Here is a 57,671-nt window from a genome sequence, read left to right as displayed (position 1 = left end):
CCAAGAATTGCTAAATCTTTGGCAGTGGTGTAATGATTTTCATCAGGTAAGCCTGTGCTGTCTGTAAAATGGCTATCCTTCATTCCCAAATTCTGGGCTTGTTGATTCATTATTTCTGAGAAGCCTTGCTCACTGCCTCCGAGGTGCTCGGCCATAGCGACGCAGGCGTCGTTCCCAGAGTCTACGATGATTCCTTTGAGTAAATCCTCAATTGAAACTTGTTGGCCTTCCTTGACAAACATGCGAGAGCCGCCTGTTTTCCAGGCATCACGACTGATCCTCACTGTGTCAGTTAAATGAATTTGTTGATTTTGTAGCGCATTGGAAATGACAAAAAGTGTCATCATCTTGGTTAGGCTAGCGGGTGGTAATTTCTGATCGCTATTTTTTTCAGCAATAATTTTACCGCTGTTCACATCAATAAGAATGTAAGCTTTCGCATTTAATGTTGGAGCCGAGGGCGTGATAAGTGGCTTATTATTTACCGGTGCCGTAGGTGGAATGCTATTGGACAAGTTAGCTGTCGGTAGAACATCTGCGCTTGCAAACAATAAACTAGAACCGAAAATCAAACTGGCACTGGTTAGCAATTTGCATTTTGAGAATGATGACTTCATGTTTTCTTTACTCATGGTTACAAAAATTCCGTCATGTTATCACAGCCTCAATCCGAACCAAACTCATCGTGCTGGAAAATTTTTTACTGTGATTTTGCTTACCATGACAGCAGAATTTTTTTAAATTGTGTTTAAGAATCAAGTGTAAAAGCTTGTATTGTCTACTTTTCCACTCCATGAATCCGTTAAAAAGTATTTTAATGCCAATTTTCTTTGTATATATTACAGAAAAAAAATAATAGGAGTTGAGTATATTAATGCGAGTCCTCTATCTTTTAGCCTTCTGTCTTCTCGCTGCTTGCGCGACTGCACCGGTTACCCAGCAAGGGGCTGGAAAATCCAGACATGTAACGGCACACAAACAAAGCAACACCAAGGGAAAATACTCTTCCGTATCCCGCTATAAACAAGCCAATGATGGGGCTCCAGCAGGTCCAATTCCCACAACCTTTAAAGAGGTAAAACCTAAGTCTGAACCGCTTAGCCGCTATGGGAACCCCGATGTATATTTGGTCGAAGGTCGACGCTATCAAGTTTTGAAATCCTCAAGTGGATACAAGGCACGGGGAGTAGCTTCCTGGTATGGCACAAAGTTTCACAAGCAAAGAACATCTAGCGGCGATGATTACAATATGTATGCTATGACGGCAGCCCATAAAACTTTGCCTTTACCGAGCTATGTGCGAGTAAAAAATTTAAGCAATGGACAAGTTGCTATTGTGAAAGTCAATGATAGGGGACCATTTCGCAATGATCGGGTAATTGACCTCTCTTATGCTGCAGCGGCCAAGCTGGGCTTGCTTCCAAAGGGAACAGCGCCTGTTGAAATTGAGGCATTAAATATGGGTAAACGAGTGGCCCATTATTATGTTCAGGCAGGAGCTTTCAGTTCGCAAAATCTGGCCTTAGCCTTAAAAAGCAAATTGGCCAAATTAACACCTTCACCCGTTATTATTGAGAAATACAAGCAACGATACATCGTTCGTGTCGGTCCGTTTGCTAGTAAGCAAATGTCAGACAGTCTTAAAAATAAGTTAGCCGCAAATGGCGTTAGTGGCTCTTTTGCTTTGTTGCTATAACTGCATTAGGGGGCTTCACTGCTCCCAATCCAATTTCATTAATGCTTTACTGATTATAACCGAAAGGTGTTTTCATTCTTTTTTCAAGACGATTCATCAATGACAGTCTGGGTTGGCTTGTGCTATTCTTTTGTTTTATTTTTTCAATTAACCGCCTTAAAAATACACAGCAAGGCCAAAAATATTATGGCGGTGTGCAGATTCTGCCTAACGAGAAGCAGTGATGAGTAAAAGAAGACAAAAATTACCGACAGAACCAAAAATTGCAGAGGTTGAACGATTTAGCCATGATGGTCGTGGTATCGCTCGATTGAACGGCAAAACTACATTCATACAAGGAGCTTTACCAGGTGAGACAGTGTCTTTTCAATACAGCACAATTAAAAGTGATTTTGATGAAGGCCGGGTCCTCGACATTTTATCCTCATCACCGTCCCGCGTAGAACCTCGCTGCTCCCATTACAAGATGTGTGGTGGCTGCTCTCTTCAGCACCTCAATGAAGAAACTCAAATCCAGGAAAAGGAAGCGTTGCTGCTTAATCTTCTACAACGGATTGGTCATTGTGAACCTGAGCTAATTCTGCCCCCCCTTAGAAGTCAAAGTTGGCATTACCGCAATAAGGCTCGATTGAGTGTTCGCTTTGTAGAAAAGAAACATGCCAGTCTGGTAGGTTTTCGGGAAAAAATTAACCCCCGCTTTATTACTGAAATTAATGGATGCCCCGTACTCAATACGCAAATTGATGAGGAAATTAAAAACTTAAGGAGCCTTGTTGATTCACTCGATGATCCCCGCGCAATTGCCCAAATTGAAGTTGCTGCCGGAGATGAAGTTATTGCCTTGATTTTCCGTAACCTTAATGAGTTGTCCATTGCGGACGAGGAAAAATTAAGAGCGTTTGGCCAAAGGACAAAGTTTCGATTGTTTTTACAACCTGGCGGTCCTGACAGCGTGCAGCTGTTCTATCCAAAGGAAAGCCCAGAATTTTTAAGCTATGCTTTACCTCAACAAGGCATTACATTTCAATTTCATCCTACGGACTTTACTCAAGTGAATGCTGGTTTAAATCAGCTTATGGTTACCCAAGCCCTGCAGCTCTTGAATTTGAATGCAGAAGATGTGGTGTTGGATCTGTTTTGTGGGTTGGGCAATTTCTCACTTCCAATTGCCAAACATTGTGCCAAGGTAGTTGGGATTGAAGGAAGCCAAACGATGGTGGCCAGAGCTCAAATGAATGCTCAAATGAATAATTTGCACAATACAGAATTTTATTGCGTTAATTTGGAACAAATTGATGCCTTAACAAACCTCAAAAATTATGGGTTTAGCAAACTGCTGCTTGATCCACCTCGATCAGGTGCTTTTGAGATCGTTAAGTCGATACATAAATTTAAATTTAATTTAATTGTTTATGTTTCCTGTAATCCAGCTACCTTGGCTAGAGATGCTGACGTGCTGGTTAATCAGCAAGGGTATCGATTAAAGGCAGCAGGGGTGATGGACATGTTTCCCCATACCTCACATGTTGAATCCATTGCCTTGTTTGAAAAAGGATAATAGTTATGGTGAGAGTCAAAGAAACTTCAGTTGTGTCCGTAGATGGCACAATTGATGTTGAACAATGGTTGCACCAATTAGCAAGTAAAGGATATCTCCAGGATTTAAGTTTAATCCGCAGTGCTTGCACCTTAAGTCAACTGGCAGGGCAGGATCATGCTACTGAGACGGGTGTTTCTTGCTTGCAGCTCGGCTTATCCATGGCAGACGTATTGGCTGACCTTGAGGTTGACCAGGAGACCCTGGCTGCGGCTATTATTTTTGAAAATGTCCATTATGCCGAATTATCCCTAGACGACGTTGAAGAACAACTTGGGGCCTCCATTGCCAAACTGGTCAGACGTATCGAAAAAATGAGTGCCATGCATAATTTGCAAGCCTTGGCAAAATACCCTCAAAACAAGCAGCAAATTGATAACATACGAAAAATGTTACTCGCCATGGTGGATGATGTGCGGGTAGTCCTCATCAAGCTTGCCGAGCGCCTCTGTATCTTAAGAACTTCAGGCCAACTTCCAGAAACCCTGCGTCAACAAATTGCCACCGAAGCGATGGAAATTTATGCTCCTTTGGCCAATCGTCTGGGTATTGGAGCCATTAAGTGGGAGATGGAAGATCTGGCATTCCGCTATCTGCATCCGGATGAATATAAAGCCATTGCCAAGGGATTAAATGCTAAACGTCTTGAACGGGATAAGTATGTTGATTTCATTGTTAATGAATTAAACAAGCAAATCAATTCTCTTGGCATCAAACATTTTGGCGTTTATGGACGCTCTAAACATATTCATAGTATTTATCGAAAAATGAAACGCAAGAATGTGTCGCTTGGGGAAATTTATGATGCGACTGCTGTTAGGGTTTTAGTGGACAGTAAAGAACAGTGTTACGAGGTATTGAGTTTGGTGCATGCCTTATGGGAACAGGTCCCTGCCGAATTTGATGATTACATAGCTAACCCTAAGGCCAATGGCTACCAATCGTTGCATACAGCTGTCGAAGGCCCTGAAAGGCGCGTGTTTGAGGTTCAAATTCGCACTTTCCAAATGCATGATTTGGCTGAAATGGGCGTTGCAGCACACTGGAAGTACAAAGAAGGTGTAGGTCAAAAGGAAAGCCATGAGCGTAAAATTGAGTGGCTTCGTGATGTTCTCGCCTGGCATCGGGAAATGGCGGTTTCCAAAGGCGTTTCAGAGGAAATTGAGTCTGAGTTCCTTGAAGATCGAGTGTATGTCTTTACGCCAGGCGGAGATGTGCTTGATTTGCCGCAAGGGGTAACCCCTCTTGATTTTGCTTATCATGTGCACAGCCAAATCGGCCACCGTTGCCGCGGCGCAAAGGTGAATGGCACCATAGTGCCTTTGACTTATGAACTAAAGACTGGTGATAAGGTTGAAATCCTAACCGGCAAAGATGAGCGCCCGTCGAGAGACTGGATTAATCCACACTTGAATTATTTAAAGACATCACGTGCCAAAGCCAAAGTCCTTCATTGGTTTAAAATGCAAGATTACGACAAGAACCGTGATGAGGGTCGGGAGATTTTAGATAAAGAATTAAAAAATCTTGGTCTTAAATCTGATCGATTGAATGACATTTTAGGCTATTTTAATTTTAAACGCATTGATGATCTATTAGCAGCTTTGGGACGCGGTGACATTAAATTGGGACATATTCTAAATAAACTGTCGCCTACTGAAGAAGTTTCTCCACCAATACAACATATTGTAAAACCCCAAAGTAAGCCTGAAATTACAGGAAGTGATCTGAAAATCGAAGGAGTAGGGAATTTATTGACCCATATGGCTCGTTGTTGCCAGCCTGTGCCTGGTGATGACGTTGTGGGTTATATTACAGTCGGCAGGGGTGTTTCTGTTCATAAAAAAGACTGCCCAAACATTATTCATGCCAGTGAGAAGCAGAGACAACGGTTTCTGCAGGTTAATTGGGGCAGCACGACCCGTGATCACTATGTTGTAGACGTGTTGGTTAAAGCATTCGATCGACCTGATTTATTGCGTGACATCACTTCAATCCTCGCTAATGAAAAAGCTCATGTCTATGCTTTGCAAACACAAAGCAATAAACAAGACAATACAGCGTTTATTAAACTGACCGTTGAAATAGATGGTTTAAACAGTTTGTCCCGACTTTTGACTAAATTGGAACAAGTGCCTAATGTTTTAGAAGCAAGAAGACAAATCTAGACGCTAAATCTTGGGGAATTTAAACACAGTTTAAAAACCTATGCTAAAAATAAAGCATAGCTAAAAATATTGGCAAGCTTTTCTCTACAGAAGACCAGGGATAGGAATGAGAAAATTTGCATCGTTTATTGTGGCCATTTTATTGTACAGCACTTGCAGCTCCTTGAACTCAGCCAATCGAGATAAGGAAATCAGTGATTTGGTTCTTTTTTTAAATTCTTCACCCATGCTAACCCCCAGCAAATCGGGGTTGGCAATACCTCTCAGTTTTTATTTAGGCAATACTGAAGATATTGCTCGATATTTGGGTGATTTTATCTGCCGGCCAGAAAGCAGTTGCCCAGTTGTTGACCGAATTTACAGTCAGATTTATTCTTTTTTAATTAGCCCTTTCATTATATTGGGCCGTGGTTTAGACCCTCTAGATGGCACGATTCAGCAATGGTTTGAAGCCCAAGCCCAGATTGAACGAAGTAATTTGAAATATGGGACGGATATCTATCACGCAGCTCTTTGGCAAATTGCTTTGGCTTTAGCTGCAAGAAACGGTTATCTAAGCAGCAGTAAGGCAAAAGCTTTGGTGAATAATCAGCTAAACACAATTTCGCTGCCTGGCAACCGCGCTACTGCTCCACTGTTTTTGTATGGCAATCAGCTGGTCATTGATGACGCTGGTAAAGCCTTTAGTTTTCGCTTGCTTACCAGCAATTATTACAATAAGGACCCATTTTATGGTGGGCGTTACCAAAACTTTCTATCATGGGATTATAACCCCTCCATTTTAGCCGCCAATGATCCGGAAGGCCATAGCCCGGATTTCTTTAGATACATTAGCAGCTGGTCTGATTGGAAACCCCTAACTGGCGAGAATGCTTGGGCACAATTAATAGCTCCTTTGCAAGCTGAATACATTTTTAATGATGGAAAACCGTCTTCCAGTTCCACTGCAATTAAGAATGCAATCAATAGTCTTTATGCTTTTTCTGCCATGCAAACTGCCGTAGGAGCGTTTTATTATGCTCCCGCTGGCGTTTTAGATGGCCAGGGAATGATTCCGCCAGGTCTTGTATCTATTGAAGACAATTTTACAGTGCTTGCCGGTTTGCAAATCCTGCGGCATATCCTTAGAAACACAGAGCAAACTGCCGAAGTAGCAAGTGCTTTGCATAATATTGACGTCATGTTAAACGGTGGGAAGACCATTAATGGCTGGGAAACTTTGGGATTGTTGAGTTTTATCTACAATGGAGCTTTTGATAATGAAAATCAGGTTTTCTTCACTCAAGGCTCAATTAACAATCCTTCTTTGCAAAACGACTGGTCTCCGGATACGTCGCGGGAATTATCTGGAATGTCGGTCAATGTAAATCTATTGGCCATTTCTGCTTTAGGGGTGGAAACCCTTGATAAGTGGTTTGGGGAGGGCACTGCCCGTAATCTGTGGCGAATCGTGCGTAATCAGGGTGGGTATTTCCAAAATGATGAGTTATGGGGTGTGGGTTACACGTTGAATAATCATACTGAGGTTGAACCTGAAGACATCATGTCTGGGGAGAACAGTGCAAGCGCAATTAATGCTTTAAGGATGTTAATTAACTACTACTCAGGTTTGGGGCTGGATACACAGGATCTGGAAGCTGACGCTCTCAGCATGGAAGATAATCTAATTAATCTTAGAAGCGATCAGTATTTGGCTATAGGCTTTATAGACGCAACACCAGAAGAATTTTTTATTAAATTACCTAAGTCGATGGGACGAGCCTATTTATACGCAAGTCGACGTTTTGCACTCCCTTTTCCATTTTTATGGAATGCCAATACCTTAGCTAGTTTAAGTGCTACTTCCTGGGTTCTGCTGAATAAATTTGATTTTAATCCTTTGCAATACGGTGGAAAATTTGAAGGAGAAGACTACATCACCCCGTTGAGAGTTGATGTCTTTGATCATGACAATGAACCCAGTGGTGGTGCATTACCTAAAACAATTCGTGTAGCCTTTGGGCGCGGAGATCTAGGTCCAGTAAAAAAACTAATCCTCAGTTTTAACCTTGATGGTTCTCAAATCAACTGGACAGTAGCCGGTAGTACCGCAGAAAGTTTGGGAATAACTTCTTTACCGAGAGGGGCCGAAGGTCTGCAACTAAGCTTTTTTAATGGTGTTGGCTGGGCAACTGCTTGCCAAATCATTCCAGCAACAAGGATCTGCAAAGACAACGCATGTACTTCTGCGTTTACTATTCAGGCGCGATGGCATTCGAATGGCAGGGGAGATTGTGATTTAACCGATTAAAAAAAGCAGACGCTCGCGCGTCCGCCCGTTTCAATGAGCTGGACTACTCACTTCTATCATGCTGCTAATGCCTTCAGCGTGAATATTAGGATGATACATTGATTCTGCCGATACGGCTGGAACCTGATAGCTCCCAATATTTGTAGCTTTGATGCGATAGACCAGTTGTTTGCTTGTGGCGTCAACACCAGTGAAGAAAATAACACGATCCTCCCGGATATCTACATAATCCAGATTGTCACTTTTTACTGAATCTCGAACGACTTCAAACCCGCCTGGTAATAAATCGACAATGGCAATATTGCTATAATAGTGATCCTCAAGGGCTCGGATCTGGATGTGTACTTCAATTTCATCGCCCAGTTTAACCGTATTGATTACATTGCCCTTACCATCTTGATATTCGCGATAAATCTCCACTCCATTCTTTACTGGAGATAAGACTTTGTTTTTATCGAAACCCGACTGAACTAATTGGTAGAAGAAATTCTGCTGATTGGGATTAATAAAATTAACTTGCTTGGCTTCATCATCAATCTTGGCTTTAACGTAATTGTTTTCAGTTGAGTTTAACAGTCGGCTGAGATTATTATTTAACGTTTCACCAATTGATAAATTAACTGCCTCAGTGACTGATGATTGACCATAAGCGCTGAATGCCAAAGTGATGTAGCCTGATAAAACGGTATTTATCTCTGCAGAATTCATAGCTGAAACTAATTTATTAACTAAATTATTTCCCAATTTTGGCAATCTCTCCGGGAAATGCTTGGCAATTAAATAAAGATATTGCGCATTCGCAATATTCGCATCATAAAAATCGCTAAAGTCCTTAACTTGATCCAGAATTTTAAATTTACTAATCAGTTCATTAGCCTCATTGAAACTCTTGAGCATTTGATAAGTAGAAGCCATATAAGCCCCAGCGATATCTTGTTGCCATTTTTGAGAATATTCTTTCTCCATATAAAGTTGTAAATTGGTCAGGTAATTCGTCGTTACAATTTCATTGCGGGTCAAAATATAGATGGCGTAAGCTTGTACTCGCGCCATATCGAAGTCGGTTGGACTTTTTGATGCTAAATCCTTTAGATAACCAACACCACCGCTGTAAATATCATTAGGAATGCTATAACCTTGATTTTTGGCTTCCGTTAGAAAATGCATCGCATATACGGTTGAGAAATCAGTGCTGTAGTTATCGCCACCTTGTCCAGGCCAATAACTAAAGCTGCCGTTAGACATTTGCCTCTGGCTGAGCATTTGCACGGTGGCCGCCAAAAGCTTATCGATGGACTTAAGCTTCGAACTGAACCACGGCTGGTCAGCCATAGCCAATAAAGGCATGCCTTTGCTGGTTAATTGCTCAGTACAACCGTAGGGAAAACTATCAAGATATTGTTGTAACCCGCTTAGCAGGATCATTGGACTCCCTGATGCAGCTGCAGTCGTATTTTGGTATTCTGGATAAAGTAGCCGATTCAATGGCAAAGATTTTTGTTTATCATTCGTCATGCCACTTAGCATGGTTGTGAGGTAGTTGCTGGCAGGTCGGATGCTTAAACTGGCATCCATTTTACTGGAATGATCCCCCATTTTGGCAAGCAGACTAATTTTTGCTGAACCTAAAGAAGTGTTTGCCTTTAACTTAAACCGAGCCGTTTGCTCATGACCTTCGGCAATAGTTAATGTTGTCGTTGCCGGTCCCACAATCTCAAGACCAGGACTAGTCGTCAATTGCACATCAACTTTCCCGTGCTGTCCTGCCCCTGTGACATTATTTGCGATGCTTGCGGTAATTTCAAAGACATCCCCTGGTGAAACAAATGTTGGAGTGTTGGGATTAATTACAAAATCTCCACGAATTTGAGATTTTTTCTCCGCTGAACCAACAGAATCACTTGAAGCAGCAACAGCCATTAGGCGCAATGTGCCATTAAAATAATCTGGGACATTGTAAGACAATTGCCGAGTGTTAGTATCCGTATCAATTATTCCAGACCAAAAGACCACGGGTAAATCGGTTTTGCGCTTGAAAGGATTTAAGTGCTTACGTAATGCTTCTTCTCCGCCATCACCTCCAACAGCAGACAGCTCCCGCTCTTTGATGTATTGCGGAAGAATTTGATCGACTGTTTGCTGCGTCAACACTTCCAGTGCGCGCTTTTGGAAAAAGAAGGCGAGTGGGTTTGGAGTGCTGTAATTGGCTACTTGTAAAATTCCTTCATCTACAGCGAAGACGATTATTTTGCCGGCTTTATCGCTGCTGTAATTAATCACGAACGGTTCACCGGGTTTAGCCAACTCCTTTGTTTCCAGATTTATGTGAATATTATGATTGTCATGGTCAACTGCAAACGGAGTTACACTGTAACTTAAAGGGCTTATGAAAATGTCGGGCGAATTCCAATCTCTGACGAAAGCTACATTGACATAGCCATTTCCTTGAAAATTTTCAGGAATGTGAATCCTTTGGACCGAATTGGTCATACTGGTTTTAAACCATTGCACAGCATAGACCTTATCACGTTCGATGGTAATCAATCCTGAACCGGTATAGGGTGAGGTGATTTGTAATTCTATATCTTCACCAGCCTTAAACTCAGTTTTGTTTAACTTGACGCTAAGCTCCGCATTTTTGGCGAGAGGCTGTTGGCTGGCGCCAATTATGGAAAATTTGAAGCGGCTCAACTCAGTATTGTTTTCATCTAGAATAGAAAATGCGAAATCCCCAATTTGGTCTGTCGGAAGAACCAACTCATTGCCTTTCGGATCAATGCTAAAAGGTTTACTGCTTAAGAGGCTGCTTTGGATAATGGATTGATACTGAAAGCTGCCATTATCTTTCTTAACCAGGGTAGTGACTGGATGTAAAGACAGCAATTGCACTTTCAAATTGCTAAGCGCAATAGGCTGCAGCTGGGGATTGATTGCCATCAAACTGACTGAACGTTGACTGTTTTGCTTCACGTAGGAAAGATCACCATCTGGTTTATAACCTAGCAAATGGTCTAATGGGCTAACTAAAATGCTGGATTGCGTGCTAACGCTTCGCCCGCCCTCCGTTTCGAAACCTTCCCCAAAAAATGTTAATTGATACGTTGCCTTATCAAAGCGGTCAAGTTTCAGTTTAAATTCTGCTTCCCCTTGTTCGTTTGTTTTAACATCCGCTAAATTGTCGGTGAACACCTTGGCAGGCTTTTGTGGATCAACTAAAGGATCAGCAAAAATATAGTCGGGGTATTTTTTAAATTCGATGCGCTTAGGCGATAGCAATAGTTTGCCATTTACACGTCGATTTACCGCTGGAGATCCATATAGGTTCCATAGGTGGACTTTGACGTTTAAATCTTTTGGATTTACCCAGCCTTCTGTAGGTCCTTGGGAAAAATTTGATGAAATCCTCATGCGATCAGGCTGAAATTCAGCGATACGAAAGGATGTTGAACCCAGTAAATTTTCCGCATGCTTGTCTTTTACAATGTAGAGATTGACTTGATATTGCCCTGTTAGGGTAGTGGCTGTGGTCGGAAGATCAAAACTGGAATAACCTGAGTTGTCGAGGGTAAATTGCTGGTCATAAATGCTGGTTCCTCTAGGATCAGTGACAGTAGCTTCAAGCAAAAGTCCTGGTGGTTGCGGTTGAGCATAAGCTTGTTTAACGATCATGGCAATGTGAGCCTCGTCTCCTGGTCGATAAATACCACGATCTGAAAACAAATAGGCACTTAGGCTATTTTGATCTGGATAGTTGCTATAAACGCCACCTACGTCAAACCGGGAAAAATTTAACTGGCGATTTGGGTTGTTATAGGGAATGAAAGAAACATCTGCCCCTTGACTGGCTAGATAAACAACTGGTTCGCGGTCATCCGAAAAATCAGTCAGGGATGGGAAATTAGCACGACCTTGAGCGTCTGTTGCATAGGTTAACAGAGGCAAACCGTTTTTTCCTAAAACACTGACATTTACATTAGGAACAGGAACACCTTCGGTAATGGATTGTACAAAAACATCATGGCTGCCATCTCGATTATCCTTAACAACAAGACCCAAATCGGTAATTAAAACCAAACGACTTGCTTTGACATCTAACGGGGAGTTCGTAGTTACATCCCAACCATTGGCCTGCAAAAGAAACAATCCCTGAGGACCGCTGGGGTTCGCACTGGCAGAAAGATATTTGTTAAAGTCCACTGCTGTGTACTGTTGTTTGCTGGGATCGGAATCATCAAATTGTTGAATTTCTGAAAAAATTTGGCTGATGTTTTGTTGATTAAAATTTTGGTTGATGAAATAAGGGTTATTAAAATCTCCCTCCGTCTGCGTGACAAGTTGATTGATGTCAGAGGGTAATACTCTGGCAAAGTTAAACTTAACCGCAGGAATTCCTCTGACCAGTACCGATAATTTTTTGTCACTATTTAAAGCAAGGAGGGCGCCTTTATGTAAAAAACTAATTTCCTTTGGAAGCTCAGGGACTTTAATGATGGTGCTGTAACTTTGGTTTAAAACAAAATCACCAAAAGCTTTAGTACCCCTATCCAGTTTAAGGTACATATAACGCGGTGCTTTTGCATTAAATTTATAGCTACGAAGAGTAGCAAAGTTTCGATCTGCAGGAATTGCTTGCAGGGAAAGAGGGGAGGATAACTTCAAAATATTGGGCGTAATTTCACCGGGGTTTTGCCACTCATAATTTTCTTTTTCGTCTTCATGTGCAGTTGCAGGGTAATTTTGCGGCAGCAGGTAAACCTTAAGCGATTTAGCCAACTCCTTTTCTGTAACTCCAAGAGAAGTTTCTATTGTGAGAATCTGTTCAGGCCGGTCCTGTTCGTTTCGAATAATGGATGCTTTTGAGGCGGTTATTTTAAAATAACTTCCTGCATCCGGAATAAGCAAATTTTTAGTTAAAGAAACTTGCGTGTGTCCGTCTCCTTTCAATGCTTTTAAACCTTTCTCAATAGTCAAGAGCAGAAAGCGAGGCACTTCGGGCAATGATAGTGGTTCGGAGCGAAGATAGGCCACTCGTTTATGATCATCAAACGTTAAATTAAATTTAAACTGTTGGGCATTCAAATTCAATTTGCCGTTTTTTACTTCTTGAAGGATAAGGGACGTCTTGTTTTCTAAACTGGAAGGATCTACTGGAAAATTAAAATCAATGGTGGCCGTTGCTTGTCTTAGCTTGGGGTTTACAGGATCTTGGTAAAAAGAGAGATCACTAATTTTAGCCTGAAAAGCTTGTGTATCAAATGAATAGTCATAGCGTTCTAGTTTTGTATCAGCGCGAAAGACATCCTTTGCAAAACGAATTTTAAATGTTTGTCCTGCTGGCCAATCTTCTTGAGGCGTGAATATCAACCGACTGTCATTGTCCCAAAGCCATGTCCCTTTTATCGAAGGCTGAATGTCGATGCCTTTGGTCACTTCCTTGCCTAACATATTAAGAGGCGCCACGGGTTTAGTTGTAAACTCATTACTTGCATTGGATTCTGAATTTTCCTCAGCCCTACTGGTTTCAGAATTCGAATTAGCCTCTTGCGTAGATTTCTTGTCAGGATTAGATGAGGGAAACCCAAAATCAATGGTCAAATTTCGAGGTGCTAATTTGTTGTCCTCAATAGGGGTAATCTCAGGAGCGCTGATGAAAGCTGTAATGAGTTGAGGTTTGGGAAGATGAGCAAACCAATAAAGGCCATACGCGATAGCAATCAAAAATAGTAGAAGAGTAATTATTGTTCCATAGAATGGCTTGGGATGTCTTTGAGCTTGACTGCGTAGTGCTCTAACCCAGGGTGGACTGCTCCAATTCAGCCGACCAAAAATAAGGGTAAAAAATGCAGCAAACGCTTGGGAAAAAGATTTTTTGTTCATATAATATCCAGCTATAAAACATGCCTGATTTATGGAATCATAAAAGATCCGAGTGCCTTATTGAGAAATTCTCATAACTTAGTGAAACTGGTTATTGATCAAGTAAAAAAAGAGATCAAATTTAGCTGAAATAATCAATTCAAAATGGCCCTCTAATAACGCAATCTATATTAACATGATGAAACCACTTTTAAAGCGAATTGCAGTAATTTTTTTAACCGTTTTTATTGGTGGTAGTCTCTTATTATTTTTTTCTCCTAAACCCCCTCTAATAAAAGGAATCGACTTCTCTACGGCCGTATTTGACAACAAACATCGTCTATTGCGGTTAACTCTGAGTCGCGATGAAAAATATCGCCTGTTTACACCTTTATCGCACATATCACCGGCTCTAATTTCCGCAACTTTGTTGCAAGAGGATCAATATTTTCATTGGCATTTTGGTATCAATCCTCTGGCCGTATTTAAAGCAGGTTGGCAAACCTATTTTGTTAAATCAAGACGCCTTGGTGCTTCAACAATCACCATGCAACTGGCTCGTATACGTTATGGGATAAATAGTAAAAAATTTTCCGGAAAATTGATGCAGATTGTTCGAGCACTACAGCTTGAGCGGCACTACAGTAAAACACAAATATTGGAAGCTTATTTAAATTTGGCTCCTTACGGCGGGAATATTGAAGGCATCGGAGCCGCTAGTCTAATTTATTTTGACAAACCTGCCTCTAAACTAAGTCTTTCGGAAGCTTTGGCACTGAGCGTCATTCCCCAAAATCCCACAAAAAGAACTCCGAACAACCAAAGCCTTAAAGGCATTCGCAATAAGCTCTTCGAGCGCTGGCTAAAAATTCACCCACAAGATGTCCAAAAAAAAGCCATGATTAATTTACCTTTGCAGATGCGAAATAAATGGGATATGCCCTTTATAGCGCCACATTTTGTGAATGCAATACTGCGTGGGCATTCATTCAACGAGCAGGAAATTAATACTACTCTTGATCGTGATTTACAACGAATAGTTGGCTCTATTACTACTAATTACATCAGCCGAAACAAGCAAATTGGTGTTTATAATGCTGCCGTTTTAGTGCTCGACAGTAGGGACATGTCCGTCCAGGCATTACTCGGATCAGCGGATTTTTTCAATAAACAGATTAATGGACAAATTAATGGTACTGACAGCAAACGCTCGCCAGGGTCAACTCTTAAGCCTTTTATCTATGCCTTGGCTTTCGACCAGGGGCTTATTCATCCTGACACGGTTTTAAAAGACGTGCCGCATAGTTTTGGCAGTTATAACCCGGAAAATTTTGATTACGATTTCATGGGACCAGTCAAAGCTAAAGATGCTTTGGTGCTCAGCCGAAATATTCCGGCAATTTTTTTAGCAAGTAAACTCATTAATCCGAATTTGTATCAATTTCTGGAAGAAGCACACGTCAGTCAACTTAGACCTGAATCTTATTATGGATTGGCGCTTACTTTAGGCGGCGCTGAATTGACGATGCAAGAGCTCACGACTCTTTACGCAATGTTGATCAATCAGGGCGTTTGGCATCCTCTGCGTTTTCGTTTGGATGCTCCCTTTGAAACGGGCACGCGTCTGCTAAGCCCAGAGGCTGCTTTTTTGGTGATGGATATTCTTAAAGAAACTCCGAGGCCTGAACTCCACTCACAACATCTCGGCAATTCTTTGCCTGTTTCCTGGAAGACAGGCACTTCTTCTGGTTATCGTGATGCCTGGGCTGTAGGTGTATTCGGACCTTATGTGATGGCAGTTTGGATAGGGAATTTTAACAATGAAGGAAATCCGGCTTTCATTGGAAAAAATATAGCTGCGCCTTTGTTTTTCGAGTTAATTGATGCTATTAGACAAGTGAAAGGCCAAATAGCATTCAATTGGCCAAGACCAGAACAACTTAACCTTCAACGGGTTGAAGTTTGCAAAGCTTCAGGGATGCTTCCCACCCGCTATTGTCAGGATAAGGAAATGACCTGGTTCATACCTGGTAAATCTCCAATTCAATCCGATAAAATTTACCGCGAAGTGGCTATTGACAATAAAACAGGTCTCAGGGCTTGCCATTTCGCTCAAAATACGCGATTTGAAATTTATGAATTCTGGCCCAGCGACCTGCTGAAAATTTTTAAACAAGCAGGAATTCAGCGAAGGGTTCCGCCGCCTTATAACCCAGGGTGTTCAGCCATTGCGAACACAGGCTTAAGCCCGCAAATCACATCACCGCAAACTGAATTAAGTTATGTGGTGCCCCTGAATTCCAAAGCAAGCACCTTAATCCCTTTTGCAGCTGTTACTGATGCGGACGTTCACAGCATTTTTTGGTTTATCAATGATAGTTTTGTCGGGCAAGCTCGGCCAGACCAGCCATTTTTCTGGACAGCAAGACCAGGAAAATTCATTGTTCGAGTCGTGGATGAGCACGGATTATCCGACGCCCGGGAACTCATTATCAAAACAGCGGCTTAAATTAGAAAATAAGTCCTAAGGCAACTTCTCTTTGTTCATTTAGTAAAACATTAAAGGTTCGGCAAGCAGCTCCTATGGACATACATTCAAGTCCGATCCCAAGTTTCATTAAGGTTTTTAAGGTAGGCGCAGAAGGAAAATGTCCAGTTTGACCATGGCCGATGAGTATAATTTTAGGTTGCCATTGTAACAACGGTTGCAAAGATTGCTCATCCAGTTCTTGAATCCGGCGTATCGGCCAATTTGCAATAATTTCCTGAGAGTTAACAATTAGGCTTGATTGATAATTAATTGAATCAATACGAACCTCATGTTCTGTATAAGCTTGAATGCTGTGCTTGTCATTTGCCTCTAGATTAATATGCATGGTTTTTAATAGGACATTAATTTATACTATTTTGCTCAGTATACCACAGAGGCAAAAAACATGAGCCAATTTCCCCGTATCAAACGCTTGCCACCTTATGTATTTAATACATTAACTCAGTTGAAATCTGAGGCGCGAGCAAGAGGGGAAGACATCATTGATTTTGGAATGGGCAATCCGGATCAGCCCACGCCTCAGCATATTGTGGACAAGCTCATTGAAACCGCACAGCGTGGCGATACCCATCGCTATTCCATGTCAAAAGGAATCCCACGTCTGCGTCGTGCAATGGCAAGCTGGTATAAGAAAAATTATGACGTCGAGTTGAACAGTGAAACTCAAGTTTTAACCACAATTGGTTCAAAGGAAGGCTTGGCACATCTTGCTTTGGCCATCAGCGGGCCAGGTGATACGGTTCTTGTTCCTGACCCTGCTTATCCTATCCATACTTATGGATTCATTATTGCAGGTGCCAATGTTAAGCAAATTCCACTCATCGATGAGAATCAGTTTCTAGAGGCGGTTGAAGTTGCTATAGAGCAAACCTGGCCCCGGCCTAAAGCTCTAGTTATTAATTTTCCGGCCAATCCCAGTACTCATTGCGTGGAATATGAATTTTTTGAGCGTGTGGTCGCTTTGGCTAAACGCCATAGTATTTGGATTATCCACGATCTGGCTTATGCCGACATTGTTTTTGATGGCTACAAAGCTCCATCAATTCTGCAAGTGCCCGGCGCCATTGACATAGCAATCGAAACTTATTCCATGTCTAAATCTTACAACATGCCTGGCTGGCGAGTGGGTTTTGCTTGTGGCAATGAAGAGTTGGTTGCTGCTCTAACCCGCATCAAATCCTATTTGGATTATGGAACGTTTACTCCCATTCAAGTTGCAGCAATTGCAGCTTTAGAGGGACCAGACGACTGTGTCCATGAAATTAGTAAATTATATGAGCAAAGACGTGATGTGTTGTGTGATGGTTTACAAGATTTAGGTTGGTACGTTGAAAAACCCAAGGCAACTATGTTTGTTTGGGCGCCTATCCCGGCTGCTTATCGACACATGGGGTCCCTTGAATTCTCAAAATATTTGCTTAAAGAAGCCTTTGTTGCTGTTTCACCTGGAATTGGTTTTGGACAGCAGGGTGATGGCTATGTCCGTTTTGGTTTAATCGAAAACCATCAACGCACACGACAAGCTTTGCGCAATTTGAAAGCATTATTTAAGCGGGATGGTTATTTGCAAGCGGTATAACCATGCAAATCATAGTTAATGCTTCTACTCCTTTTGCACCGGCTGATAGCAAACCACTGACAAGCCGGGGCGAATTTTATCAAAACGCTTTATTTGCCCTGGGTTGCAAGCCAGACAATCCCCCCTTAGGAGATTTTCTACGTCGGGCCATGCACCTGGAAGGGCAATGGCTGATTGCTTCTCCAATACATTGGGAAGCCACTCACAACGATGCCATGATTGTCGCCGCTGGAGCTGAGCTTGCACTGGACGATAGTGAATCTCGTTTATTATTTGAGCAAGTGACCGATTTTTTGAAAGGCTATGAGATTCAATCCGCTTACTTCAGCCCACACCTCTGGCTTTTAAAAATAGACCATTTACCTGCCATTACCAGTCAGTCCATCTCAAACATGCTCCACCACTCCATGATGCCTGTGATTAGCGAAATGGATAAGACCTTTTTTTGGCAACGTCTATTAACTGAGATACAAATGTTCCTAAGTGCTCATCCCTTAAATAGTGCTCGAGATCATAGCTTAATTGTCAATGGCCTATGGCTTTGGGGAGAGGGCGCCTTTAAGCCTTCCACCTCTCAGATGATTTACAGCGACGATGACATTTTTTTAAGCCCGCCTCACAACAGCATCGCAATCGTTCATAAGCTTGATGCAACAAACCAGTTTGGAAAAAACAGTTTGCTTTTGATTAAACATCCACAACGATGGGATTTGCAGAAGTTACGGCAACAAACGCAGAACAATCAATCTCAATGGTATTGGAATAACTTAGCCTATTCACTGAAACCTCGTGGTTGGTGGTCCAGGCTATGGAGAAAATAATAAATGCGTATCAAACAACGACAGGTACCCGCACCCTTGGCGTCATTGTCCAGTTACCCTGAATTTTTACAACGGATTTTTGCCTCGCGCGGAATTACTCATGAGGCCCAGCTCGATAAAAATCTTCAAGCTTTGTTGCCTTTTAAAGATTTAATGGATATTGGGAAAGCGGCTTCTCGCCTTGAAAAAGCATTGAGAGAACAAGAGAAAATCCTGATTGTCGGTGATTTTGATGCAGATGGAGCAACCTCGACAACCCTCGCTGTTTCTGCTTTGCGCTTAATGGGTGCAACAAACGTTGAATTTTTAGTCCCAAACCGTTTTGATTTTGGTTATGGTTTAACCCCAGCCATTATCGAAGTGGCAAAAAAATGGCAACCTAATCTCATCATCACTGTGGATAATGGTATTGCCAGTATTGAGGGAGTGGATGCGGCCAATGCCCATGGCATTGATGTACTGGTCACGGATCACCATTTACCTGCAGAAATCCTGCCTAAGGCCTGTGCCATCGTAAATCCAAACCAGGCAGGCGACCCTTTTCCAAGCAAGTCTATTGCCGGTGTGGGGGTTATTTTTTACGTGATGCTGGCCTTAAGGCGTCAGCTTGCACAAAGCGGCTGGTTTAGTGAACAAGGTCTGGCTGAACCTAATATGGCACAGTTTCTTGATTTAGTAGCCTTAGGTACGGTTGCCGATGTGGTGCCTCTGGATCAAAATAATCGCATAATGGTTAATCAGGGCTTAGCTCGTATACGTCAGGGCTTATGTCGTCCTGGAATTCGGGCCTTGATAGAAATTGCCGGCAGGGACTGTGCGCGCTTACGGGAAACTGATTTGGGGTTTGCGATCGCTCCACGACTGAATGCTGCAGGGCGGCTGGACGATATGTCTCTGGGAATCGATTGTCTCCTTAGTGAGAATTTGGAGAAGGCCAAAGTGCTTGCTGCGCATCTTGATGAGCTTAATCAGGAGCGACGCCTTATTGAAGCAGAAATGAAAGAGCAGGCTATGATTGCCGTAGACCAATTAAGCAAAAAAATAGAGCACAGCAATCACTTGCCAGCCGCACTTTGCCTTATGGATCCAAACTGGCACCAAGGGGTTATCGGCATTTTAGCGGGGCGTTTAAAAGAGAGATATCATCGACCCGTTATTGCTTTTGCACAAGTTAGCGATTCTGAGCTAAAAGGATCGGCCCGCTCTGTAGCCGGTCTAAACATTCGCGACGTGTTAGCTGCTGTAGATAAGGATAATCCCGGATTAATAACCAAATTCGGCGGCCATGCCATGGCGGCCGGTCTCAGTTTAATTCCCCAAAATTTTAAACCCTTTCAGCAAATGTTTATAAGGGAAGTGGAAAAGCATATTGATCCTGCCCAATATGAAGCTGAACTTTGGACAGATGGCTCACTCACCATTAATGAACTAAGCATCGAAACTGCAGTGCTGTTGCAACAAGCAGGTCCATGGGGACAGCAATTTCCCGAGCCTTGCTTTGATAACATCTTTGAAATTCTTGATCAGCGTCTGGTTGGGCAAAATCATCTTAAATTAACTTTGGCCCATCCTGAGGGAGGCAGTTTCGAAGCCATTGCTTTTAATATTGATTTAAATCAATGGCCCAACTATCGAGCCAAACAAATTCATGCTGCTTATAAGCTGGATGTGAATGTCTATCAAGGGAGAAGTCGCCTGCAGTTGGTTATTGAAAATTTGCAACTTATTTCAGCCTAGGGTTTAGGTAAATTTACCCATTTCAATGCCTGGATGAATAAATCGTGACATATAGATTGATGTTTATCCAGGCCATAAATTGTGCAACACACTCAATCGCCGAATTTATCTCTGTTACCCTTAGAAATGATGTCGGTGATGTTAAAGAAACGTTCTTTTATAATTTTTGCAATGACAAGAGCTCATTTTAATTAAATAGATATTTTAGTAGTAAATAATTTTTCCCTACTTAAATTTTCAATAAACATTGTATTCGCATTTTCCGGCCAATCCGTTGAAAAACGATAGAATATGTAAACAAGTTTAAACGATGCTCAGATAGCTAATTTTCTAATAAATAACTCTTTATTGCTTGCTGCCAAAGCTGGCCCCGCGGTTGATGAGCTTAATGCTAAAGGCGAATTTCTTAATAGAATGAGAGATTAACTGGACATTAATAAGTCAAATGGTATAGAATATGACCTCTAGCGACTGTTGCATAGATTAAATGGTCGTAAATAATTCGTATGGAGGTTAAAGGATGAGTTTAGTTGATAACCGAATTGTTAAGGCTTCTTTTAGAGAAAATCCACCTGAAGAAAGGAAATTATTCCCTCAATCCTCCTGCTTAATGCCAATTAGTGTTGGACAGGCCATTCATGAGGGAGCCAAATTTGAAGCGGTTATTAAACTCATAAACTCCTCATTCAAACAGTGCACCATTCTCGTTGATGATAGCGTTCAACGACATACCATTGGTATTATGAATGATGCTTCTCCCGATGAATTGTACCAATTAGCGGTGGAGGAGGGGGATCATTGGTTGAAGCGAAATGAGATGGCTATCAACCAATTGTCAATTCCAGTAGATATCATGCGATGGGACGATTGGTACAATAGTACTGATTACATTAACAGCCATTTGCGTGTGCAAAATGAGTACGAAACGAATCAGGCTTACCAGAAAGCAATCCATGCCAATATTGAGGAATTTTTAACTCGATATTTAAGTCGATACAACCAAGAAGACATCGATCAACAGCGGGCATTCAGGCTTTGTCTGGATTATTTGATTGAAGAATGTGCAGTCATGTGTTTATGGACGCAAAAGGGTTATGATTTTGAGGTATATCCCAGCGGTCGAAATAAAGCCATGGGCGCTACTTATGAATACTTAATCAAACCCCTTCATCCTACTTTATTAAGGCCGGTTGCACTTCGTTTTAAAAAGTACCCTGCTAAAGCTAATCCTGAATTTCAGATCAAAGAAGAAGCTGTTGTTCAGACATCCATTGAAAATTAATGAGTGATCAAGTGGATGGCTGCCTTTCTATCCATTGTTCAACTTCTACAATAGTCTCGTTTGCGATTTGGAGTAGTTGTTCGTAAAGCTGCTCCAATAAATCACGGCCTCCTGTTTTCCAGTAGCGCTCCAGGTATTGGCAAGCCATTTTTAGTCGGATTGCTCCTACATAGACGACACCACCTTTGATTTTGTGCGCTATTTGTTGCGTTTTTTTCCAATCTTGCTCTTGATGGTTCTGTTTCAGGAGGGTTAAATCATCCGGCAAAGAGCTTATCGTAAACTGCAACATTTCTACCAGCATGGCTTCTGAGCCAGTGGTTTTAATCCCTTCCTGAATGTCTAGCATTGGAAATGAGCTTAACTCAAATAGTTCTTTCTCACTTTGAGGTAAGTCGGAGGCCAAAATGTATTTCCCCAATTCCTGTTGCTTTGGTGCAAAAGAGTGCACAATTTCACTGCAGCTTTTTTGGGTTAAGGGCTTAGTCAACACCGCATTCATTCCGGATGAAATGCATCGTTTCTTATCTTCTTCACCGACATGCGCTGTAAGTGCAATGATTGGAGTGTGGTGGTTTTTAGTGAATTCTTGAGCACGAATGTGACGAGTGATTTGATAACCATCAAGATCAGGGAGTCCAATATCCATAAATATAAAATCGTATTCGTGTTTACTACACAGACTTAGTGCTTCTTGGCCAGTGACGGCGGCATCAACTTGACACTGCAATTGAGATAATATGACTTTGGCAACCTTTTGAGCAATTGCATTGTCTTCAACGACCAATACATGAGTTTGTTTATCGACTTTATCAGGGTTAGGGGTGGAGTTTTTGGGTAAATTGGATGAGGAAATGAGTTCCAATTCCTGGGTTTTGGAAAGCCCTGTGTCGTCTTCAAGAAGAGAAACTTTTAAAGGAATAACACAAGTAAATGTGCTTCCTTTGCGCAACTCACTGTCCACATAAATTTCTCCATCCATGTCGTCGACAAATTGTTTAATAACGGAAAGCCCGAGTCCTGCGCCTCTGTATATTCCTTTATAGGATGGAGTTAAGCGTTTAAAGTGGAGAAATATTTCTTCCTGTTTGTCTTTAGGAATCCCCATACCACTGTCTTCAACGACCAATTTTAATACGATTTCTCGATGATGCCGATTTGCGAGCTGGACTTTTAGATTCACGAATCCAGAATCTGTGAAATTTAATGCATTGCTGAGTAGTTCAAGGAGAATACGATGGATTCTTACATTATCTCCTATGAGATATTTAGGTATTTCATCATTGTATTCGAGCGTTAAGTTAAGTTGTTTTGACGCTGCTTTGGCCATATTTAAATCAATGGCTTGCTGTACAAGGTTTTTTAAAACGAATTTTTTCTTAACCTTTGGGATTTCGCCTGAACTTACACGTATCGCTTCAAGGATTTGATCCATTAAATCCAACAAAGCATGGCTTGAGGCGATGAGATTGTCTGCGTATTCTTTGACAAGAGGGTTAATGGCTTCCGATTTAATGATTTCAGAAAACCCAACGATTCCTGTCAGCGGTGTTCTGATGTCATGACGCATGTTTTCCAGAAACTCAGTTTTGGCACGGCTTGCGGCTTCAGCCTGCTCTTTTGCATAATAGAGCTCAGTTTCAATTTTTTTGCGATCGCTGATGTCAATAGAGATGCCCAGTACGCCTGTAATTTCACCTTCTTTGTTTCGCATGGGGGATTTATGACTGAGAACCGTCGCGTCTTTGCCATCCACTTGGGCTTTTTCCTCAATAATCTGTGTGGTTCCTGTTTCCATAATCAGCTTGTCATGTCTTCGAAACAGTTCCGCTTTGTTGTTTCCCCAAGGTAAATCAAAATCGGTTTTGCCAACAATTTCATAGCCAAAACGGAAACCTAAGCTTTGAGCTTGACGATTGTTGCACCCTAAATACACTCCATTTTTATCTTTCCAAAACACATGTCCCGGCATGTTGGCCACGATGTTTTCCAAGGTGGATTGCATTTGTTCTTGGCTTGAGCGTAGGAAGGATTCTTCTTCCTTTCGTTGAGTAATGTTGAGTGAGATGCCGATAATGCCAATTACTTCACCAACTTCATTGTGAAGGGGGGCTTTTCTCGTCAGCACAACGACTTTTTCACCTGAGGCAAGTGTCGCGGTTTCTTCTACTTCCAAAGGGATATTTAGTTCCATGACTTTTCGGTCATTTTCCTGCAAAGAGGCAGCGGAATCCGCCCAAGGCATGTCAAAATCAGTTTTTCCAATGACAGAAGATAGGCCTGCCATTTGCAGCATAACCTCATTGCAGCCTAAATATTTACCATCTTTGTCTTTCCAGTACACACTGCCGGGTAAGGATTTGATGATGCTTAACAGCACGCTTTTGTTGGTGTGGGATAAAAGAGGGACTCTGACCGAAGATTTTTTCTGACGGCTAAGTTTCTTTTCTGGCATAAAAGATCCTTATAACATTCTTATAGGTATAGCCTGAGGGGATGGTAACTACAAGGTAGCTGAAAGAAAAGTGACATTGGGAGTTATCCGGAATGGGCCTTGTCTTAGGCAGTTAAAACCCTTACAAGTCATGGGCTTAAATGGCACATCGACTGCATGGCTGCACTCTAAAAGAAAATCATTCGAATGCTTTTACTAATTATTTTTCTTCATCATTAAAAATAATCTAAAACCTATACTTAAATGAATGAATGCCGCTTGGACTCAGCCCCACATTGCTATTTATCATAACCTATGATGCATGTCTTAAGGTTTTCAGCTGATCATTTTAATTGTATAATTTGAAACTAACTGATTAGTAAAGCAGCATTGATTTGTCATTCCCAGCCCTGTTTTCACCTTTAGCCATTGCACCTATGGTTGACTGGACGAACACGCATTTTCGTGTGTTTATGCGTCTTATTGCCCCATCGGCTTTGTTATACACCGACATGCAAACCACTGGAGCAGTGCTTAATAACCCTGACCGGGCTCTAGGCTTTGATCCATGCGAACATCCTCTCGCGTTGCAATTAGGTGGTGCCGATGAAGAAAAATTGGTAGCCGCTGCAAGGCTTGCTCAAGAGCTTGGTTTTGATGAGATTAACCTCAATTTGGGTTGCCCCAGTGACCGCGTATTGGCAGGTCGCTTTGGGGCCTGTTTGATGGCGGAACCTGGACGAGTTGCGGCTTGCATTAAAGCCTTGAAATCGGCAGTTAGCATTCCTGTTACTGCAAAGACCAGGATTGGAATTGATCATCAGGACAGTTATGATTATTTTGCAGCTTTCGCAAAGGAGTTAATCAACGCAGGCTGCGATAAATTAATCGTGCACGCCCGAAAGGCCTGGCTGACTGGTTTAAACCCAAAGCAAAACCGCAGCATCCCACCTTTACACTATGATTACGTTTATCAAATTAAACGGGAATTCCCAAACTTGCCCATTGTCATCAATGGAAATATTGGCAATTTGGATGAAATCAAACAGCATATGCCTGAGGTAGATGGAGTCATGCTGGGGCGCTTGGCTTGCCAAAATCCTTATGCTTTAGCCCACATCCATCAGTATTTTTATCCAGAAACCCCGGTTGCTTCACGTTATGAGATTTTTAAGACCTATTTAAACTACCTGGAAAAGAAATTTTCAGAGGGTATACCTTTAAGTATTTTGCTTAAACCCCTTTTTAATTTTGCCCATGGACTGGCTGGGGCCAAATATTGGAAAGAAATGCTTTTAAAGGCTCAACAATGCAAGCAACTCACCTCTTTGTATGAAGCTTTAGACAGGTTAGCTGAGGTTGAACAGCAATTACCTACGGAAATGGCTTGAAAATTAATTTCCTGCCCCCATTTGGGGATTTATCAAATTAACAGAACTATAATACAGTTATTAAGATTTGTGATTACTAGAAACATGTCTCAGGTTGAGAAAATGAGGCTTTATGATGAGAAATTTGGCTGTTTAGGATAAAAATTCAGCAAAACCTTCCATTGTCTTGCTTATTCAGGATTCCACTGAGTTATTTCCGTCGCTTTGCATGGTATTTTCAGCAAATTTCTAGTAAATTAAGCAGTTTTGAAGCTGGAATTGTCTAGAGGATTATCAAGGCTATGTTAAATACCCTGATGAAGAAAATGTTTGGAAGTCGTAATGAGCGAACCTTACGACGCATGGAAAAAACAGTGCAGGCGATTAATGCATTTGAACCCCATATGCAAGCACTGTCCAATGAAGAGCTAGCGGGTAAAACGGCCGAGTTTAAATCACGTTTGGCTGAAGGGGAAACTCTAAACGAACTTCTGGCGGAAGCCTTTGCGGCAGTCCGTGAGGTGGCAGTTCGCACTTTAGGCTTAAGGCATTTTGATGTGCAATTAATTGGTGGTATGGTTCTCCACGAAGGCAACATTGCCGAGATGCGCACCGGGGAAGGTAAAACGCTGGTGGCGACACTTCCTGCTTATTTGAATGCGTTAACCGGCCGCGGAGTTCATATTGTTACGGTAAATGACTACTTGGCTAAACGCGACAGCCAATGGATGAAGCCCATCTATGAATTTTTAGGTCTAAGTGTTGGGGTTATTTATCCGGACATGCCTCATCCTGAAAAGCAAGCTGCCTATCGAGCTGACATCGTCTATGGAACCAATAATGAATTTGGTTTTGATTACTTGCGCGACAATATGGCCTTTAGTCTTGAGGACAAGGTTCAGCGTGAATTAAATTTTGCCATCGTTGACGAAGTAGACTCCATTTTAATTGACGAAGCGAGAACGCCTCTTATTATCTCAGGCGCAGCAGAGGGCAGCTCAGAACTTTATAAAAAAGTGAATGAATTAATTCCACGCCTCAGAAAGCAGGAAGAGGAAGGTGATGGTGGCCATTACACAATTGATGAAAAACAAAAGCAGGCTCATCTAACGGAAGAAGGGCATCAATTTATCGAAGAACTGCTTACCCAAAATAATTTGTTGGACGAAGGCGAAAGTTTATACCATGCCAGCAATATTATTTTGATGCATCATGTGAATGCAGCCCTGCGCGCTCATGCCATGTTTCACCGCGATGTAGATTACATTGTAAAAGACAATCAGGTGGTCATCGTTGACGAACACACCGGTCGTACCATGCAGGGGAGACGTTGGTCTGAAGGTTTGCACCAAGCCGTTGAAGCCAAGGAAAACGTAGCCATTCAACATGAAAACCAAACTTTAGCCTCCATTACTTTCCAAAATTACTTCAGAATTTATAACAAGCTGTCGGGTATGACAGGTACAGCTGATACTGAAGCTTACGAGTTCCAACAAATTTATAACCTTGAAGTAGTGGTTATCCCTACCAATAAACCCATGCGCCGGGAAGATCAAGCTGATTTGGTTTATCTCAGCCAACAAGACAAATACCAAGCCATCATCGAAGACGTTAAAGATTGCGTGGCTCGCAAACAACCTGTGCTGGTTGGAACGGCCTCCATTGAAGCTTCTGAATTGCTCAGCCATCTGCTAAAAAAGGCTGGCGTTAAACACCAAGTGCTAAACGCCAAATTCCACGAAAAAGAAGCTCAAATTGTCGCTGAAGCAGGTCGGCCTGGAACGGTTACTATTGCTACAAACATGGCTGGCCGTGGAACGGATATTGTTTTAGGGGGAAGTCTTTCTGCTGAGCTTGCCCAATTGCCTGAAACCTCCACCGCTGCTGAACGGGAAGCAATTAAGACCGATTGGCAAAAACGCCATGAACAAGTTATACAAGCTGGTGGCTTGCGCATCATTGGCTCAGAACGACATGAATCCCGTCGTATTGACAATCAGTTAAGGGGCCGTGCGGGTCGTCAAGGGGATCCAGGGAGCAGCCGGTTCTATTTGTCCCTAGACGATAACCTCATGCGCATTTTTGCTTCCGAGCGCGTTGCCTCGATGATGCGCCGATTGGGTATGAAGCCGGGTGAACCTATTGAACACAGCCTGGTTACCAAAGCGATTGAGAACGCACAGCGCAAGTTGGAAGGGCATCATTTTGATGTTCGTAAGCAACTACTGGATTATGATAATGTTGCCAATGAACAGCGGAAGGTAATTTACAGCCAGCGTGCTGCTCTCATGGCGACGAAAGATCCAAAAGAAGTTGTCGACGGAATGAGGCAGGATGTTATTTTCAGTCTGGTCGATAGCTTTATCCCACCACAAAGTCTGGAAGATCAATGGGATTTACCAGGACTTACTCAAGCATTATCAGAAGACTTTAAAATTAAAGCCAACGTGAGTGAGTGGATTGAAAAAGATCACAGCCTGCAGCCTGAGCAAATCAGAGAACAAATTTATCAACTTTGCGTAGATCGTTATCAGGAGAAAGAACAAATCACTGGTCGGGAAGTTCTCGCAAATTTTGAAAAATCAGTTATTTTACAAACGCTGGATAATCACTGGCGTGAACATTTGGCTGCGATGGATCATTTGCGTCAAGGGATTCATTTGCGGGGTTATGCTCAAAAAGATCCAAAACAGGAGTACAAACGGGAAGCATTTAGCCTGTTTTCCATGATGCTTGATAGTCTGAAATATGACATCATCCGATTATTGTCTTCAGTAGAGGTTCAAACTGCCGAAGACGTGGATGCGGTCGAAGAGCAAAGACGCGCAGAGCAAGCCCAAAAGATGCAATTCCTCCATCAAGATGAATTTGAGTCTGACACTGAGCAGCGGGGAGATACAACATTCCGCAGAACCGAAAGAAAAATTGGCCGAAATGATCCCTGTCCTTGCGGTTCCGGCAAAAAATATAAAGTTTGTCACGGAAGTTTGGTTTGAAAGTAGCGGTAGCGGTCATTTTTAATGAAGAGGGCAAAGTACTAATTACTCGTCGCCCTTTACAAACTGCACATGGGGGTTTTTGGGAATTTCCAGGAGGAAAACTGGAGCTTAATGAAGAACCTGCAATGGCATTGCAACGGGAAGTGGAAGAAGAGGTGGGGCTTGAAATCACCAGCTCTTCTTTTCTCACTGAGATAACTCATCAATATGGAGCTAAAACCGTTCATCTGCTAGTTTTTACCATCGATGGTTTTAATGGTGAGGCTGAATGCCGTGAATCACAACTGGATCTTCGCTGGGTAGCAGTGAGTGAATTAATTAATTACCAGTTTCCCGAAGCCAACCACAAGATTATTAATCTACTAGATAAATAAGTTGTCACCATTTTTTTATTCTGAAGCTATTCTTAAATGATTGCGGATCTGCTTATCCCATAGGGAAATTATGAGTGAAATCAGGCTGAGCAAGCAAGAAGAACAATGGATCATAGAGCAGCGAATTACGAGACTCACAGACAATGAAGAGGCTCTGATATATCCGATGGGTGCTGAACGATTTTTGGCTTCCGTTTTATCAGGCGCTCGCGAGGATCGATATAATATTGGCAAAGACATAAAAGAAAAAGATGTGTTATTGGTACCTGGTTATGGAAACACTGCTTTCCTGTTTGCCGAAGCTGGAGCAAAATCAGTTACTGTATGCGACAAAGACCCAGTGACAATTGCCTGGATTAAAGCGTTTAAGAAATATTACCACTATCGAGAGTGTATTAAAGGAAAAAACTATCCAACAATTGGTGAGTTACTCACTGCACTGACCAAATGGTATCCTCCACTCATTATTTTACCCAAAATTAAGCTACGTACTATTCTCTTTTGGTTCATAAGGCCTAAGGCTTTGAGGCGAATTTACATTGTTTATCTTCTGCAATTGGTACGAGCTGCCGTTTTGTCCAAAGTCAATGATCAGTTTGAGTTACAAAAATACATAATATTTTACGCTAAAGAAATTAAACAGTTGCTCAAAAGCGATAAATGCCTAACTTTTGATACAGCCTACGTTCCCTATCTATTAGCTGTGAATAATGGCATTGAAAAAGAAAAAGATGTTGTTCGATTTATTCAGCAATTATTGGAACTGGTGCCAAATGGACATATTTTAGTTACTCCTTCACAAAGAACTAAAGAATTTTATCTGGGTGGACAAAGTTATTTCGTCACAACTGGCCATCCAGATATCCAAAGCATTCCAGGGCTGAAAAATCATTTTCTTGGAGAAGATAAGTATTGGTTTAACACACAAGGCTTAGCCATTTTTGGAAAAGTCAAATTGTAGTTACCTCTCAAAGCGGTTGCTCAACAATGAGAGCAAAGCTCCTGCAAGAAGGATAACAACTCCAGAAGCTTGGGTTATATTGATTTTCTCACCCAAAAGCAGGATGCCAAAAATTACCACAAACACTGGCTCAAGAACCGATAATATAGATGCTTGTAGAGAACTAATATGCTTTAAACCTTCAAGAAGAAAAACAATAGGTAAGGCAGTGCAAACAACACCAATACCACAAATATTAAACCAAACGTCTACATTCAGTGGCAGGAAAAAAGAGTTCTCCCATAACGCAGCAAACAAGGATACCAACATCGCACCTAAAGATACAAACAAAGTCGAAACCAAAGCAGGAGCTTTACAATTTTTACTGACGATTAGATACATGGCGTAAAGAATTGCCGACAAAAGGCTTAAGCCCACACCAATTAAATCAAAATGCACTTTGCTGCCATTGATCATGAGCAACATACCTGAAAAAATAATTGTTAAAGAAAGATAATAAATTTTGCTAATCGTTTGTTTGAAGAAAGCAAAGTTAATCAATAAGACGATACTGGGATAGGTAAAGAAAATAACCATCGCCAAGCCCGAACCAATGTATTCTGTGGCTAAAAAATAAAGTATGGAGCAGGTGCCATAAAATGCTGCTCCATAGAAACTGATTTTACCTATTTCTTTAATGCCAATCTGTAAACTTTTTAAATTTGGAGTCAAAAGAAGAATGATAAAGAGTCCAGAGACCAAAAAACGCCAGAACAACATGTTATTTACAGAAACATGGGCATTCATAATACTAACGCCAAAGTAACCAATTAGGCCAAAAAAAAGCCCAGAAAGGGTTGCGTAGAAGGCACCATAATTTTTTACAGACACCGGGGTCACCTCGAACAAGGGCTCTTGAAAATAAACGGAACAGGCCAAACAAGCCTGCCCATTGAGATTAGCGTTTATCTAATCTTATTCTTTTCCACAAGCATACATAAAGATATTAAATCATTTTGATTCTATAAGGATGATTTTCTGAGTCAATTTTTTGCTAATAGATTTTCTAAAGCAGATTTGCAATTGCTAACTTGCCTGTTGCATCTGGATTAATCGTAACTTCATTACATCAGAAATTAAAATTTTACTCCTTTAGAAGGCTAGGATGATAAAGACTCAGGAGCAACAATCACATAAGAGTAGGGTGGATCAATTCATTTTTATTTTTAAGTTCGGCAATAACAACGAATTATAGCCCAACGGATGTAAGGATTGCATTTTTATTTCTTCTAAAACTGCTTTAGTATAACCGATAACTACCATTAGTTCATACCGTTTATCGCTCCGTTTATTGTCTGTGTGTTAAGTGCTCAATAAACCTCTAAGTCTAATTGACAAAATCCTTAATTGCAGAACTACAACAGAAAGAGGATAATTCTTTTATTCACAGCGACCAGTATGCCCAAGGATTGGCAAATAAACCGGTATTCATGGAGGAATGTATGTCTGATTTTCTAAATCGTCGAAACTTTATTAAACAAACAGCTATGCTTATAAGCGGTACTGTTTTAGCCAGTACAACACTTATTGCCAATCCCTTAAAACATTTTGAACAAAAGGAAGACATTTCTCCAAATGAAGATTTAATGAGAGAACATGGGGTTTTGCGCCGTATTCTTTTAATTTATCGTGAAGGGATTTTAAGAATTGATCAAAAGAAAGAACTAAATCCTGCTTCAATCCATGAGGCCGCCAGCATCATTCGAGAGTTCATTGAAGGCTATCATGAGGAGCTGGAAGAGCACTTCCTTTTTCCTCGTTTTGAAAAAGCAGGGCAGTTGACTAATTTGGTGGGGATTTTAAAGCAGCAACACACAGCTGGAAGAACTTTAACAAAGCGTATTATTGAACTTAGCAGCTCTAAGCCAACGTATTCAAACCATGAACGGCAGCTTGCCTCCGCTATGCAGGAATTCATAACAATGTATGAGCCTCATGCTGCCAGGGAGGATACGGTTCTTTTCCCTGCTCTTCATCGAATCCTGTCTGAGGCCCAATATCAAGAGTTGGGAGAACAATTCGAAGATGAAGAACATAAACGTTTTGGTGAGAAAGGATTTGAAAATATACTATTTCAGGTGGCTTCAATAGAGAAAGCATTAGGCATTTATGACCTGGCTCAATTTACTCCTAAAGTGTAATAGGAGTCAAAGTTGACAGAGCGCTAAGTCCAACTTGGCGTTGGTCTCTCGGACCTCTTGCATGGTAGCAATTTCGCATAATCGTAAACTTAAACCATGGTGTCCTAATTGCATGCGGGGGACAATACCAAAAGATTTCTCAATCCTTAGCAGAATGAGATGACATGAAGTTTTAGGCGGTAAGGAGCGTTGATAAAAACCATTGTACATGTCTATTTCATCGAATTCTGCTGTTTGACGAAGCAAACTTAAGTACAGACTGACTGCAGATGATAGAGCTTTTAAGTTATCCAGCCACGTGGACAAATCCTTTTGTCTTAAAGCAGGTTCAGATTCAAGCCAGAGTAGAAGTTGCGGAGCATACATTTCGCAATCATGATTAAGGGTTGCCAAAGAAAGCCTTATCGATTGCAAAAATGGGTTATTGTGTATGTTCCCGCCAAAACGTCCAACCACATGAGTTAACACTAAAATTTGACTGTGCAAATCATTATATAAATGACTTGGGACAGCAGCATTGGATTTATTTAGGCTATGCTCGATACGCATCAGCTCTTTTAGGAGACGACTTTTAAGTTCAGGCTTTTCAATTAACTTAATAATTTCAATGATGTTCTTTAAGGCATAATGATGGACGACCGGATGATTTTCTCTGCAGGCTTGTTCGATGGTTTGATACAAATACTCAAGCCTTAATGCAATTTTGGGCAGGTAGTGAGTAGGTAACTGAAAAGTGATGGTGTCGTCAAACATAAGAAAAATGCTGTCCTTAGCTCGTTTTATGCAAATTGTACCATAAAGATTAATAACTCCAAAAATCTCATAAAATTAAAAACTTACATATCAATCTGTTTGGCAAATTGTAAATACTGTTGATGCAGATTATCAATTTTTAATTCTAATTCCTGCTTTGAGCCATGGTTAATAATAATGTCATCAGCAATTCGTTCGCGTGCATGATCAGGTGGTTGCGCCGCCAAAATAGCTTCAGCTTGTTGACGCGAACATTGATCCCGGGCCATAACGCGTTTAATTTGCTGCTCTTTATCCGCCGTAATCAGTAAAATCCGATTTAAGTATGGGTATAAATCCCGATCTTTTAAAAGAGGAATTTCAATCATATTATAAGGAGAGTTACTGCGCTTAACCTCTTCCATGATGCGTCGTCTAATCAGTGGATGTAACAAATGCTCCAACCATAATCGTTCATTTGGGTTTTGAAAAATTATGTGCCTGAGTGCTGTTCGATTTAGCTCTCCATTGGCCGTAATAATTGACTCCCCAAAATGACGTACAATCATGGCCAAGGCAATACCATCTGGTGCTGTTATTTCTCTGGAGATTTCATCGGCACTAATCACTGAAACTCCCTTTCTTTTGAAAAAAGAGGCAACCGTGGATTTTCCACTGGCAATGCTGCCAGTTAAGCCAATGCAATACATTAGAAATTCCGGATATTTAAATTGCGGCAGTTGAACAAATACACGTAACAAGTTTCAGGTAAAGTACTGTTTGCCTGGCAATAGGCTTTAGCCGCCATGGCTGCGTCATCACCGTGATCGTAAATATTGCTAAACCAGGGTACAGCAGCTTGATCAAGGGCGAGGCAACGCCACATTGGGCGAGTTGTGACGCCATTTACTATCATTTCGCAAGCTTCTTTTGCGGCTTTACAAGTTTTAGGGACTTTACTTTCCCGTTTACAGTTTTCTAAAGCACGATTAATAGCGCTAACCTGATAATCGGCTTGGCCTGGCCATTGGCGATTTTCCGCATCCGACACGGTGCATTTCCAATAGGTGGACTCAACGACAGTGATTGCGTATGTGTTGGATATTATCCAATATAATGCAGTTATTGCGAATATTCGACCTGTATTAGTCATGTTCAACCCCGGTAATAATTTCATATAAACGGTCAACGGGTACTGCTTTGCTAAAATACCATCCTTGCATATATTTCACCTGGTATTTTTTTAAAAAATTAACTTGCTCTTCAGTCTCAACTCCCTCAGCAATGATTTCAAGTTTTAAAGAATTGGCCATGTGTATAATCGCCTGACTTAAACTTTCTGTAATTGCTCCTGTCCCTATGGCATGAATAAAAATTTTATCAATTTTCAAGAAATTAAATGGGAAGTGTTGAAGGTATTTAATACTAGCATGTCCCGTACCAAAATCATCAATGGCTAGAGCATAACCTTTTTCTCGCAACTCATGCATCTTGGCCATTAAATCGGCATTTTCTTGATCCAGCAATTGTCTTTCTGTCAGCTCAAGCATAATTTGCCTGGGCTGAATTTGATAGTCGTCACATAATTTAAAAAAATCGGCAAAAAAATGTTTATCGTGAAAATGGCTTGCAGAAAGATTTATAGCCAGATGAAAGTAAGGATAGCGATCCAATATTGACTTTGTTTCTTTAAACACTTTTTTTAACACTTTTAAAGTAATGGGAACAATTAAACCGGATTGTTCCGCTTCCTCAATAAAAACATCAGGGGACACTTCATCATCATCAGTAAACCAGCGGGTCAATACTTCGGCAGCGCAAAAGCGATTTTCCGAAGCATCCATAATCGGCTGGTAGGCCGGATGGAACCGATCACTTTTAAGTGCGGTCTTTAAAGCATAAGACATTGAAAATCTTTGACTGAGTATATTTTTGATCTGCAAATATAAAAAAATAGAAATGGAAAGAATGATCAAGCCCGCCACAAGAAGATGGGAAAGCAGGGCATCTTTATATTGCTTGGAGTTTCCCACTAAAATTATTTTAAAATTATCCAAATTTTGCAATTGAGCCTCGGCCAAATGCAATGAGGAATCGTTTAGTTTAAAAAAAATTTTTTGGCCACGCTGCAAAGTGATTTTTCCAGTTTTCTTGTTGTATAAGATAGCATCCAACACTTCAGGGGATGTATACGAGAAAGCTTGCTCAATCGTGCGGCCAATGAGATATATGCCAATATAATTCTGGCCTAGCCTTTGCTGTAGTAAAAAAACTTTATTAGTCAGATAGGGTAATTTTACAGGCCCAAACAATACCGGTCCCTTGCTAAAGGGTTTAGGCAATCCACTCGTTTGATTTAAGGTTGAGCAAATCGGTTGATTATCGGAATTACTGATAACCAGTCCTGAGATCTGGGGATTACTAAAGATTGCATTTCTTAATACGGGCAATAGCTTTTCGCAAGAGTGTAACTCTGAAAGTGGAAGGGAATATGCAGTTGAAAGCACGCTCTCAATTAAATTATCCAGTTTGATGCGGGATTCATCAGCCATAGATTCCAACTTACGATGAGTGTCTTCCTTGTAATGAATCCACTGATAATATAAAGCATTTAGCAGAAAAAAGACCGTAAGCAGCATCCAAATAATATTCAGTGCCTGCTGTACCGTTGCCGAACTCTCCTGGAGTTTGTTTTTCATCTTGATTGGCTATAAAGCGCTTTAATAGAGTTTAGAGTAATATCGGCTAATTTCTCAATAGTCTGTCTGTCGCAATTGAGTGGAGGCATCCAATATAAGGTTCTCCCCAATGGTCTTAAGAGGGCGCCACGCTTTAGGGCTTCTTGATATAATTCGAATCCAACCCTTCTGGAACCGTCTTTTGGCAGTTCGGCGGCGGCCACAGCACCGATGGAGCGTACATTGCTTAAGTGTCCTGTTAATTGGGCAATTTCCTTAAGATTTTCTTCCATTTGCCGCCCTAAAATTACAGCCTGTTCATTGATTTGTTCACGCTCCATTACCTCTATGGTTGCAAGCGCGGCGCTCAAAGCCAAAGCATTTCCACTATAAGTATGTGAATGCAAAAAAGAGTTGCCCTTTTCGTAATCATCGTAGAACAACTCGTAAATGTTATGTTTAATCAATACACAACTAAGTGGTAGTGAGCCAGAGGTTAATCCTTTTGATAAACAAATTAAGTCCGCCTGAACTTCAGCATGATCGCAGGCAAGCCATTTGCCAGTTCTCCCCAATCCAGTCATGATTTCATCTGCAATTAGAAACAAATCATTTTCTTTCGCCCAAGCGGCTAATCGTTTTAAGAAATCGGCGCTATAACATTGAATTCCCCCAGCACCTTGAATGATAGGTTCGACCAGAATAGCGCATGAGTTTTCTTTCACGGCTTCAAGCTGCTCTAAAATAGAAGGCCAGTAAGTTTCAGAATTTGACCACAGGGGATCAGATGTGTTGCAGACATAAGGAAGGGAGTGAAGAAAATGGCAGCTAACCCCAAACCCGTCGTAAGGTTTTTTATAGAGCCCCAGATCACTGACGCTAAGCGTTGCCAAGGTTTCTCCGTGGTAGCTTCCTTGCAACGCAATGAATTGCTTGCGATGCCCTTGCCCCTTTAGTTGAGCTGCATGCATAGCAAGTTTAATTGCAATCTCTACAGCACTTGATCCATCACTGGCAAAGAATACATGTTGATTGTTGCTAATGTTTGCAAGTTTTTCTGCTAACTCAATCAACAAAGGATGCGTTATATGGGCGCCAATTACGTGCTCAAATCGCCCAAGTTGTGACTGGATTGCCTCGAGAATGGCAGGATGCCCATGACCTAAAGATTTGCACCACCAACTGGAAATGGCATCAATGACCGGTCCTTTGTTCGTATGAAGATAACTGCCTTTAGCCGATTCAATGACCAAAGGAGGACAAATTTCAAAATCTTTCATTTGGGTGCAGGGATGCCAAAAATGTTTGAGATCTTTTTGAATAATGTCGTTGACGTTAACCATATTAAATTTTTTGGTTGACAATAAAAGCCGGAACTTTATCATGTCGACCCATTAAGAGAAAGAATATTTGACAACAGCAAGGTGAAAATGTGACTACATCCAAGCAATGGAATCTTCATGAAATAGCTGCCATCTACGAACAACCCTTTAATGATCTGCTTTATGAAGCACATCGAATCCATAAGGAAAATCAGCCTGCGAACTCCATCCAACTCGCAAAATTATTAAGCATAAAAACAGGAGCATGCCCGGAAGATTGCGGTTACTGCTCACAAAGCGGCCACTATAGTACGCACGTGGAAAAAGAAAAATTAATGTCCATTGAGCAAGTTTTAGTTAAAGCGAAAGAGGCTAAGGAACAGGGTGCAAAGCGATTTTGTATGGGAGCTGCATGGCGCTGCCCTCCAGATAAAGCGATGCCGCAACTGAAAGAAATGATAACCCAGGTTAAGGGGCTCGGTCTTGAAACCTGCATGACCTTAGGCATGCTGAAAGACGAGCAAGCTTTAGCACTAAAAGAAGCCGGTTTAGACTATTACAACCATAATATTGATACTTCACCCTCCCATTACGATAAAGTAACCACCACCAGAACCTTTAAGGATCGTCTGGATACCGTGGAGCGTGTGCGTAAAGCCGGCATTGCGGTATGCTGTGGGGGGATTCTTGGGCTTGGTGAAACAAGGGAAGATCGAATCGAATTCTTACAAACCTTGGCAAATATGGAAGTCCCGCCAGAGAGCGTTCCGATAAACCGTTTGATTCCAGTTGAAGGAACTCCTTTGGCTAAATCCCCGCAAGTGGAGGGAATTGAGTTGGTAAGAACGATTGCAACTGCGCGTATTCTTATGCCAAAGAGCGTAATTCGGCTTACTGCTGGTCGGACAGAAATGAGCGATGAGCTGCAAGCATTATGTTATTTCGCTGGAGCAAACTCCATTTTTATCGGTAATAAATTACTAACTGAAGCCAATCCCAAACAAGATAAAGATAATTTGTTGTTAAGTAAGTTAGGAATTAAAGCTTTTGAAAGTCTATGATGGATACGTTGCTACATCAGTTTTGCCAGGAGCTAAAGGACAGAGGTTTGTATCGGGCTCGATTTATTAGAAGTCATGATACTTTGTTGAACTTTAGCTCCAACGATTATCTTTCATTGAGCAATGAACCTCTCGTTAAACAAGCGTTTCAACGAGGGTTTAAGAAATATTCCGCGGGGAGCGGAGGCTCAATGGTGGTCTGTGGCAATCACCCCATGCACAAAGAACTTGAACATAATTTTGCACAAGAGCTAAATGCAGACGATGCAATTTTGTTTACTTCTGGATATGCTGCTAATTTAGCCGTAGTTTCACTGCTGGCGCGACTTAAAATCAAGCTTTGTATCGATAAAGGCATTCATGCTTCTATTTACGACGGTATAAAATTGCATAAAGCGGAATTTAAACGATTTTTGCACAATAATCTCGCAAGCTTGGATGAACAATTAAACCTTATAAACAGCCCTGGCACAGTCGTCACTGAAGGAATTTTTAGCATGAGTGGCGAAGTCGCGGAGTTATCCGCAATGCACTTGATTTGCAAAAAATCAAATGCGGAATTAATTGTTGATGAGGCTCATGCATTTGGAGTTTTAGGACACAAAGGCTTAGGGGCGGTCGAACATCATGGTTTAACCCAGCAAGAAGTGGCTTTAAGAATTATTCCTTTTGGTAAAAGCCTCGCTTGTCAAAGCGCCATTGTTGTTGGCCGAAAGCCCTGGATTGAGGCTTTACTGCAAGCAGCTCGTTCACACATTTATTCAACCGCCATTAGCCCGGCTCTTTCTTATGGCCTGCTTGAAACATTTTACATCGTGCTCGCTGCCGATGAACGAAGAAAAAAATTGTATGAGCTGGTTGAGCACTTTCGTCAAGCCATTAAGAACTCACCACTGAAATGGCGTCATTCCTCTACAGCCATTCAACAACTGCAATTGGGCTGCCCACACAAAGCATTAACATATGGAGCAAAACTTAGGGAAAAAGGGATTTTTTGCTCACCGATGCGTGAACCGACAGTCACCCGTAAAGAAACAGGCCTTCGCATCATTTTAAATTATCATCACGAACCTAAAGATATAAATTTTTTGTTTTCTCAACTTCACGATATTTATGCAACTGAACATTAAAATTATAGGCTCAGGGCCTGCCCTTGTATTTTTTCATGGATGGGGTTTTGATCATAAAGTATGGCTGCCATTGGCGAATACATTAGCAACAAAATATCAACTTTATTTAGTGGATTTGCCAGGATTTGGCCTCAGCCCATTAATGGGTTGGGATCAATTCAAAGAGGAGCTTCTTAATCGGCTTCCAGAGCGTTTTGTTCTCGTTGGTTGGTCAATGGGAGGCCTGTTTGCAAGTAAATTAGCTTTGGAAGCTCAGGAGAAAATACTCCATTTGGTTAATATTGCATCATCCCCGCGATTCATTAAAGAAGGAGATTGGCCTGGAGTCGAGAAGATTGTTTTTCAAAATTTTTTTAAAAATCTGGCAATTGATCCCCATAAAACAATCAATGATTTTATTAGTTTACAATTCCGCAATTTGAATCATTCTCCTGCTTTGGATTTTCACCCAACAATTGCACCTTTAAAAAAAGGATTGGAAATCCTTGAACAATGGGATTTAAGAGAACAATTATTAAACTTTAAAAAACCGGCAAGTTATTGGTTTGGCAGACTGGATGCCATTACCCCCATAGAAACCATGAAAGCCATGCAAAACCATTACCCCCAATTCAATTATGTCTTATTTCCAAGGGCAGCCCATATGCCATTTTTATCGCATCAATTCGAATTTCTTGAACATTTGGAGTATGTGTTGAATGAAACGTTTTTTTATAACCGGCACTGATACAGATTGCGGTAAAACTTATGTAACCTGCCAAATACTTGATTATTTAAACGAGAGAACAATTAAAGCAAAAGCCATCAAGCCCGTGGCGAGTGGAGCCTATGAATCGAATGGAAAATTGATTAATGAGGATGTCGTCCATTTGCAAAAGCATAATGGCGATGGAAACTTGAATATAAATGGCTGGATGTTTCGCCCGCCAATTTCACCTCATCTTGCTGCAAAGCAGGAAGGGGTTGAACTGAATGTTAAAGCTATTGCCGATTTTTGTAATCAAGCTTACCAAGGACTGGACTGTCTTTTGATTGAGGGGGCAGGAGGATTAATGGTCCCCCTTAATGACGAAGACAGCTGGCTTGATTTTTTAAACCTAAGCGGAATTCCGGCGATTGTGGTGGTTGGTATGCGGGTGGGGTGCATTAATCATGCATTGTTGACTGCAATGACATTAAAACAGGCAGCAATCCCATGCTCTGGATGGATTGCCAATTGTTTAAATCCTGGGATGCCTAGTTTGGAAGAAAGCATCGAAACCTTAAAAACGAAAATGTCCATGCCGTTTTTAGGTCGAGTTGACCATAAAGGCCATTTTAAGGGTTTTTTCCCGGGTTGCTCTTGAAATCCCAATGATTTATCACCATTAGCTTTGGTCATGTTGTTGTTCATAATGCTGATGTTAGCTATAATTCAATACTATTTAAAAAGTAGCTAAAAAATAGCGTAACTGGATAATTTGTGGAGATTAGTTGATGCCAATTTATGAATATGAATGTAAAAGTTGCCATCACCATTTCGACTTGATGCAAAAAATAGGGGACGCGCCTGCGAAACAATGTCCGCAATGCTTTCAAGATACCGCTGTTCGCTTAGTTTCCGCAGCCGGATTTCAATTGAAGGGAACTGGTTGGTACGTTACTGATTTTAAAAACAAGGACAAAAAAGAGGCCAAACCGGGTACCAAAGAGTCCTCAACCTCAGAACCAAAATCCACCGAAACACAACCGGCCAAATCCGATAAGAAAGGTGATAAAGATTGAAGTCAAAAACTCTGCGCCGCTACCTTTTGGCAGGTTTGGTAGTATGGTTGCCTATCGTTGTTACATTTATTGTACTGCACTTTATTGTCGAAATGCTGGATAAAACCATAGCATTGCTTCCCGATTCCTATCATCCTGATCGCGTGTTTGGAGTACATATTCCAGGATTGGGCGTTATTTTATCTTTGGCAATTATTTTATTGACTGGCATCATCGCCACCAACTATTTTGGTGAACGCCTAGTCAAGATGGGCGAAAAAATTCTCGCAAAAATTCCCTTGGTGCGCTCCATATATAATGCGTCCAAACAGGTAATTAATGCCCTTTTTGCTAGTAATAGCCAAGCTTTTCGTAAAGTGCTGTTAGTTGAATATCCTAGAAAAGACGTGTGGAGTATTGCTTTTTTAACCGGCAATCCAAACGGCTCAGTCATTTCAGAGCATACAGGAGAAGAGATGGTGTCATTATTTATCCCCACCACTCCAAACCCAACATCAGGTTTCTTACTCATGGTTGCGAAGCGAGAAGCGATTGAAGTCGATATGACGGTGGATGAAGCATTAAAATTTATTATTTCTCTCGGTGTGATGCAACCTAATTTAAAACATGCTAACTCCAATTTAAAAAATACATCTAAACAGGCGGCCTTATGAGATCACATTATTGCACCAGTGTTAATGAATCAATGCTTGGACAAACGGTTACTGTCTGTGGTTGGGTACACAATCGCAGAGATCATGGCGGGGTTATTTTTCTAGATATTCGTGATCGTTCAGGTTTGGTGCAAGTGGTTTATGAACCGGAATTTAAATCCGTATTTAACATCGCAGAAAAGCTGAAACACGAGTACGTCGTGCTTGTGAAGGGTACTGTCCGGAGTCGACCTGAAGGGATGATCAATGAAAAAATGCTTACTGGAAGAATAGAAATCCTTGGAGCTGAACTTGAAATTCTTAATCAATCCAAGACGCCGCCTTTCTTACCTGATGAACATCAAACTGTAAGTGAAGATTTACGTTATCGCTATCGCTACATTGATTTAAGGCGTGAAGGCATGCAGCACAATTTATCTTTGCGGCATAAAATGATAAGTTGCATGCGTGAATATTTGAATGCCCAGGGGTTTTTAGATGTAGAAACACCTATGTTAACCAAGGCAACGCCTGAGGGAGCAAGAGATTATCTGGTTCCATCGCGCGTTCATCCTGGCCAGTTTTATGCGCTCCCTCAGTCACCACAGCTGTTTAAACAGTTATTAATGATGGCGGGCTTTGACAAATATTATCAAATTGTCCGTTGTTTTCGAGACGAAGATTTAAGGGCTGATAGACAACCTGAATTCACCCAGTTAGATATTGAAATGAGTTTTATTGATGAAACTCATATTCAAGCGCTCATTGAAGGAATGCTGAAAGAAATCTTCAAACAGACTCTGGATGTTGAATTACCTGAGCAATTACCCCGTATGACATATGCTGAAGCTATGAGGCGTTTTGGCAGTGATAAACCGGATTTGCGTATTCCATTAGAATTGATAGATATCGCTGATCTGGTCAAAGGATCTGACTTCAATGTATTTGCTGCTGCGGCTGACAGTGCCGAAGGGCGAGTTGTGGCTTTAAAATTACCGCAGGGCTGTGAGTTAAGCCGCAAAGAATTAGATGGCTATGGGGATTTTGTAGGTATTTATGGAGCCAAGGGGCTGGCCTACATTAAGGTGAACGACCTAAGCCAAGGCATGCAAGGATTGCAATCACCAATCCTTAAGTTTTTAAATGAGAATACAGTAAAAGCCATTCTGGATCGCGCTAATGCCCAAACCGGTGATGTTTTATTCTTTGGGGCAGGGCATCACCAATTGGTGAATGAATCGATGGGCGCCTTGCGAGTAAAACTCGGTCATGACCGCGGTTTGGTTGAAAGTGGTTGGCGTCTATTATGGGTCGTTGATTGGCCAATGTTTGAAGTCGATATGAAAACTAACCAATTGCAAGCCATGCATCACCCATTTACCTCGCCAAAAGAATTATCTGCGGAGAATTTACGCCAGCAACCAACTAAAACTTTGGCAAAAGCTTATGACATTGTTATTAATGGTTATGAAATTGGTGGTGGATCAATTCGTATTCATAATCCAGTCTTGCAACAGACCGTATTTGATTTACTTGGGATAGGTGAGCAGGAAGCTAAAGATAAATTTGGCTTTTTACTGGATGCACTGGAATTTGGCTGTCCACCTCATGGAGGTATTGCCTTAGGCATTGATCGTCTAGCTATGCTTTTAACCAATTCCAGTTCCATTCGTGATGTAATTGCGTTTCCTAAAACGCAAACGGCAGCATGTCTTTTAACCAGTGCGCCAACAGCGGTAGGTAGCGCTCAGCTGAATGAGTTGGGAATTCGTCTTGCGTCCACTTCAACGAAAAAATAAAATGAAAACCAGTGTAATTATGAAATTACGCTGGTTTTATTTGTGTGTTTTTATCGGTTTGGCCTCCCTTGGTATGGGCCATGGAGAGCTGCATGCCAAATCTGAAGCTAGTCCTAATAAATTAATTGAATACCTGGTACAGGAGCGGATGAAATTAACCCTTGCCATTAATGAAACCAAATTAATGGCGCCACCGCTTGATCATGCCGCCTATCTTAAACAACAACAAGAAACCAATGCATTATTGGCCCTCAATCAAGCCAAAATCAGCAGCCTCGAAAGCTTCTTAACCAATCAGAAGCGGTTGCAGCTTGATTTTAGCCAAAAGCTGAAACGGTTGCAGCAAACACCCTTGTCAGAAAATGATCAAACCAATTCGCAAGAACGCATTGGAAAGATCAGCACACTCACGGACGTTAATAAAAGAACAATTGATCTTATAAATGAAGATTTATCATTAGCTAATAACTATCAAACCGTTTTGCTTGCTAGAAAGCAGCAGCTTGAGCTATGGAAATCAAGAGAACACATGCAAGAAGAGCTGCAAAAACTTCGAGCTCAGGAAGATAAATATAATGAATCACTAACACGACTGTATGATAACACCATTAAATTACAACAAGAAATTAAAACGGACGCAGGTTTTCCTTCCCTTTATGCTGCTGAAGCCAAATTACTGCTAAATAACCAGGTGGTTAATTTGACGCAAGCCAAAATAGCTGAAATTGGATTACAAAAAAAGCTGGTAAAAGCCGACTATCTATTATTAAAAGATCCAAATATAAGAACACTGCAAAAAGTCACAGAAATTTATAAAGAATCCATTGGACAGTTGTCTGATATGGAGCAATCGTTAAAGAAAATGGTCGTTATGCTCACAGAGGAGCAATCTCATCTACCTGAAAATAGCTTAAAGCAGCAATTTTCCGCCCTGTTGCGCATTGTTAATTCCCGAATTGAAGGAATTGCTATTCAACAACAGACTCTACAAGAAGATCTTGAAAATCATCAGGAAGAATTGAAAAAACAAATTTCAGTTCGACAAAGTCTCTCAGAGTATAGCCTCGATAGCTGGCCGGCAATCATCAATCAACTGTCTCATATTCCAAACCAGTTTTACAATTATCTTAAATCCTTAACTTTAAAAGTTAAGGATAATTATGTATGGCAAGATGGATTGCCCGCAACGTTATTATGGGCAACGTTAGGTTTTATTGTGTTGTTGGCATTTGGGCTTCATAAGCTACTTAAACGTTTGAGCCTGGACAAAGAGCGCTCGCGTTTATCAGGCCATTTATATCATGGTGCCATTACCTTGCTTAGACGAAATATTCCTCATTTCACTCTTGCGACTTTGCTATTAGCCATTCCTTATTTGAGCCATATTCCATTTTCAAATTATCAATTGTTGTTTAATTTAACCTTCGTCTGGTTGTTTTTTCTTGTATTAATTTTTATCGCCCGCCTGGTTCTACTGGAAAGAATCAGCGACTCATCAGGCACCGACGTTCGTTTGTATCATCGTTTGAAATGGCTTTTTTTAGCAGGTGGATGGACTACTGCCTTGATGGTGGTTAGTCATTTGCTGCCACTCTCCATATTGCTTCAGGATATTTTTAATCGTCTTTTTATGCTTTTTCTGCTCGCGGTTTCTATCGTTAGCTGGAAAAGCAAAGAAGTAATTAAACATTTACTGCACCCATTCCTTAAAAATAGAAAGCGCTACTTTCGCAACGCGATTATGTTGCTGGTGATATTAATTCCCTTAACTCTTTTCACCACTGCCATGATTGGATTGATCGGTTATATTAACCTGGCCTGGACCATTAGCCGATACGAAGTTCAAATTTTAATGATCATGACAGGTTATGTGGTCTGTCGAGGATTACTAATTGATGCCCTGGAGCTTCTGTCTGAATGGATGATCAGTTCCTTAAGGAACGGATGGCTATGGATTGAGGTGTTTTTAAAACCTCTTGATAAAATTTTCCGTGTTCTGTTACTGATGTTTAGTTTTTTTGTGTTATGTCAGTTGTTTGGCTGGAACTCTGAATCCGCTGTTATTTCCAGTTTGCTGAAGTTCGGCGAATATCCATTGGTCAATTTATCTGGAGTGTATATTACAGCAATCAGCATTCTTGAGTTTCTTATTGTTTCATCTGTGTTTGCCTGGGCTGCCAAGTGGACTAGGGAATTTGGTTATCGATGGCTTTATCGAGATGCCAGAGATTCCGGCATTCGCAATAGCCTTTCGGTCTTCACCCAATACGCGGTTATCCTGGTTGGAGGATTCATTGCCCTTCGTGTTTTAGGACTCGATTTTAGCGGGATGTCCATGGTAGTTGGAGGATTGGCTGTTGGCATGGGCTTTGGCTTGAGAGATTTTGCTTCCAATATTGTTGGCGGCCTTATGCTACTCATAGAGCGGCCTGTGAGAGAAGGGGATTTAATTACACTTGGAAACTATGAAGGCCGAGTGGCGCACATTGGAATACGATCCATGCGTGTTTGTTCCTGGGATAATATGGAAGTGCTTATCCCTAATGCAGAAACTTTTAATAAACCCTTCACCAATTGGACGCATCAAGACAGTATTGTACGTACGGTTATTCCAATTAAAGTCAGCCGCGCCGATGATCCGGTAATGGTTCAACAACTTATTTTGGACGTTTTGGCCATCATTCCTGAGATTGTTAACGAACCTGCGCCGCAAGTATTTTTAAAACAGATTGATGATGCATTAATAGAATTTGAAATACGATATTTTATTAATGTGCAGCTACACACTCGATTTGAAATTCGTTCAAAAGTGCTCTTTGCCATCACCAGCCAATTTAAAGCAGCAGGGGTCAAACCTCCAATTCCTCCCATAAGTGTTGAATTTAAAGAAGGGGAGCAGCATGCTTCAACCGCCAAATCCAAAGCTTTTGAAGAATGAAGGCGATTTGCTGGCGCTTTGTGCTCGCATCGAAAGCTTAACCTTTGCACAGCTTGCCAGTTTACTGCAGTTAAACATTCCCGAGGATAATAATCGACGCAAAGGTTGGGTGGGAATGGCGATCGAGCTTGCTCTTGGTGCAACTGCAGGAAATAAGGCTGTCCCTGATTTTTCACAACTCGGGATCGAACTGAAAACATTGCCTTTAAACAGTCAAGGCAAACCTTCAGAGTCAACTTTTGTTACAAGCATTCCTCTCTTAAGCATCCATACACAGCAATGGACTACTTCCCAATGCTGGAGCAAATTGCAACGTATTCTTTGGGTCCCTATCGAAGGGGACAGAAATATCCCGTTTCATCAAAGGCGCATAGGTCAGGGTTTTTTGTGGTCTCCTAGTCCTGAACAGACAGCTATTCTCGAGAAAGATTGGGAAGAATTGGTTTTTATGATCAGTAGCGGACGATTGGAAGAGTTGAATGCCAGCATGGGAACGTATCTGCAAGTTAGGCCGAAAGCCGCAAATGCCAAATCACTGTGTTATGGGTTTGATCAGGAAGGCAATAAAATTTTAACGCTTCCACGCGGCTTTTATTTAAGAAGTCGCTTCACCAATGAAATTTTGCAATCGTACAAATAGTTTTAAATCAAATTAAATTAAACGGAGTAATTTTAAAGCAATTTGATTTTTGGAAAAACAACCAAGTTTTTCGCGTAAATTCTCAAAATGTCTTTCAATAGTTCGTCTGGATATTTTCAGCAATCGGGCGGTTTCTTCAGCTGTTTTTCCCTTTAAATACCACATTAATATTTCTTTCTCTCGAGGGGTGATTTGAACCTCGTTTTCATTGTGAAATTCATTTTCCCATTCGCATACAATGCGATTATTTTGCTGAATAGGGGCATTAAGCAGATCAAGAAACTCAGAGTGGCGGCTGTTGGCTATGTAATTTTTGTGTATCCCTTCACGGATAAAAGACAATTTATTTTCAAAATACATGTTAAAACGTTTAAATACATCAAGATTATTTAAATAAATTTGATTAATATCCGGTCTTTGCAGAGGGGCTTCAAAAGAATAAAGCTTAACAGTTCGTTGGTTATCCACCTCTAAAATACGAAACGAATGGCCATATTCAAAATCATTAAGCAGTTCAAAGACCGGTAAACTGTGTGCCTTATATTCCTCTTGATATGCATCAATCAAATAAAAACCACTTTTAGGATAAGTTTTTAAAATACTCACCGGTGCTTCATCCACTAGTTGCTGGTGAATGCAGCGTTCTAAATACTGACTGTTGCTGCCTAACCAAAAAAACTCACCATCGCAATTAATCTCCACATAACTAAAGTGATTAATGCCCAGAAGCTTAAACAAACTTTTACACGTTTGATTTATATAGTCTGTATAATTGATTAAATTTTGGGGATTTACAGCCTGCTCTGAATTTTTCCTATCCATAACCCACATAATACAGCCTGAAAGTACATATACTGTGCAATAATTTAACATATTGTTGGCATCTTAGCAATATATTTACTGAAGACAACACGCTGAGTTGCAATGTCCCGAAAACTTGTTAAAGTAAATCCAAATGTAATAATAAGGAAATTCAATGAAAAAAATAACTCTTTTTGCCTGTGCGGCATTTATAAGTGTAGATATCTATGCTGCAGCATCCCAGTTGTCTGGTACTCCAGAACAGCAAATCCAACAATTAAATAACCAAATCCAAAGCCAACTCAAACAGTTGCAAGACCAGCAACAACAGCAACTGACAACCTTAAATAACCAATTGCAAAACCAAATCAAACAGACACAAAGTCAATTGCAGAGCCAAATTCAGAAGTTAAATCAGGACACCCAAAATCAAATGAAACAGCTGCAATCCAGTTTGGAGCAACAAATTAAGCAAGTTCAGCAACAGGCTGTTGAGGCAAAATCTAAGCCTTAGAAGAACAAAATTTAACTTTAGGCTCTTTGGAAACCACCAATCAGACAGCAGCAGAAAACTGATAATTCAATCTTCAGTTCAGAACGTTCTGCTGCTCATTTTAACTTGATGGATAGCTTCTGAAAGTATTGTTTGGCACTCCTGAAATTGACCCGGGGAGTTTTCATTAATATGCAAAATAATTTTGGGCATTTTGAATTCATGTTGATATTTACTGCCCAATGCATCCATTAATGCTGTGATGCTTTCAGATATGCTGTATTTTAAACCGCCTGTTCCCATTAAAATAAGATGAATCTCAATAGTATCAGGCGGAACCTCATCCAAAGCTTTTAGATAACCGCCTGTGAGGGTCTTCAAGGGTTCTTTGGAATGTTTCCTTTCTGGAATGTTCGTTGTAATCACATCTTTGCATTCTTGAAAAAAGCCTACACTCTTTTTTGTGCTCCCTGCTAAATTACTTGGCAGAATAGTAACTACACCAGACCCGTGATAAGCCGGCTTCCCTAAATTAATACTCTCTAACCGTAATTCAATGCTGCTGTGCAAAAATTCAAAACAGATTCCATGAGAGGGTTTATTCTTTTGATGGACGTGCCGTTGAATATGGGAGCTTCTCATCGAAGCGTCGCATTCTCTGGCCATGAGGTTGAAGAGTGTCTCACTGAATTCAGGTACAAAACATGTAATTTCATGTTGTTCTAACACAGAATAATTGTTTTTTAGCGTTTCGAAAAAATATCTTGCAGTCTCTTGTGCTGGATTAGCAAATGCTCCACAGCCGGGCATTAGGCAAATAATACTGATGGATTTCTGAATTTTGTTTGCTCGAAAAAATTCACTCAGTTCAACTGCCTGGAAACATTGCCCTTTAACTCCTTCCTCTATCATTAGTTTTTGACTTTCCTCACTTGGATTTTGCAAAATTTTATTCGAAGTACAATGCTGATCCATTGGAGAAGTATCGAAAGTACGACGGTCAGCCGCCGCATAGCTAACCACAGTGATAGGATAACTTTGCACCTGTTCCCTAAATACGTCAACTAGAGACTGGAGCGGGCTGGAATCTGAAAACCAGCGCTCGGAGGTAAATCCCTCAATGGGTACTTCGTAACAATTATTTTGCATTTCAAAATAAATTGGAAGGGATTGTGGATCATCCGGATCGGGCTGCGAAAGAAATAAATCACTTAAAAAAGCTTGCGATTTGAGATAATTTTCTGAATGCTCAACAACATTGCTGATGATGTTCAACATCATTTTTAGATAACGCCCTTGGAAACGGATTACGTCAATGTCTGGGAAATTTTGAGCCTCGGATGGGATCGTGCTTTTATCGGTTGCCAGATTTCGCTTATGAACGTTTTCAAAATGAAGCAACATTTTCCATCCAGCGTCAGTGTGACGAGCTATTAATTCCTCCACTGAACCCTTGTTGTACTTCGCTGCGCCATCTCGGTGGGAGTTAGCCGCATCATTTACTACAACATGTTGGCCTAATTCAATTTGTGATTTGATGAGCTGTATAACATCACCATTCACTAAATGGAGGCCATCTTTTTTCACATCTGAATGTGGTTTTTCCGGAATAGTTGCCAGTTTTATATTGAGCTCATCTTTTTCCAATATTTCAACAAACTGTCTGACATGCTCGGGATTTTCAAGAGCTTTCATTAAAGCCTTTACAGTTGTTGAGAAATTGCCCTGAGTTAGGGCTTCTTCTGAGACATCAGAAAGAATTTTTCTAAATTCATCTGAATGATTGCGTATCAATAGAATCAAAAAGTGAATTTGTGTGAGCCAGTATTGCTTTCGGGCTCTAAAGTCTTCCTCTTTAAGGGAAATGTTCATTAAAAGGGCGGAAACAGTTTCAAATCTATTCTTTTGCGCCGTTTGGATTTGACTGTAGGTTTGAGGGTAACGGCTTAAATACTTAGAGATTAGAACATTAAACCCAAATTTTGAAACGCTATACATGAAATCCCCTAAAAATTTCTGTTATGCCTCAACCAAAGAATCCCTCAGATGTTTTTGTTATCGGCCTTATGGGTTAATATTATACTTTATGTAAGCATAATGCTCAATCCCGCTTATTTCGGAACATGTTTTGTGCCGAAGCCTGAACAGTAGGCATGATGGATAAAACAGAAATGTCTACATGCGGAGGTCTGGTCGCGGAATAAAATACTGCATCAGCGATATCTGCAGGGGATAGGGGAGTAAAATCATTATAAAAAGCTTTTGCTTTTTGTTTATCATTCCAGCGCACTTCGCTAAACTCCGTTTCTACTGCTCCTGGAGCTATTTCTGTGACTCGAATTGCAGTACCCAGCAAATCCAGGCGCATTGATTTACTAATCGCTCGCACGGCATGTTTCGTTGCACAATAAACATTTCCCCCTGGGTAACATTCTTCACCAGCAACGGAACCAATGTTTATTACATGTCCATGATTGCGCTCTAGCATACCAGGAAGAATCTTTCGGCTGACATACAAAAGCCCTTTGATATTGGTATCTATCATTGTATCCCAATTTTCAATATGTCCTTGTTGCAAAGGATCACTGGAAAGGGCAAGTCCGGCATTATTAATTAAAACATCAATGGGCTGCCAGTCTTTGGGGAGGTTGGAAATTTGAGTGTCCACCTCCTCTTGGGAACGAACATCCAGGCGCAAAATGTGACTTTTCGTGCCATGTGCTTCTTCCAGATGCTCTGCAAGGGTTTTAAGCCTTTCTGTTCGTCGGGCTGACAAGATAAGTTTCGCTCCACTGGCCGCAAAGATCCGTGCGCAAGCCTCACCAATGCCGCTTGAAGCACCGGTAATAAAGATAATTTTATTGTTCATAGTTTGCATGTGGCTGAACTCCTGAGGAAAACTGTCATTGATGAAGCTGAAATTTTAACCATTATATTGCCATGAAATAAAAATAAAAGGGATTTACTGCACGCCGAATGCCAGGATTAATTATAGAAGGATGCGCTACTAAATTTATTTTGCATTGAGATTTTTAAAAAAAATTATTAGGATAAGCCGTTTAACCGGTGAACACAGGGTTTGGTGCTGATTTGAAATCTCTTGCAATCATTGGGGCTGGGGGCCATGGAAAAGTTGTAGCCGACGCAGCACTCTGCGCCGGCTGGAGTAATATTGTTTTTTTCGATGATGCCTGGCCTGATGTAAGCAAAGTAGGGGTTTGGGAAGTCATTGGCAGAAGCGAGTCTTTTTATTTGAATTCTGCACATTTTGACGCCGTTGTTGTGGCCATCGGTAATAATGAAAAACGTTTGTCCATCTGTCAGCATTTACTCAGGAACAATATTCCCTTAGCGACTGTCATTCATCCAAGGGCAACCATTAGCCGTTTCGCCAATATCGGGATGGGAACTGTGATTTTTGCAGGTGCGGTAATTAATCCGGATGCTAAAGTGGGTTTGGCCTGCATTATCAACACAGGAGCAACCATTGATCACGATTGCAATTTAGGTGATGGCGTACATATCTCTCCAGGGGCTCACCTGGCAGGGAACGTGCGCATTGCTGACTTAAGCTGGATCGGCATTGGTTCGGCTATACGCCAACAAATTGAAATAGGCTGTGCTGCAACTGTTGGAGCTGGGTCTGTTGTAGTAAAGAATGTTCCAGATTACAGTACAGTGATGGGGGTTCCTGCAGAAATCCACTGCAAATCTCATTCTGCTCATGAGCAGATGAAATCCGACTTTATGGAATCCTCAATTGTTAAAATAGATTAGTGCATTCACAACAACTAAAGACCACATCTTTCTAGCTGTTGTAATTTTTATGAATGTTACCAAGCTGTATTTTTTTGCTGCGAGCTCTTCATCAACAGATGAATGAAATCAAGGCTAGTGTAGTCGGATTTAAATTTAATTCCATTTATAGGCTTGTGTAGACAGCGCAATATTACCAAGAATTTCATGTTGTCACTTCTACCAAAATATTTGGCAACAAGATATCATCTATACATTCTTTTCTGCCGAAATGAAATTTGGAAGTTCAGGTTGAATAAAACAGGAAGTGTAAATGAGAAACATTAAACCGTTATCCTTAGTGATTATGGTTTTACTGGTTTTATTATGTGGTTGTCGTGCCATCGGTCCAAAAGTGGTTCATCGGGACCGCTACGATTACAACATCGCTTTGGCCAGCAGTAATAAACAAGAGCTTTTATTAAATTTGGTTCGTTTACGATACGATCAGGTTCCTATGTTCCTTCACGTGGGAGCCATTTCCGCCAGCACCAAATTCACTCGCACAGGCTCACTCACAAGCCGGGCTTTTTTTCCGCAAACAGGACCAACCAGCGGAGAAGGTACAGCATTTGCACAACTTGATTATTCGGAAAATCCTATTTTTAATTATTTGCCTTATGATGATAAACAATATACTACTCAGCTGCTCAGAATGACCTCTCTGAAGGAGGTCGCATTATTACTGCAATCCTCCTGGAGCATAGCTCAAGTCTTTCGCCTGGTTTTACAACAAGCAGGTACTGCTGTAAATGCACCTAGCGCTGCACGATCCACATCAAGTTACCCTCCCCAATTTAGAAGTTTTTTAAGCATGACTCAGGTGCTTGCAAAAATGCAACGCAACAATGCCATTCAATTAAGTTATCACATGACGAAAGATAAAGTTGAAGAGCTTGTGCTTCAACTCAGTCCGAATTACACGCTTAGTCCTCAGGATAGAAGGATTTTGCATCAGGCCGGTATCAGCATTCATCAAAATCGTATTGTTTTTTCGAATACACCTGGGCCGCACAAAGCTTATGTGTCTACACGATCTGTTTTAGGCATGATGAATTACCTTTCCAAAGGCGTCTTGATACCTCCAGAAGACGCCAGGGCTCATCTGCTCACTATCACTCGTTACCCGAATGGTCAAGTATTTGATTGGCAGTTGGTTTTAGGCAATATGATGACGATAAGGTATAGTGACAAACCTCCAACCTGTGCAACCGTTGCTATTCCCTATCGAGGGCATTGGTATTATATTGATGATCGCGATGGTAATTCGAAGAAAACATTAATTCTTCTATCCAATGTTGTGGGACTGATTGCCAGTATTGGACAAGATGATCAAGGGCCTCCTATTTCTTTAACCCGTTTGTCATAGCAGCCTTTCCATAGTGAAAGACTGTCTTGTTTTAAACTATCTAAGCTCTGGGGGTTTTGAAGTAGGGGACTCAACAGCATGCTCCGTGTGAGTGCCTACAATCTCATGCAGTGCGTGTTTCATCATTCTGGTAGTAGCCATCGAAGTCTCGGCTTTTCTTTGTGCAAGCCATTCTTCCCTTTCTCTGACTTTCCCTTCAAATCGCTCCCTACTTTCCTCTGAAACCACAAAATTATATCCATCTGCATCCAAAACAGCCCCATAGTTAAATGAAGCTTTAAACCCGCCGTAGAGAGTATGAGCTATTTGACCTACCCATGCTGCAGCCGCTTTTCTTCTCATTTTTTCCATGGAAATATCATCGAGGCTAGACTCATCGATGACCCGCTCACTCAGCTCGGTATATTCAGCAGCAAAAGAGCTTGCGATTAAGTTCTCGGCATGTAAATCCTCGCCTGGGTCCGCGAGGTCTGCCAAAAGTTTTTCCTGTGCTAAAAACAAAGCAAGCTCATCATCCCTGAGGTCAACCTGATAATGTTCCAAAGCTCTATTCACTCTCGCTACAACTGCTTGAGGAGAGCACTCTTCCAAAATCCTTCTATTTTGACTTTGCCAATATTCAGGTTTTGCCTGGTCAATAAAAACTGCCTGCCCAACTACATAAGCAGCCTGCAATTTATCACTCATGCGAGGTTGGTATGGGGGTAAGCTTAAATCTTTATAAAGCGCATAAGCTCCTGTAGCAACCATGGCCGTTCTAGAAGCCATCCTTACTCCATTTTTAAGCGTCATGATCGTCCCTTTTATAATCCTTCATAAATAATAATAGGACTTTATGGACAATTTGCTTTCTATAAGCTCAGGATTATGGGTTTGCAAGACGCCTGTTCTTTATTTAATCCTCCTTAAATTGTATAATTTGCGCCCATGTCAATGATTAGGAATTTATTCAAAAAGGAAATTATGCTTTTTTTCCCAAGAGCAAGCGCTGCGGTATCGCGTTATCGTGCTACAAAGAATTATAAAACCAATCAACAATGTCAGAATGATCTATTAGGTCTCCCGGATGAAATGATCATTCACGTTTTATCTTTTCTCAATGACTCGGAGAGAGCAAAGGCAGATTCATTATGTAAACGTATTAGACGCCTTAATCATGATAAGGCTTTAAGCACAATTCCACAAAAAGCTTACAAAAAACCAGAATTAATCAGAAATCGAGACAGAGATATTTACTGGACAGGCTATTTGACTGAACGTTACATCGACTTTCTTTTATCGTTTATGGAGAACGGTTTAGGTGGTCATCTTTCTGAAAGGTTTAATTCAAAGTTTTTTTGCATCCTGTTTTTATTTTTATTGCCATTATTGATTAGCTATATTCTTCTGATTTATATTCCAATTTTAATTATCCTGCATGCAGTTTACATCCCTCTTTTATGTTTATCCGTTTCAATGGACACCGTTAGTTATGCTTTTGCCCTCGGCCTTGACCTTACAGATTGGTTGGCTGAGTTCATAATTGATGCCGTTAATCACTATCAATTTGGTGAAATGAGTGATTTTGCTTTAGAAGAAAACAAGCTGCAATCTCAGTCCTTTAGAAAATTTAGGCAACAAGAAAGGGCGGCATTCCCAACTATAGGTGAGGACAGCTTCCATATTCACCCACTATGGCACCCATTGCATCCTTAAACATTTGGCAACACAAACATTTTAAGGATGCAATTAAGCATAACTTCAGACAGCATGAATCTGAAGGTTGGGATACTCATCTGCCATACAGGCTTGCGGTTCAGCCCACATTTTCAGATTTTCTCTTTTAGCCTCAGTAACAGCAGGTTCAAGAGAACGAGCGAGTTGATTATGAGCAAAACATTTAATAAAACGACTGCCAATCTCAAAGCGCTTTTGATCGCTAATGGATGGATTTTGTAATGCAGCAATGGTATGGGCACTTGCATCACTGGAAAACAGCCCGTTTAAACCTAATAAACCAGATAACCCACATGCTCTTGCTGATTTATATTGATAATACTCGCTGATGATGTCATTCACTTGAGCCAGAGTTAGGCCAGGTGAAGATGCTGGATCTGTGTACAATGAATTGCGAATGGAACTTGCCCTTACATCAAAATTTTTTACAATGCCCTTTGTTGCATACTTGTGGTGGATTCGGTTGTTTTCTTGAGCGACACCAACAAAGTGGGCGGGGTAATAATCGATTCGAATGTTGGATGCGTTAACCACATCGCCACCGATTCGTTTCAGCCGGATAAAAAATGCTTCTGCAATTATTCTGGCCTTGTTAATAGGGTCGCACTGGAACAATTTGATTCTTAAGTAGTTCCTAGGTTTAAAGAACAGACCATCTTCTTTCATCCGATCGGCCACATCCGTTATCTTAATCTCATTCTTTCCATCGCTAACTTTTAAAAAACCAGAGAGGCTCGGAAATGAACTTACCAGCTCAGGATCATTGATTTGTGAGACTAAAGGATTGGCAGAGACATTGGTACCATGCATAAACAGATAAATTTTACTATGGTCAGGTATATCCATTAAGCCTTTTTGGCCATAATAAGTGACTTTGACTTGTCTCCCTTTTTGCGCTTCTGCCTCGATCCAGATCTGTAGAGCTTCACTCTCTTTTTGAGGCATTTCAGATTGTTTAGTAGGAACATACAAATAAAAAGTCATTGTCATACACCCTAAAGACATTTAGTTCTTTATTTTAACACATAGCACTTCCGTAAGTCATTATGTTCTACAAATTAATCTTTACTTTTTAATTAACTAGATTTTTTGAATCAAATACAAACTTACATGTATTTACTCAGTCGGTTGAGGAAATATGTTGCTCAAATCCATCACCCTGTTGACATTAATTCAAAGTATCCCCTGGAGTGTTTTGTTAATGACAAATATAATCATGATTTTTAACACAACCATGAAAACAATTTTACTATTAATTGCTTCTAATTTTTTTATGACCTTTGCCTGGTACGGCCACCTAAAAACGCTCAACAACAAACCTGTGTACTTAGCCATTCTGGTCAGCTGGAGCATTGCTTTTTTTGAGTATCTCCTACAGGTGCCAGCGAACCGTATAGGTTATCGACAATTCGACTTGGCACAGTTAAAAATTATTCAAGAAATAATAACAATGTGCGTTTTTGCCTGTTTTGCTTATTACTACATGAATAAACCTCTTGGGTTAAATTTTTTATGCGCAGGTTTATGCATGATAGGGGCAGCTTATTTTGTATTTAAAAATTAATTACTTAGCCTCTGATCTATACTTTAATTACTGTAAAGAGCAAGGGAGCCATTCTCATGGAAAAAACAAAACATTCTCACCCAGGGCAAAATAAAGACGAACAAATTTCAGGCCAAACCTCGCATAATAATCATAAAATATCCAAAAAACCGGCGACAAAAAAGGGCCATGGGCACACTGATCCTTCCAATCCCGGCATGAATAAACCAAAACAGTAGTGTGCTTGGTCAATAAATTGATTAGTGCTCCTCATCAATTTGGATATTGAATCTGCCTGATGCAAGACCACAGGCATTTTTAGCAGTGACCCTCAAGTCGAAATTATCCTGTGCCTCGGCATCAACACTAATTACGCCAGAGTGTGCATCAATGCTTAAGTTATTTCTGGGATTTATTGCATGATAGGAAATCGAATAACTTAGGTCATCTCCACTAAAATAGGGAGCGATTTTAATTTCGGCCTTAGTCGTTGCAATAATATCCCAATTATCCAGAGACTTAATCAGTTTAGGCTTTTGAAATTTGTCACAAGCGATGTTGGCTGTTGCCATTGTGCTAACTAGTACTAATAGAAGGGCAAAAATGGGATATGCTCTCATACTAACTCCTTAATTCATCCCTAGCCACTCTATAAATATAATGCAAAAGTATGAATTATTTAGGATTGCTCTGATAAACAAGGCCCAAATAATCTATACTGATGGAGCAAGTTGCCTTTATTAGGAATAGACATGAAATACCCCTCAACAAAATCTCACAAAGCAAGCAAGGCAACGATTTCCCCGAAGGAACTCAAACAGGTCTCTGGTGGAAGACGAGACAAGGGCAGAGAAGACATCATTAACAAAATTAAACCAGCAACTGCTACATAGCCTTGTCTTTTTAAATCTTCTTTATAGTAACAGCTCCACAACATGAGCAATCCATTGATTGTCTTTAAGCATTAAACTGTTAGTCCGCCCGTATAGTTTTTTTCCAGATGTGCAATGGGTTAACACGGCGAGTGCTTGATCACAAGGGAGGGAAAAATAATTCCGATTTGCTGATTTCGTTGATATATGATGATTTAGTAAGGACTTACCAAAGGGAATATTGGATGAAAGCACATCTTGTGTCACTTCCTTGGGTAAGGTATTGAAATTCATGGTTATCAAAGCCAGTTCAACCACTTCGAATTCCTTCTTCTCTTGAGCTATCTCTGGATTATTCCTCGCTTTATTGTGATCAATTAACATTAAAATCATCCGAAAATAGCTGTTTGTTGCTTCATTTTTCTCTGCATAAATCGTTTTAACGATTGCTTTGCGTTGATAATAGGTTTCAATGCCTTGCGTCATTAAGG

The 57,671-nt window shown here is 40.9% G+C and carries 47 protein-coding genes (2 of these 47 only partly in view); 29 read left to right on the top strand and 18 right to left on the bottom strand.

The window, feature by feature from the left end:
• Positions 1 to 617, bottom strand: partial view of a D-alanyl-D-alanine carboxypeptidase family protein gene (locus tag EL203_RS06970; RefSeq protein WP_082647162.1) — the 5' portion only. 613 nt of this gene lie to the left of the window's left edge; only the first 617 of its 1,230 coding nucleotides appear in the window; its start codon is at positions 615 to 617; its stop codon lies beyond the left edge, outside the window.
• Positions 618 to 874: 257 nt separating this feature from the next.
• Between EL203_RS06970 and EL203_RS06965 the strand changes: the two genes are divergently transcribed.
• The 4 genes from EL203_RS06965 to EL203_RS06950 all read left to right on the top strand — a co-directional run bounded on the left by EL203_RS06965 (position 875) and on the right by EL203_RS06950 (position 7,751).
• Positions 875 to 1,696, top strand: coding sequence for a septal ring lytic transglycosylase RlpA family protein (locus tag EL203_RS06965; RefSeq protein ID WP_058471001.1), 822 nt, complete (start codon positions 875 to 877; stop codon positions 1,694 to 1,696).
• 223 nt (positions 1,697 to 1,919) lie between these two features.
• Positions 1,920 to 3,254 carry a 23S rRNA (uracil(1939)-C(5))-methyltransferase RlmD gene (gene rlmD, locus EL203_RS06960; protein WP_058471002.1) on the top strand — a complete coding sequence of 445 codons (1,335 nt, stop codon included), beginning with the start codon at positions 1,920 to 1,922 and terminating at the stop codon, positions 3,252 to 3,254.
• Between the two features lie 5 nt (positions 3,255 to 3,259).
• Entirely contained in the window at positions 3,260 to 5,461 is a 2,202-nt protein-coding gene (gene relA / locus EL203_RS06955) for a GTP diphosphokinase (RefSeq protein WP_058471003.1), read from the top strand.
• Positions 5,462 to 5,567: 106 nt separating this feature from the next.
• Positions 5,568 to 7,751 (top strand): hypothetical protein, encoded by a 2,184-nt coding sequence (locus EL203_RS06950; RefSeq protein ID WP_058471004.1) that lies wholly within the window; start codon positions 5,568 to 5,570, stop codon positions 7,749 to 7,751.
• A gap of 30 nt (positions 7,752 to 7,781) precedes the next feature.
• On the opposite strand, the gene EL203_RS06945 is transcribed toward EL203_RS06950, so the two are convergent.
• A complete protein-coding gene (locus EL203_RS06945; protein ID WP_058471005.1) occupies positions 7,782 to 13,628 on the bottom strand; it encodes an alpha-2-macroglobulin family protein in 5,847 nt (1,948 codons plus the stop codon).
• Positions 13,629 to 13,806: 178 nt separating this feature from the next.
• Between EL203_RS06945 and pbpC the strand changes: the two genes are divergently transcribed.
• Positions 13,807 to 16,116: a penicillin-binding protein 1C gene (gene pbpC / locus EL203_RS06940; protein WP_058472206.1), complete on the top strand. Its 2,310-nt coding sequence runs from the start codon at positions 13,807 to 13,809 to the stop codon at positions 16,114 to 16,116.
• 1 nt (position 16,117) lies between these two features.
• Here pbpC and EL203_RS06935 read toward each other — a convergent pair whose 3' ends face one another.
• Positions 16,118 to 16,483, bottom strand: a complete 366-nt coding sequence (locus EL203_RS06935) for an Mth938-like domain-containing protein (RefSeq protein ID WP_058471006.1) — start codon at positions 16,481 to 16,483, stop codon at positions 16,118 to 16,120.
• A 60-nt stretch (positions 16,484 to 16,543) separates the two neighbouring features.
• On the opposite strand from EL203_RS06935, the gene alaC reads away from it, so the two are divergent.
• The 4 genes from alaC (at position 16,544) to EL203_RS06915 (ending at position 21,577) form a co-directional block, all read left to right on the top strand.
• Entirely contained in the window at positions 16,544 to 17,737 is a 1,194-nt protein-coding gene (alaC, locus tag EL203_RS06930) for an alanine transaminase (RefSeq protein WP_058471007.1), read from the top strand.
• Between the two features lie 2 nt (positions 17,738 to 17,739).
• On the top strand, positions 17,740 to 18,558 hold the full coding sequence (locus EL203_RS06925) for a hypothetical protein (protein WP_058471008.1): 819 nt from the start codon (positions 17,740 to 17,742) through the stop codon (positions 18,556 to 18,558).
• A 3-nt stretch (positions 18,559 to 18,561) separates the two neighbouring features.
• Positions 18,562 to 20,295 (top strand): single-stranded-DNA-specific exonuclease RecJ, encoded by a 1,734-nt coding sequence (gene recJ / locus EL203_RS06920; protein ID WP_058471009.1) that lies wholly within the window; start codon positions 18,562 to 18,564, stop codon positions 20,293 to 20,295.
• Positions 20,296 to 20,815: 520 nt separating this feature from the next.
• The gene (locus EL203_RS06915; protein ID WP_058471010.1) at positions 20,816 to 21,577 is read left to right on the top strand and encodes a hypothetical protein; all 762 of its coding nucleotides are present in this window, start codon (positions 20,816 to 20,818) and stop codon (positions 21,575 to 21,577) included.
• A gap of 7 nt (positions 21,578 to 21,584) precedes the next feature.
• On the opposite strand, the gene EL203_RS06910 is transcribed toward EL203_RS06915, so the two are convergent.
• Positions 21,585 to 24,032 (bottom strand): PAS domain-containing sensor histidine kinase, encoded by a 2,448-nt coding sequence (locus EL203_RS06910; RefSeq protein WP_058471011.1) that lies wholly within the window; start codon positions 24,030 to 24,032, stop codon positions 21,585 to 21,587.
• Between the two features lie 416 nt (positions 24,033 to 24,448).
• Between EL203_RS06910 and dusA the strand changes: the two genes are divergently transcribed.
• From dusA to EL203_RS06890, 4 genes are all read left to right on the top strand, one after another.
• Entirely contained in the window at positions 24,449 to 25,402 is a 954-nt protein-coding gene (dusA, locus tag EL203_RS06905) for a tRNA dihydrouridine(20/20a) synthase DusA (RefSeq protein ID WP_058472207.1), read from the top strand.
• A 281-nt stretch (positions 25,403 to 25,683) separates the two neighbouring features.
• On the top strand, positions 25,684 to 28,377 hold the full coding sequence (gene secA, locus EL203_RS06900) for a preprotein translocase subunit SecA (RefSeq protein ID WP_058471012.1): 2,694 nt from the start codon (positions 25,684 to 25,686) through the stop codon (positions 28,375 to 28,377).
• Complete coding sequence (gene mutT / locus EL203_RS06895; protein WP_058471013.1) at positions 28,374 to 28,754, top strand: 8-oxo-dGTP diphosphatase MutT; 381 nt, start codon at positions 28,374 to 28,376, stop codon at positions 28,752 to 28,754. The genes secA and mutT overlap by 4 nt, the downstream gene beginning before the upstream one ends.
• Positions 28,755 to 28,824: 70 nt before the next feature.
• A complete protein-coding gene (locus EL203_RS06890; protein WP_058471014.1) occupies positions 28,825 to 29,715 on the top strand; it encodes a hypothetical protein in 891 nt (296 codons plus the stop codon).
• Here EL203_RS06890 and EL203_RS06885 read toward each other — a convergent pair whose 3' ends face one another.
• Positions 29,716 to 30,585 carry a DMT family transporter gene (locus EL203_RS06885; RefSeq protein WP_058471015.1) on the bottom strand — a complete coding sequence of 290 codons (870 nt, stop codon included), beginning with the start codon at positions 30,583 to 30,585 and terminating at the stop codon, positions 29,716 to 29,718.
• A 611-nt stretch (positions 30,586 to 31,196) separates the two neighbouring features.
• Here EL203_RS06885 and EL203_RS06880 point away from each other — a divergent pair.
• Complete coding sequence (locus EL203_RS06880) at positions 31,197 to 31,895, top strand: hemerythrin domain-containing protein (RefSeq protein WP_058471016.1); 699 nt, start codon at positions 31,197 to 31,199, stop codon at positions 31,893 to 31,895.
• Between the two features lie 6 nt (positions 31,896 to 31,901).
• Here the strand turns inward: EL203_RS06880 and zapD are convergent, their stop codons facing one another.
• From zapD to bioA, 5 genes are all read right to left on the bottom strand, one after another.
• Positions 31,902 to 32,648, bottom strand: coding sequence for a cell division protein ZapD (zapD, locus tag EL203_RS06875; RefSeq protein WP_058471017.1), 747 nt, complete (start codon positions 32,646 to 32,648; stop codon positions 31,902 to 31,904).
• Positions 32,649 to 32,731: 83 nt separating this feature from the next.
• Positions 32,732 to 33,337 carry a dephospho-CoA kinase gene (gene coaE, locus EL203_RS06870; RefSeq protein WP_058471018.1) on the bottom strand — a complete coding sequence of 202 codons (606 nt, stop codon included), beginning with the start codon at positions 33,335 to 33,337 and terminating at the stop codon, positions 32,732 to 32,734.
• Positions 33,337 to 33,678: a hypothetical protein gene (locus EL203_RS06865; protein WP_058471019.1), complete on the bottom strand. Its 342-nt coding sequence runs from the start codon at positions 33,676 to 33,678 to the stop codon at positions 33,337 to 33,339. The genes coaE and EL203_RS06865 overlap by 1 nt, the downstream gene beginning before the upstream one ends.
• A 94-nt stretch (positions 33,679 to 33,772) precedes the next feature.
• Positions 33,773 to 35,326 carry an EAL domain-containing protein gene (locus EL203_RS06860; protein WP_058471020.1) on the bottom strand — a complete coding sequence of 518 codons (1,554 nt, stop codon included), beginning with the start codon at positions 35,324 to 35,326 and terminating at the stop codon, positions 33,773 to 33,775.
• Entirely contained in the window at positions 35,323 to 36,690 is a 1,368-nt protein-coding gene (gene bioA / locus EL203_RS06855) for an adenosylmethionine--8-amino-7-oxononanoate transaminase (RefSeq protein WP_082647163.1), read from the bottom strand. Before bioA ends, EL203_RS06860 begins: the two co-directional genes overlap by 4 nt.
• A gap of 47 nt (positions 36,691 to 36,737) precedes the next feature.
• On the opposite strand from bioA, the gene bioB reads away from it, so the two are divergent.
• The 9 genes from bioB to mutH all read left to right on the top strand — a co-directional run bounded on the left by bioB (position 36,738) and on the right by mutH (position 46,591).
• Entirely contained in the window at positions 36,738 to 37,688 is a 951-nt protein-coding gene (gene bioB / locus EL203_RS06850) for a biotin synthase BioB (protein WP_058471021.1), read from the top strand.
• Positions 37,685 to 38,818, top strand: a complete 1,134-nt coding sequence (locus tag EL203_RS06845; protein ID WP_058471022.1) for an aminotransferase class I/II-fold pyridoxal phosphate-dependent enzyme — start codon at positions 37,685 to 37,687, stop codon at positions 38,816 to 38,818. The genes bioB and EL203_RS06845 overlap by 4 nt, the downstream gene beginning before the upstream one ends.
• Complete coding sequence (locus EL203_RS06840; protein ID WP_058471023.1) at positions 38,802 to 39,545, top strand: alpha/beta fold hydrolase; 744 nt, start codon at positions 38,802 to 38,804, stop codon at positions 39,543 to 39,545. Before EL203_RS06845 ends, EL203_RS06840 begins: the two co-directional genes overlap by 17 nt.
• Positions 39,517 to 40,164: a dethiobiotin synthase gene (bioD, locus tag EL203_RS06835; protein WP_058471024.1), complete on the top strand. Its 648-nt coding sequence runs from the start codon at positions 39,517 to 39,519 to the stop codon at positions 40,162 to 40,164. Before EL203_RS06840 ends, bioD begins: the two co-directional genes overlap by 29 nt.
• A 130-nt stretch (positions 40,165 to 40,294) precedes the next feature.
• Positions 40,295 to 40,582: an FmdB family zinc ribbon protein gene (locus tag EL203_RS06830; RefSeq protein ID WP_058471025.1), complete on the top strand. Its 288-nt coding sequence runs from the start codon at positions 40,295 to 40,297 to the stop codon at positions 40,580 to 40,582.
• On the top strand, positions 40,579 to 41,235 hold the full coding sequence (locus tag EL203_RS06825; protein ID WP_058471026.1) for a DUF502 domain-containing protein: 657 nt from the start codon (positions 40,579 to 40,581) through the stop codon (positions 41,233 to 41,235). The genes EL203_RS06830 and EL203_RS06825 overlap by 4 nt, the downstream gene beginning before the upstream one ends.
• Positions 41,232 to 43,013: an aspartate--tRNA ligase gene (gene aspS / locus EL203_RS06820; RefSeq protein WP_058471027.1), complete on the top strand. Its 1,782-nt coding sequence runs from the start codon at positions 41,232 to 41,234 to the stop codon at positions 43,011 to 43,013. The genes EL203_RS06825 and aspS overlap by 4 nt, the downstream gene beginning before the upstream one ends.
• 1 nt (position 43,014) lies before the next feature.
• Positions 43,015 to 45,951: a mechanosensitive ion channel domain-containing protein gene (locus EL203_RS06815; RefSeq protein ID WP_232004050.1), complete on the top strand. Its 2,937-nt coding sequence runs from the start codon at positions 43,015 to 43,017 to the stop codon at positions 45,949 to 45,951.
• Positions 45,914 to 46,591, top strand: coding sequence for a DNA mismatch repair endonuclease MutH (mutH, locus tag EL203_RS06810; protein WP_058471028.1), 678 nt, complete (start codon positions 45,914 to 45,916; stop codon positions 46,589 to 46,591). Before EL203_RS06815 ends, mutH begins: the two co-directional genes overlap by 38 nt.
• A 12-nt stretch (positions 46,592 to 46,603) precedes the next feature.
• On the opposite strand, the gene EL203_RS06805 is transcribed toward mutH, so the two are convergent.
• Positions 46,604 to 47,413 carry a helix-turn-helix transcriptional regulator gene (locus EL203_RS06805; RefSeq protein WP_162262739.1) on the bottom strand — a complete coding sequence of 270 codons (810 nt, stop codon included), beginning with the start codon at positions 47,411 to 47,413 and terminating at the stop codon, positions 46,604 to 46,606.
• A gap of 154 nt (positions 47,414 to 47,567) precedes the next feature.
• On the opposite strand from EL203_RS06805, the gene EL203_RS06800 reads away from it, so the two are divergent.
• Positions 47,568 to 47,906, top strand: coding sequence for a hypothetical protein (locus tag EL203_RS06800; protein WP_058471030.1), 339 nt, complete (start codon positions 47,568 to 47,570; stop codon positions 47,904 to 47,906).
• A 78-nt stretch (positions 47,907 to 47,984) separates the two neighbouring features.
• On the opposite strand, the gene EL203_RS06795 is transcribed toward EL203_RS06800, so the two are convergent.
• Entirely contained in the window at positions 47,985 to 49,883 is a 1,899-nt protein-coding gene (locus tag EL203_RS06795; protein WP_058471031.1) for a hypothetical protein, read from the bottom strand.
• A 103-nt stretch (positions 49,884 to 49,986) separates the two neighbouring features.
• A complete protein-coding gene (locus EL203_RS06790; protein ID WP_058471032.1) occupies positions 49,987 to 50,763 on the bottom strand; it encodes an SDR family NAD(P)-dependent oxidoreductase in 777 nt (258 codons plus the stop codon).
• A 188-nt stretch (positions 50,764 to 50,951) separates the two neighbouring features.
• Between EL203_RS06790 and EL203_RS06785 the strand changes: the two genes are divergently transcribed.
• On the top strand, positions 50,952 to 51,662 hold the full coding sequence (locus EL203_RS06785) for an acetyltransferase (protein WP_064108399.1): 711 nt from the start codon (positions 50,952 to 50,954) through the stop codon (positions 51,660 to 51,662).
• 292 nt (positions 51,663 to 51,954) lie between these two features.
• Complete coding sequence (locus EL203_RS06780) at positions 51,955 to 53,049, top strand: hypothetical protein (protein WP_058471033.1); 1,095 nt, start codon at positions 51,955 to 51,957, stop codon at positions 53,047 to 53,049.
• A gap of 36 nt (positions 53,050 to 53,085) precedes the next feature.
• On the opposite strand, the gene EL203_RS06775 is transcribed toward EL203_RS06780, so the two are convergent.
• Positions 53,086 to 53,817, bottom strand: a complete 732-nt coding sequence (locus EL203_RS06775; RefSeq protein WP_058471034.1) for a hypothetical protein — start codon at positions 53,815 to 53,817, stop codon at positions 53,086 to 53,088.
• Between the two features lie 195 nt (positions 53,818 to 54,012).
• On the opposite strand from EL203_RS06775, the gene EL203_RS06770 reads away from it, so the two are divergent.
• Positions 54,013 to 54,744, top strand: a complete 732-nt coding sequence (locus tag EL203_RS06770; protein ID WP_058471035.1) for an F-box protein — start codon at positions 54,013 to 54,015, stop codon at positions 54,742 to 54,744.
• A 45-nt stretch (positions 54,745 to 54,789) separates the two neighbouring features.
• Here EL203_RS06770 and EL203_RS06765 read toward each other — a convergent pair whose 3' ends face one another.
• Positions 54,790 to 55,749 carry a hypothetical protein gene (locus tag EL203_RS06765; RefSeq protein WP_058471036.1) on the bottom strand — a complete coding sequence of 320 codons (960 nt, stop codon included), beginning with the start codon at positions 55,747 to 55,749 and terminating at the stop codon, positions 54,790 to 54,792.
• Positions 55,750 to 55,966: 217 nt separating this feature from the next.
• Between EL203_RS06765 and EL203_RS06760 the strand changes: the two genes are divergently transcribed.
• The gene (locus tag EL203_RS06760; protein WP_232004046.1) at positions 55,967 to 56,329 is read left to right on the top strand and encodes a DMT family protein; all 363 of its coding nucleotides are present in this window, start codon (positions 55,967 to 55,969) and stop codon (positions 56,327 to 56,329) included.
• A gap of 56 nt (positions 56,330 to 56,385) precedes the next feature.
• Positions 56,386 to 56,547 carry a hypothetical protein gene (locus EL203_RS14380; RefSeq protein WP_156413824.1) on the top strand — a complete coding sequence of 54 codons (162 nt, stop codon included), beginning with the start codon at positions 56,386 to 56,388 and terminating at the stop codon, positions 56,545 to 56,547.
• Between the two features lie 21 nt (positions 56,548 to 56,568).
• Here the strand turns inward: EL203_RS14380 and EL203_RS06755 are convergent, their stop codons facing one another.
• The 3 genes from EL203_RS06755 to EL203_RS06750 form a co-directional block, all read right to left on the bottom strand.
• Complete coding sequence (locus EL203_RS06755) at positions 56,569 to 56,928, bottom strand: cadherin repeat domain-containing protein (RefSeq protein WP_058471037.1); 360 nt, start codon at positions 56,926 to 56,928, stop codon at positions 56,569 to 56,571.
• Positions 56,929 to 57,083: 155 nt separating this feature from the next.
• Positions 57,084 to 57,245 (bottom strand): hypothetical protein, encoded by a 162-nt coding sequence (locus tag EL203_RS14585; protein WP_156413825.1) that lies wholly within the window; start codon positions 57,243 to 57,245, stop codon positions 57,084 to 57,086.
• Positions 57,223 to 57,671 carry the 3' portion of a hypothetical protein gene (locus EL203_RS06750; protein WP_064108400.1) on the bottom strand. The gene runs 190 nt beyond the window's last position, so the window shows 449 of its 639 coding nt (coding positions 191–639); its start codon lies off the right edge, out of view; its stop codon occupies positions 57,223 to 57,225. The genes EL203_RS14585 and EL203_RS06750 overlap by 23 nt, the downstream gene beginning before the upstream one ends.

Origin of the sequence: Legionella jordanis (assembly GCF_900637635.1) — a bacterium.
Taxonomy (GTDB): Bacteria; Pseudomonadota; Gammaproteobacteria; order Legionellales; family Legionellaceae; genus Tatlockia; species Tatlockia jordanis.
This window is presented reverse-complemented; position numbering and strand designations above follow the sequence as displayed.

Excerpts from the sequence above, each read along its gene's own strand:
- EL203_RS06965 (WP_058471001.1), top strand. The coding sequence starts at position 875 with ATGCGAGTCCTCTATCTTTTAGCCTTCTGTCTTCTCGCTGCTTGCGCG.
- rlmD (WP_058471002.1), top strand. The coding sequence starts at position 1,920 with ATGAGTAAAAGAAGACAAAAATTACCGACAGAACCAAAAATTGCAGAG.
- relA (WP_058471003.1), top strand. The coding sequence starts at position 3,260 with ATGGTGAGAGTCAAAGAAACTTCAGTTGTGTCCGTAGATGGCACAATT.
- EL203_RS06950 (WP_058471004.1), top strand. The coding sequence starts at position 5,568 with ATGAGAAAATTTGCATCGTTTATTGTGGCCATTTTATTGTACAGCACT.
- EL203_RS06945 (WP_058471005.1), bottom strand. The coding sequence starts at position 13,628 with ATGAACAAAAAATCTTTTTCCCAAGCGTTTGCTGCATTTTTTACCCTT.
- pbpC (WP_058472206.1), top strand. The coding sequence starts at position 13,807 with ATGAAACCACTTTTAAAGCGAATTGCAGTAATTTTTTTAACCGTTTTT.
- EL203_RS06935 (WP_058471006.1), bottom strand. The coding sequence starts at position 16,483 with ATGCATATTAATCTAGAGGCAAATGACAAGCACAGCATTCAAGCTTAT.
- alaC (WP_058471007.1), top strand. The coding sequence starts at position 16,544 with ATGAGCCAATTTCCCCGTATCAAACGCTTGCCACCTTATGTATTTAAT.
- EL203_RS06925 (WP_058471008.1), top strand. The coding sequence starts at position 17,740 with ATGCAAATCATAGTTAATGCTTCTACTCCTTTTGCACCGGCTGATAGC.
- recJ (WP_058471009.1), top strand. The coding sequence starts at position 18,562 with ATGCGTATCAAACAACGACAGGTACCCGCACCCTTGGCGTCATTGTCC.
- EL203_RS06915 (WP_058471010.1), top strand. The coding sequence starts at position 20,816 with ATGAGTTTAGTTGATAACCGAATTGTTAAGGCTTCTTTTAGAGAAAAT.
- EL203_RS06910 (WP_058471011.1), bottom strand. The coding sequence starts at position 24,032 with ATGCCAGAAAAGAAACTTAGCCGTCAGAAAAAATCTTCGGTCAGAGTC.
- dusA (WP_058472207.1), top strand. The coding sequence starts at position 24,449 with ATGGTTGACTGGACGAACACGCATTTTCGTGTGTTTATGCGTCTTATT.
- secA (WP_058471012.1), top strand. The coding sequence starts at position 25,684 with ATGTTAAATACCCTGATGAAGAAAATGTTTGGAAGTCGTAATGAGCGA.
- EL203_RS06890 (WP_058471014.1), top strand. The coding sequence starts at position 28,825 with ATGAGTGAAATCAGGCTGAGCAAGCAAGAAGAACAATGGATCATAGAG.
- EL203_RS06880 (WP_058471016.1), top strand. The coding sequence starts at position 31,197 with ATGTCTGATTTTCTAAATCGTCGAAACTTTATTAAACAAACAGCTATG.
- zapD (WP_058471017.1), bottom strand. The coding sequence starts at position 32,648 with ATGTTTGACGACACCATCACTTTTCAGTTACCTACTCACTACCTGCCC.
- coaE (WP_058471018.1), bottom strand. The coding sequence starts at position 33,337 with ATGTATTGCATTGGCTTAACTGGCAGCATTGCCAGTGGAAAATCCACG.
- EL203_RS06860 (WP_058471020.1), bottom strand. The coding sequence starts at position 35,326 with ATGAAAAACAAACTCCAGGAGAGTTCGGCAACGGTACAGCAGGCACTG.
- bioA (WP_082647163.1), bottom strand. The coding sequence starts at position 36,690 with ATGATAAAGTTCCGGCTTTTATTGTCAACCAAAAAATTTAATATGGTT.
- EL203_RS06845 (WP_058471022.1), top strand. The coding sequence starts at position 37,685 with ATGATGGATACGTTGCTACATCAGTTTTGCCAGGAGCTAAAGGACAGA.
- EL203_RS06840 (WP_058471023.1), top strand. The coding sequence starts at position 38,802 with ATGCAACTGAACATTAAAATTATAGGCTCAGGGCCTGCCCTTGTATTT.
- bioD (WP_058471024.1), top strand. The coding sequence starts at position 39,517 with ATGAAACGTTTTTTTATAACCGGCACTGATACAGATTGCGGTAAAACT.
- EL203_RS06830 (WP_058471025.1), top strand. The coding sequence starts at position 40,295 with ATGCCAATTTATGAATATGAATGTAAAAGTTGCCATCACCATTTCGAC.
- aspS (WP_058471027.1), top strand. The coding sequence starts at position 41,232 with ATGAGATCACATTATTGCACCAGTGTTAATGAATCAATGCTTGGACAA.
- EL203_RS06815 (WP_232004050.1), top strand. The coding sequence starts at position 43,015 with ATGAAAACCAGTGTAATTATGAAATTACGCTGGTTTTATTTGTGTGTT.
- mutH (WP_058471028.1), top strand. The coding sequence starts at position 45,914 with ATGCTTCAACCGCCAAATCCAAAGCTTTTGAAGAATGAAGGCGATTTG.
- EL203_RS06805 (WP_162262739.1), bottom strand. The coding sequence starts at position 47,413 with ATGGATAGGAAAAATTCAGAGCAGGCTGTAAATCCCCAAAATTTAATC.
- EL203_RS06800 (WP_058471030.1), top strand. The coding sequence starts at position 47,568 with ATGAAAAAAATAACTCTTTTTGCCTGTGCGGCATTTATAAGTGTAGAT.
- EL203_RS06795 (WP_058471031.1), bottom strand. The coding sequence starts at position 49,883 with ATGTATAGCGTTTCAAAATTTGGGTTTAATGTTCTAATCTCTAAGTAT.
- EL203_RS06790 (WP_058471032.1), bottom strand. The coding sequence starts at position 50,763 with ATGCAAACTATGAACAATAAAATTATCTTTATTACCGGTGCTTCAAGC.
- EL203_RS06780 (WP_058471033.1), top strand. The coding sequence starts at position 51,955 with ATGAGAAACATTAAACCGTTATCCTTAGTGATTATGGTTTTACTGGTT.
- EL203_RS06775 (WP_058471034.1), bottom strand. The coding sequence starts at position 53,817 with ATGGCTTCTAGAACGGCCATGGTTGCTACAGGAGCTTATGCGCTTTAT.
- EL203_RS06770 (WP_058471035.1), top strand. The coding sequence starts at position 54,013 with ATGCTTTTTTTCCCAAGAGCAAGCGCTGCGGTATCGCGTTATCGTGCT.
- EL203_RS06765 (WP_058471036.1), bottom strand. The coding sequence starts at position 55,749 with ATGACTTTTTATTTGTATGTTCCTACTAAACAATCTGAAATGCCTCAA.
- EL203_RS06760 (WP_232004046.1), top strand. The coding sequence starts at position 55,967 with ATGACAAATATAATCATGATTTTTAACACAACCATGAAAACAATTTTA.
- EL203_RS14380 (WP_156413824.1), top strand. The coding sequence starts at position 56,386 with ATGGAAAAAACAAAACATTCTCACCCAGGGCAAAATAAAGACGAACAA.
- EL203_RS06755 (WP_058471037.1), bottom strand. The coding sequence starts at position 56,928 with ATGAGAGCATATCCCATTTTTGCCCTTCTATTAGTACTAGTTAGCACA.
- EL203_RS14585 (WP_156413825.1), bottom strand. The coding sequence starts at position 57,245 with ATGTTGTGGAGCTGTTACTATAAAGAAGATTTAAAAAGACAAGGCTAT.